This window comes from Kitasatospora sp. NPDC029312, from assembly GCF_055569215.1.
Genome location: NZ_JBVHXY010000010.1, coordinates 114,589 through 170,517 on the forward strand (window position 1 = coordinate 114,589; position 55,929 = coordinate 170,517).

The following is a 55,929-nucleotide window of genomic DNA, read 5'->3' on the forward strand; positions in this document are numbered from 1 at the left end:
CGACATCCCGCACCTGTTCTCCGGGCGTGGCTTCGCGGCGGGGCTGCACCCGTACGTGGACCGCATCCCGGGCAGCTCGGGTGACCTCCAGTACCTCGAGTACCCGGTGCTGACCGGCCTGTTCATGCAGGTCGCGGCCTGGCTGACGCCGGGCGGCGGCACCCAGCAGGACCAGGAGCAGTGGTTCTGGGCGATCAACGCCGGGCTGCTGATGGCCTGCGCGGTGGTCGCCGTGGTGGCGCTGTCGCGCACCCATCGCCGCCGGCCCTGGGACGCCCTGCTGTTCGGGCTCTCGCCCGTCCTGCTGCTCAACGGCACGGTCAACTGGGACCTGCTCGCGGTCGCCCTGGCGGCCGTGGGGATGGCCTGGTGGTCGGGCTCCCGGCCGGGCTGGGCCGGTGTGTTCATCGGTCTGGCCACCGCGGCCAAGCTCTACCCGCTCCTGCTGATCGGCCCGCTGCTGGTGCTCTGCTGGCGGGCCGGGAAGTGGCGCGAGTTCCGGGTGGCGCTGGGCGGTGCGGTGGGCGCCTGGCTGGTGGTCAACCTGCCGATCATGGCGGCCAACTGGCAGGGCTGGTCGACCTTCTACGTCTTCAGCGAGCACCGCGGCGAGGACTACGGCTCGTTCTGGCTGATCCTGATGCAGAACCGCGGCGTGGGGCTGGCCGACCTCGACCTGTACATCGGGGTGCTGATGGTGCTGGGCTGCGCGGCCATAGCGTGGCTGGGCCTCTCAGCGCCCCGTCGGCCGCGCTTCGCGCAGCTCGCCTTCCTGGTGGTCGCGCTGTTCGTCCTGGTCAACAAGGTGTACTCGCCGCAGTACGCGCTCTGGCTGCTGCCGCTCGCGGCACTGGCCCGGCCGCGCTGGCGGGACATCCTGGTCTGGCAGGCCTGCGAGGTGCTGTACACCCTGGGCATCTGGTCCCACCTGGGCTTCGTGACCGGGCCCAAGCAGCACGGGATCGGCGAGTCCTGGTACCACTTCGCGATCGTGCTGCACCTGCTCGGCACGCTCTACCTGGTCGGGCTGGTGGTCCGCGACGTCCTCCACGCGGACCGCGACCCGGTCCGCTGGGACGGCAGCGACGACCCCTCCGGCGGCGTGCTCGACGGCGCCCCGGACGTGAGCGTGCTGGGCACCGCCCGGCGGCTGCGCGAGGAGGCGAGCTACGCCGCCTACGCGCCGGCCGGCCCCGAGCAGTGGCTCGAGGAGCCCGGACGGTCGGAGCCGGCCGAGCGGCCGTGAGGCTGCCTGTTCAGCGAGGCCGTGAGCCGTGCCGAGCACCCCGGACGGGGAGGCTCAGCGGTCCACCACGCGGTCGAAGTGCGTGGTGGTGTGCCGGACCTGGAGGCCCAGCTCGTCGCCGATCACGGGGGGCTTGGTCTCGCCGTCCAGGAACAGCAGCGAGACCTGCATGTGCGGCGGCTCGGCGAACCAGAGCTGCTTGCCGGCCCAGTGGAACGGCGACTTGGTCTTGTTGACGGTCGCCAGACCAGCCCGGGCGATGCCCTTGGCGCGCGCGCCCATGCTCGCCACGTACTTGGGAGCCTCCAGGCCGATGCCGTGCGCGGTGCCTCCGGCGACCACCAGGAGGTGTCCGTCGGACGGCGCCGGGTGCTGGCGGTAGCCGTAGCGGTCCCCCTTCTTCACCGGGGTGACGTCCAGCACCGTGGCCCGGACCTCCAGCGCGGCGTGGTCGCCCAGCCAGAGCCGGGTGCCGATCCGGGCCCGGAACACGGTGCCCGGGTACCGCTGGGCCAGCTGGTCCATGCCGGCCGCGCCGAGGTGGCTGACGAAGACGGTGTGCACCGGGATGCCGGCCGCCCGGGCGGTGTCCACCCAGTACGCGACCTCCTCGACCGGGCTGGAACCGTCCGGCCGGTCCATCGGCAGGTGCAGCGCCAGGCCCTCGAAGGAGACGCCGTCCAGCTCGGCGGCCACCGTTCGCAGGTCGTCCGCGCTCACGCCGTGCCGGCGCATGGTGGTCATGCACTCCAGGACCACCCGGGCGCCGTGCAGCGCGCGCAGCGCGTCCAGGCCGGCCACCGTCCGGATCACCCGGGCGTGCGGCAGCGGGAGCGCCTCCTCGCCGACCCGGTACGGGGTGAGCACCAGCAGCTCGCCGCCGTACCACTCGGCGGCGTCGGCCGCCTCGTACGCGGTGCCGACGGCCAGCACACCCGTGCCGAGCAGTGTCGCCTCCTCGGCCAGCCGGTGGTTGCCCAGGCCGTAGCCGTTCCCCTTGGCGACGGGCACCAGGCCGGGGAACTCGGACAGGACGGACCGCTGGTGGTTCCGCCAGCGTTCGGTGTCGAGGTAGAGCGACAGCGTCATCGGGTCAGCCTCCTCAGCGGCGGGACATGTAGAGGTCGAGGGCCTTGTGCAGCAGCTTGTTCAGCGGGAAGTCCCACTCGCCGAGGTACTCGGCCGCCTGGCCGCCGGTGCCGACCTTGAACTGGATCAGACCGAACAGGTGGTCGTTCTCGTCGAGGGTGTCGCTGATGCCGCGCAGGTCGTACACGCCGCCGCCGAGGGCGTAGGCGTCCCGCATCATCCGCCACTGGATCGCGTTGGAGGGCTTGACCTCGCGCTTGTGGTTGGCCGAGGCGCCGTAGGAGTACCAGACGTGCTCGCCGACCACCAGCATCGTGGTCGAGGCCAGCGGCTCGCCCTCGTGGTAGGCGATGTAGAGCCGCATCCGGTTCGGGTCCTCGGAGTTGAGGGCGTTCCACATGCGCTGGAAGTAGGCCAGCGGGCGCGGGGTGAACTTGTCGCGCTCGGCGGTCACCAGGTAGAGCTGGTGGAAGATCGGCAGCTCGTCGTAGCCGCCCTGGACCACCTCGACGCCGCTCTTCTCGGCCTTCTTGATGTTGCGGCGCCAGAGCTGGTTGAAGCCCTTCTGGATGTCGTCCAGCGAGCGGTTGGCCAGCGGCACCTGGTACACGTAGCGCGGCTGGACGTCGCCGAAGCCCGCGCCGCCGTCCTCGCCCTGGAGCCAGCCGGCCTTGCGCAGCCGGTCGGCCACCTCGAAGGCGCGCGGCTCGTACCAGTCGGCCTCGATGTCGCGCAGGCGCTTGGCCTGCTTGGCGGCGATGGCCTCCTTGATGGTGGGGGCGTTCCAGCGGCGGATGACCACCGGCGGCCCCATCTTCACGGAGAACGCGCCCTGCGACTTCAGGTGGGCCAGCATCGGGGAGAGCCAGCGGTCGAGGTCGCGGTCGAACCAGTCGATGACCGGGCCCTCGGGCAGGTAGGCGAGGTAGCGCTTGACCTTGGGCAGCTGGCGGTAGAGCACCAGGCCGGCGCCGACCAGCTGGTTGTGCTCGTCGAACCAGCCGATCGACTCGGAGCGCCACTCGGCCTTCACGTCGCCCCAGGCCGGCACCTGCATGTGGCTGGCCGAGGCGCGGCTCCTGATGAAGGCGAGGTGCTCCTCGCGGGTGATCGTCCTCAGGCGCAGGCTCATTGCTCGGTGCTCCTCGTCGGTCGGGCTGCGGTGGCCCCAGGTTCTCGGGCTGACCTTATCGTCCGGGATCCGCCGGCCCGCCGCTGCGGGCACGACGGCGCCCCCGTCGCGTACCTGTCTTCTCTGCAGATACGCCACGGGGGCGCCGAGGGTTCCTGGGCCGGGCCCCGGCGGGGTCTCGCCGGGCCTCAGCCCACCAGACCGCCGCGGGCGATGCCGAGGTAGAAGCCGATCGCCGAAGCGCCGAGCGTGATCATCAGGACGAAGCGCTCGGCGGTGGTCACCGAGACGAACATCCCCCAGAGCCCCGTGATGATCCCGGCCAGGCCGGTCCACGAGGTCAGCACGTGCAGGTTGTGGAAGAACGACGTGGTGAAGGCGATCACTCCCAGGACGGCGGTGAGCGCCACCAGGGTGTTCTCGCGGGGGTGCGGGTGGCCGTCGGTGTTCAGCGTGAGCGCGGGCATGCGATGGACGGACTGGGCCATGTGTCCCACCTCCTGGCGTGGAGACGAACGGGCAGGAATCCCGGTCCGTCCAGATTGCGGCGGTTGGGTCGCTCTCACAACCCCTATGCGTTTTGTTCGGCCGTCCGGGTGCAGGTAGGCTGTGCCGTCTGCACTGGTGTAGTTGTGCCCCCTTGCGCCCTCTTCCGGGTGTCACCCGCTTCGGGTGCGGGGGTCGACTGTCGGACCCGGCCGCTACGGTGAGCCGGTGTCGTCACTGCTCCGGTGCCGACGCTACGCACAACCCTCCTGCCACGGAGAGACCGTGGCCGCTGAGTCCAAAGGAGGTGGGTTACTCATGCGTCACTACGAGGTGATGGTCATCCTCGACCCCTCGGTCGAGGAGCGCGCTGTCTCCCCCCTGATCGAGAACTTCCTCACCGTCGTCCGCAACGGCGGCGGCAAGGTCGAGAAGGTCGACACCTGGGGTCGTCGCCGTCTGGCTTACGAGATCAACAAGCAGTCCGAGGGCATCTACTCGGTCATCGACCTGAAGGCCACGCCTGAGGTCGTCAAGGAGCTGGACCGCCAGATGGGCCTGAGCGAGTCGGTTCTGCGGACCAAGGTCCTGCGCCCGGACACCCACTGAGCCACCTCTGAGGCCTTCGGGTCTCGGGTAGCTCGCGTCCGCTGTTTCACGTGAAACAGCGGTGAACGGACATCTTCCCGAGAGGTCATCACCACCATGGCAGGCGAGACCGTCATCACCCTCGTCGGCAATCTCGTCGACGACCCCGAGCTGCGCTTCACCCCGTCGGGTGCGGCGGTCGCGAAGTTCCGTATCGCGTCCACCCCCCGCACCTTCGACCGCCAGACGAACGAGTGGAAGGACGGCGAGAGCCTCTTCCTCACGTGCAACGTCTGGCGTCAGCCGGCGGAGAACGTGGCCGAGTCGCTGCAGCGCGGCATGCGCGTCATCGTGCAGGGCCGACTGCGCCAGCGGTCTTACGAGACCAAGGAAGGCGAGAAGCGGACGGTCTTCGAGGTCGAGGTCGACGAGGTCGGCCCGAGCCTGCGGTCGGCGACCGCGAAGGTCACCCGGGCCAACCGGTCCGGCGCCCCCGGTGGCGGCTTCGGCGGCCAGCAGGGTGGCGGCGGCCAGGGCGGTTGGAACGGCGGTGGCGGCCAGCAGGGCGGCAGCGGCTGGGGTGGAAACCCCGGTGGCGGCCAGTCCGGTCCCTCCGACGACCCGTGGGCGTCCAGCGCCCCGTCCGGCGGCCAGCAGGGCGGCAGCGGCTGGGGTGCCCCGTCCGGTGGCGGCGGCTACTCGGAAGAGCCCCCGTTCTAAGAGCTGACAGATTTCGTGCGGCCCGGCGGCCGGCGTCCCCGGACGCCCGCCGGGCCGTGAACCCCAAATGGAGCACACCATGGCGAAGCCGCCTGCTCGCAAGCCGAAGAAGAAGGTTTGCGTCTTCTGCAAGGACAAGGTCAACTACGTTGACTACAAGGACACGAACCTGCTGCGGAAGTACATCTCCGACCGCGGAAAGATCCGTGCCCGCCGGGTCACCGGCAACTGCACCCAGCACCAGCGTGACGTCGCCACGGCCGTGAAGAACAGCCGTGAGATGGCGCTGCTGCCCTACACCAGCACCGCGCGCTAAGAGAGGGTGACCGAGTAATGAAGATCATCCTCACGCACGAGGTGCCGGGTCTCGGTTCCGCCGGCGAGGTCGTCGAGGTCAAGGACGGCTACGCCCGCAACTACCTGGTCCCGCGTGGCTACGCCATCCGCTGGACCAAGGGCGGCCAGAAGGACGTCGACGCCATCCGTCGCGCCCGCAAGATCCACGCGATCCAGACCCTCGAGGCCGCCAACGAGGTCAAGGGTCGGCTCGAGGGCGTCCAGGTCAAGCTGGCCGTCCGCTCGGGTGACGCCGGCCGTCTGTTCGGCTCGGTGACCCAGGCTGACGTCGTCGAGGCCATCAAGGCCGCCGGCGGCCCGGTCGTGGACAAGCGCGCCGTCGCGATCGCCTCGCCGATCAAGACCGTGGGCTCCCACAAGGTCTCGGTCAAGCTGCACTCCGACGTCGTGGCCAACCTCGACGTCGCCGTCGTGGCTGCCTGAGTCCCGTAGCAGTGGCCTGAGGGCCGGACTCCCCGCGGGGAGTCCGGCCCTCGGTCGTTCCCGGGGCCGGCCCCCTACGGCCGGACGGCCCCGGTGACCAGCCAGCGGCCGCCGCGGGTACGGGCCGCCAGGAAGCCGGCGCGCACCAGCATGAACAGGTTCATCGCCCACCAGAGCCCGGCCAGCCCGGTGCCGGTGGCCGGCACCGCGATCGCCGCCGGGACGAAGACCGCCAGGGTGGCGAGCGCCGCCCGGGCCAGGTAGGGGCCGTCCCCGGCGCCCATCAGCACGCCGTCCAGCACGAAGACCAGGCCGGCCACCGGCTGGCTGAGCGCGAGCAGCAGCAGGGCGGTGTCCAGCTGCCCCTGCACCGCCGGGTCGGGCGTGAAGAGCGGGACGTACAGCGGCCGGGCGAGCACCACCAGCAGGCCGAGCAGCACCCCCGAGCCGATGCCCCACTCGACCATCCGCCGGGTGGCCGCCTTGGCGCCCGGGACGTCCGAGGCGCCCAGGTAGCGGCCGATGACGGCCTGCCCGGCGATCGCGATGGCGTCCAGCGCGAAGGCCAGGAAGCTGAACAGCGTCATGGTGATCTGGTGCGCGGCCACCTGGTCGTCACCGAGCCGGGCGGCCACCGCGGTCGCGATCATCAGCACCGCGCGCAGGCTGACCGTCCGGACCAGCAGCGGGCCGCCCGCCCTGGCGCCGGCCCGGATGCCCGCCGCGTCCGGCCGCAACGAGGCCCGCTCGCGGCGGGCGCCGCGGACCACCACCACCAGGTAGACGGCGGCCATCCCGGTCTGGGCCAGGACGGTCCCCCAGGCCGAGCCGGCCACCCCGAGGCCGGCGCCGTACACCAGCCCGGCGTTCAGGCCGATGTTGGCGGTGAAGCCCGCGACGGCCACCAGCAGCGGGGTGCGGGTGTCCTGGAGGCCGCGCAGCACGCCGGTGGCGGCCATCACCAGCAGCATCGCCGGGATGCCCAGCGAGCTGATCCGCAGGTACGTGACGGCGTACGGTGCGGCGGTCGGCGAGGCGCCCAGCAGGTCGGCCGCCCAGGGGGCCAGCAGCAGGGTGAGCAGCACCACCGGAACGGCCAGTCCGAGGGCGAGCCAGAGGCCGTCGACGCCCTGCTGGACGGCGCCCCGGCGGTCGCCGGCGCCGATCCGGCGGGCCACCGCGGCGGTGGTGGCGTAGGCCAGGAAGACGAAGACCCCGGTCGCGGTGGAGAGGGCGGCCGAGGCCACGCCGACCCCGGCGAGCTGGGAGGTGCCGAGGTGGCCGACGATCGCCGAGTCGGCCATCAGGAACAGCGGCTCGGCGACCAGCGCGCCGAAAGCGGGCACGGCCAGGGCGAGGATCTCGCGGTCGTGCCGGCGTCCGGTCGGCTGGGTGGGGGCGGCGGTCATGGGCTCCAGGGTACTCATCCACAGGTAATGAGTGCTAGGGACCTTCGATCGTTACTCGAAAGCGTGAGCGAGGAGCTTTGCGCGCCGGGCGACCGCAGCCCTTCCGCGACGTGTGAAGAATTTCTCATGCACAGCCCTGGAAAGAGGTAATCGCAGGTCATCAGGTTGACGGTGGAGCGATAGTCCGGTTATCCACAGACCCTTCCACAGGGGTGTCCACAGCTTTGCGGCAGTTCTCCACAGCCCTGGGCCAGTCGTCCACACCCCCTGTGGATAACCGCCTTGGCGCAAGGGCACCCGGCGCCTTAGCGTGGGCCCTCCGCCCGACACTCCACCCGCCCCGGCGTCCGATTTGTCGGTGCCGTGGCGTACAAAGAGGAGCGGCTCCGCTCCACCCAGCCACCGGCAAGGCCCGCTCCAACTCGCACCACTCGCTGATCGGGGAACACGCGTGACCGGCCCCCAGTACGACGACCACGACGCCCCGCCGCCGGAGGAGGACTGGCAGACCGCAGAGGACCCGTTCCCCGCGAGCGCCTTCGACGGCGCCCCCTTCCCGGACGGCCCGGGCGACCGGCTCCCGGTCACCCGCAACCGCGGCGGCCAGGGCGGTGGCCAGGGTGGCGGCCGCGGCGAGGGCTTCCGCAAGGGCGGTGCCGGCTTCAACAACAACGGCAAGAAGGGCGACCGCCGGGACGACCGTGACCGCCACGAGGACGGGGGCGGCGGCGTCGACGGCTTCGAGCGCGTCCCCCCGCAGGACCTCGCCGCCGAGCAGTCCGTCCTGGGCGGCATGCTGCTCTCCAAGGACGCCATCGCCGACGTCGTCGAGGTGCTCAAGCCCGCCGACTACTACCGGCCCGCGCACGAGCTGGTCCACGGCGCGATCCTCGACCTCTACGCCCGCGGCGAGCCGGCCGACCCGATCACCGTGGCCGGCGAGCTGACCAAGCGCGGCGAACTGCAGCGCGTCGGCGGCGCCTCCTACCTGCACACCCTGGTCAACTCCGTCCCGACCGCCGCCAACGCCGAGTACTACGCCCAGATCGTCCACGAGCGGGCCGTCCTGCGCCGCCTGGTCGAGGCCGGCACCCGGATCGCCGGCATGGGCTACGCGGCCGAGGGCGACGTCGACGAGATCGTCAACGCCGCCCAGGCGGAGATCTACGCCGTCACCGAACAGCGCACCAACGAGGACTACGCGCCGCTGTCGGACATCATGGAGGGCGCCCTCGACGAGATCGAGGCGATCGGCTCCCGGCAGGGCCAGATGTCCGGCGTGCCCACCGGCTTCGCCGACTTCGACCAGCTCACCAACGGACTCCACCCCGGCCAGATGATCGTCATCGCGGCCCGCCCCGCGATGGGCAAGTCCACCCTCGCACTGGACTTCGCCCGGGCCTGCTCGATCCACAACGGCCTGCCGAGCGTGATCTTCTCGCTCGAAATGGGCCGCAACGAGATCGCCATGCGCCTGCTCTCCGCCGAGGCCCGGGTCGCGCTGCACCACATGCGCTCCGGCAACATGACGGACGACGACTGGACGCGAGTCGCCCGCCGGATGCCGGACGTCTCCAACGCCCCGCTCTACATCGACGACTCGCCGAACCTGTCGATGATGGAGATCCGCGCCAAGTGCCGCCGCCTCAAACAGCGCAACGACCTCAAGCTGGTCGTCATCGACTACCTCCAGCTGATGCAGTCCGGCGGCTCCCGCCGGGCCGAGAGCCGCCAGCAGGAGGTCTCGGACATGTCCCGGAACCTCAAGCTGCTGGCGAAGGAACTGGAGCTCCCGGTCATCGCGCTGTCCCAGCTGAACCGTGGCCCGGAACAGCGCACCGACAAGCGGCCGATGGTCTCCGACCTGCGCGAGTCCGGCTCGATCGAGCAGGACGCCGACATGGTCATCCTGCTGCACCGCGAGGACGCCTACGAGAAGGAGTCCCCACGCGCCGGCGAGGCCGACCTCATCGTCGCCAAGCACCGCAACGGCCCCACCGCCACCATCACGGTGGCCTTCCAGGGCCACTACTCCCGCTTCGTCGACATGACCCGGGACTAGGGCGCCTCCGGCGATTCCCGCCGGGCGCTTGCGGGGGAACGACCGTGCCCGATGGACTACTGTCCCTGCCGTGAAGACGATACGACAGCTGTCCGCCCGCCGGGCCGGGGGAAGCACGAAGGCCCGGGCCGGCGGGGCTGCCGCCCGGCTCGGCTGGCTCGACGCGCTGCGCGGCGTGGCCGCCCTCGTGGTCGCCCTGCACCACTTCGACATCCTGAAGATGCTGCCGGAGCCGGTTGCCGCCTTCATCTGGTGGCACGGGGACCTGGGCCTGTACGGCGTCATGCTGTTCTTCCTCGTCAGCGGGTACATCATCCCGGCCTCGCTGGAGCGCCGCGGCGATGTGCGGGCGTTCTGGATCGGCCGGTTCTTCCGGCTGTGGCCGCCGGTGGTCATCGGCATCGCGGTGGCGCTGGCGATCATTCCGAAGGGCGACGGCTCGGTCGCGCTCTTCGCCACCGGGCACAACTACGTCGCCGTGGCCGCCAACGGGATCATGCTCCAGGACCTGCTGGGGGTATGGAACGCCCTGAACGTGACCTGGACGCTCTGCTACGAGATGGTCTTCTACTACCTGGTGACCGCCCTCTTCACCATGGGGTGGCACCGCCGCAGTGGCCCGATCGCGGTCGGCTTCGCCGGGGTGGCGGTGCTGCTCGGCACGGCGATCGCCCCGATGACGCTGACCCGGGACGTCACCTCCACCCGGGGCCTGGTCTGGTCGGCGACCCTGATCGTCCTGATGGGCTTCGCCTGCATGCTGAGCGGGCGCCCTGCGCTGACCCGGATCGGCGCGGTACTGCTGGCCGGCCTCGGCCTGGTGCTGGTGTACAACAACAGCCGGGCCCCCGCCTTCGAGTCCTTCGTGATCTTCGCGACGATGTTCGCCGGCACCGTGCTGTACCGCGCCGAACACCGGCAGATCGACCGGCTCCAGGCGTGGCTCTGCTGCGGCTTCGTCCTCGCGGCCGGTGTCGCGGTCGGCTGGATGTACAACCGCGACGGCATGGAGCAGCACACCTGGACCTCCGGCTGGATGGCCTGGTCGGGCTCCTACCTGGCGGCCTGGATCACCTTCGGCGCGGCGATGGCGTTGAGGCGGAAGCGCTTCCCCCGGGCGCTGACCTGGCTGGGGGCGGTCAGCTTCTCGGTCTACCTGCTCCACATCCCGCTGGTGCGCACCATCCGGCCGCTGCTGCACGTGGCCAAGGTCCCGCCCACCACCGGCGGGAAGGTGCTGTGGACGGCCGAGTACCTCGCGGTGGTGCTGATCGCGAGCTACCTCCTGTACAAGCTGGTCGAGATGCCCGGGCAGAAGCTGGGCCGCAGGGTGCTGAAGGCCGTTGAGCGGCGGTGGCCGAGTGGCGACCCGGTGCGACCGGCCGACGCGGTCGATGGTGGTGCCGATGGCGGTGCCGTCCGAGTCGCGGAGCCGGCGCCGGTCGAGGTCGGCGCGGGCGGTCCCGGGCCGCGGGGCCGCTGACCGGACGCGCAAAGGGCTCGTCCCCTGATCGGGACGGGCCCTTCGTCGTGCCGGTCGGGGCGGCCGGGACGGTCGGGGGTGCTGCGGTCAGATGGTGACGGTGGCGCGGAAGAGGGTGCCGGTGGTGCCGGTGAGGCGGGTCGGGGTGCCGATGGCCGGGAGGAAGGCGGACTGGCCGCGGGCGAGGTCCAGGACGGTGCCGTCGGTGGCGGTGAGCCGTACCGCGCCCTCGGTGCAGAGCAGGATCTGCGGGGTGCGGCCGTCGATCTCGCGCTCGACGCCGTCCAGGTCGAAGCGGGAGAGGCGGAACTCGTCGATCGGGACGGGGTAGAGCTGCTCGCCGGGGGTGGCCCCGACCGGGACGGGCCGGACGATCCGGGCGGTGTCCGGCTCGAAGACCACGACCTTCAGCAGTTCCGGGACGTCGATGTGCTTGGGGGTGAGACCGGCCCGCAGCACGTTGTCCGAGTTGGCCTGCAGTTCGACGCAGACGCCGGAGAGGTAGGCGTGCGGCACGCCGGCGCCCAGGTAGAGCGCCTCGCCGGCGTGCAGCCGGACGTGGTTGAGCAGGAGGGCGGCGATCAGGCCGCGGTCCTCCGGGAAGTCCTCGGCGATCCGGGCGTACGGGGCGTACGGGGCGTGGGCCGGGTCCGGATCGCCGGTGGCGTACCGCGCCAGTGCCTCGGCGGTCTCCTGGACGGTCTTCGCGGCGGTCTCGTCGTCCATGGTGAGGATGGCGGCCAGCGTGCCGCGCAGCGCCTCGGACTCGTCCTCGACGCCCAGCAGGCCGATCAGCGGGTCCAGCCCCGGCACCGAGAGCCGGGCCATCAGCCCGACCGTCTCGGCGGGCCGGCGGAAGCCGCACAGGCCCTCGAAGTCGCCCAGGGCGCAGACCATTTCGGGCTTGTGGTTGTCGTCGCGGTAGCTGCGCTCGGGGGCGTCCAGCGGGATCCCGAGGGCGTTCTCCGCGGCGAAGCCGGCCCGGGCCTGGTCGGGGGTGGGGTGCGCCTGGATGGACAGCGGGGCGCCCGCGGCGAGCACCTTGAACAGGAAGGGCAGCGTCGGCCCGAACTTGGCCACGCTCGCCGCGCCGAGCTCGCCCTCCGGGTCGGCCGCGATCAGCTCGTCCAGCCGCTGCGGGCCCGCGCCGCGGTCGGCTCGGGACGGGTCGCCGGGGTGGGCGCCCATCCACAGCTCGGCCTGCGGTTCCCCGGTCGGCTCCTGCCCCAGCAGCTCGGGCAGGGCCGTGAGCGACCCCCAGGCGTACGGGCGGACGGTGTTGACGAGCCTGTCCATGCGCGCGGTCCTACTCCTTCGCTGTCTGGGCGGGTGTGCCGGATCGCCGGGGGCGGCCCGGCGGTGCGGGCGGGTCCGGGCACGGACAACAGGGCAAGGGCATCGACCCTAGCCCACCCGCTCCCCACGCGGGGAAACGGTCGTCGTCCGGTGGGAGTGCCGCGGGCGGACGGGCGGTTCCCGAGCGCGGTAGTAGGATGCCAGGACGCAGTAGTCCCCGCCCCGCACAGTGTGTCCCCCGTGGTCAACCCATCGGAGGGCTGTCGGCGGGGCCGCGTTCCAGAGTGCGGGCGACGGTGTTCTGACGCCCCCCGCCATCGGCCGAGAGGTTTGTACGTGACCGTGAACCAGCAGAGTTTTGCTGATCTCGGCAGGGTCCTGGTGATCATCCCGACCTACAACGAGGCGGAGAACGTCGAGCGGATCGTCAGCCGGGTCCGCGCCTCGGTGCCCGAGGCGCACGTGCTGGTCGCCGACGACAACAGCCCCGACGGCACCGGCGAGCTGGCCGACAAGCTGGCCGCCGAGGACCTGAACGTCCACGTCATGCACCGCGAGGGCAAGGAGGGCCTGGGCGCCGCCTACCTCGCGGGCTTCCGCTGGGGCATCGACAACGGCTACGACGTGCTGGTCGAGATGGACGCGGACGGTTCGCACCAGCCCGAGGAGCTGGACCGGTTGCTGAGCGCGCTGCGCGGCGCCGACCTGGTGCTCGGCTCGCGCTGGGTGCCGGGCGGCCGGGTGGTGAACTGGCCGAAATCGCGGCTGGTGCTCTCGCGCGGCGGCTCGACCTACTCGCGCCTGATGCTGGGCGTGCCGATCCGGGACGTCACCGGCGGCTACCGGGCGTTCCGCAAGGAGACCCTGCTGGGGCTGGGCATGGACCAGGTGGCCTCGGCCGGGTACTGCTTCCAGGTCGACCTGGCCTGGCGCACGGTGAAGGCCGGGTTCAAGGTCGCCGAGGTGCCGATCACCTTCGTGGAGCGCGAGCTGGGCGCGTCCAAGATGAGCCGCAACATCGTGATCGAGGCGCTCTGGCGGGTCACCTCCTGGGGTGTCGCCGACCGGGTCGCCCGACTGCGTGGTTCTGCGCGCGCTCGCTGAGTCTGATCCTGAGGTGAAGGGCCTGTCCGCCGGTTTCCGGTGGGCGGGCCCTTCGGCGTTTCCGGGGGCTTCGGACCTTCCGGGCCGCTTCCCCGCCCGCCGGCTGGGGCGAGCGGTCAGCAGCCGCCCCTGAGGGCGGTCTCGGGCAGGTAGCGGTCGGCCCAGACGGCCAGCTCGGTGAGCGCGGGCTTCAGCGCGGCGCCGCCCTCGGTGAGCCGGTAGCTGACGCGCAGCGGGGGTCCGGCGTCGACCTCGCGGACGACCATCCCGGCCTCGGTCAGTTCGGTCAGCCGGTCGGAGAGCATCCGCTCGCTGATGCCCGGGATCGCGCGGCGCAGCTCGGAGAAGTAGGCCGGGCCGCTCTGGTTGAGCACGGCGAGCAGCAGGCCGGTCCAGCGCTTGCCGAGCAGGGTGAACACCCGGGTGAGCGCCAACTCGACGTTGAAGCAGCCGGCCTGGCCCCCTTCGGCGCACGCCGCCACGGCGGTCGGCGTGATCATGGTCGGTCGTACCGCCGGCGAGGCGCCCTCCGCGAAGGGCACCCCGGTCACGGTGGTCGCCCCCCGCGGCGGCTCGTACGCGCCCGGCGCCCCGCGCGAGCCGTACGAGTTCGTCACCACCTACCTGGAGAAGGTGCTGACCGGCATGCTCGGGCTGGAGGTCGACTTCATCGTCCCGGAGTTCACCCTGGCCGCGAAGGTTCCGGCGATGGCCGACTTCGTCCCGAAGGCCGCCGAGTCCAAGGCGCAGGCGCTCGAGCAGGCCGCCCGCCGGGCCAAGGAACTGGCCGCCCGCACCGCTGCGTGAGGCTGCGCCGAAGGCGCGCCCCGTCGGGCGCGCCTTCCGCGCGATCGGCCGCCGGTACTCCCATGCTGTAGGGCGCAGGGAGTCCGACCGCCGACCAGAGGGAGCAGCCCGTGACGTCGTCCCCGCGCGAGGAGAGCGCCCCGCCGCTGGAGGTCGCCGTCTTCACCGGTCCCGAATCGGCCTTCTTCACCACCTCCACGCTGATCCTCGGTGAGCGGACCGCGATCCTGGTGGACGCCCAGCTCACCCGCAGCGCCGGGCGGGAGCTGGCCGAATGGGTCGCGGGCAAGGGCCGCCGGCTCCTCGCCATCGTGGTCACCCACCAGCACCCCGACCACTACTTCGGGGCCGAGGAGGTGCTGCGACTCTTCCCGGACGCCCGACTGCTGGCCGCGCCGGCCGTGGTCGAGGGCATCCGGCGGACCGTCGCCGCCAAGGTCGCCCAGTGGAAGCCGGTGTACGGCGACGACATCCCCGACCACCCGATGGTCCCGGCCGCGCTGCTGCCGCAGCCGCTGATGCTCGACCGCCAGGTGATCCCGGTGCTGCTGCTCGGCCAGGCCGACTGCGGGGAGTCCACCGTCGTCCACGTGCCCAGCATCCGGACCGTCATCGCCGGGGACTTCGTCAGCAACGGCACCCACCTCTGGACCGCCGACACCACCCCGGCCCAGCGCACCACCTGGGGGCACAACCTCCGCCGGATCGCCGACCTCGGCGCGGAGCGGGTGATCGCCGGGCACCGCGCCCCCGACCAGGGCGACGACGCGGCCCGGGTGCTCGCCTTCACCGGTGAGTACCTGCGGGACTTCGACCGGGCCCTGGCCGCGCACCCGCACGACCCGGAGGCGCTGGTCACGGCGATGAACGAGCGGTACGGGGAGCTGACCCTGCCGTCCTTCCTGGAGCTGGGCGCGGCGGCGAACACCGCCCGGGCGGCGGAGGCGGAGGACGGGATCATCGACGCGGAGATCGTCGAGGACGACCCGGCCGAGGACGAGTCGGACGGGTAGGGGCCCGGAGGAGCAAGGCTCGAACGGGTAGCGCTTCGGACCGGCAGGGCCCCGCGGGAGTGGGCGCGGCCGGGCGGATACTGGCCGCATGACGCCGTACGACGTGATCGTTCCGGCGGGTGGGGCCGCCCGCCGCCTCGGCGGGGTCGACAAGCCCGGCCTGACCGTGGGGAAGACCACCCTGCTCGACCGGGTGCTCGCCGCCTGCGCCGGCGCGCGGACCACCGTCGTGGTCGGCCCCGCCCGGCCGACCGCCCGCGCCGGGGTGCGCTGGACCAGGGAACGGCCGCCCGGCGGCGGACCGGTCGCCGCCGTGGCGGCCGGGCTCGAGCTGGTCACCGCGGACACCGTGCTGCTGCTCGCCGCCGATCTGCCCTTCCTGGACCGGCGGACGGTGGACCGGCTGGCCGGCGCCCTCGACGCGGCCGAGCCGACCGCGGCGGCCGCCGTGCTCGTCGACGCGGGCGGACGCGACCAGCCGCTCGCCGCCGCCTACCGCACCGCCCCGCTGCGCACCGCGCTGGCCGCCCTCGGCGATCCGGCCGGCCTCCCGCTGCGCCGGCTCGTCGGGGGGCTGCCCCGGCTGCTGGTGGCCGACACCGACGACGTCGCGTACGACTGCGACACCTGGGAGGACCTGCAACGGGCCCGGGAGCGGGAGCGGTCGTAGGACGGGCCCGGAACGCCGTCCGGGGGCAGGCCTCACCGGGCACGTCACCGGCCCGTGCGGATTACGACGCGCCCCGCACACGGGGTGAACACGCGGGGGAAACCGCCGATCGGGCAGCATGGGCGCATGGAGCGCACGCTGGAAGACTGGATCACCGAGGTCAAGGCCGACCTGGGCATCGACCTGGACGTCGACGTCCGCGGCCTGCTCGACGGAGCCCGGGTGGTCGCGCACGGGGTGGCCCGGCCCGCCGCGCCGCTGACCGCCTTCCTGATCGGCTACGCGGCCGCGCAGCAGGGCGGCGGGCCGGAGGCCGTGGCCGAGGCGTCCCGGCGGGTCGCGGCGCTCGCCGAGCGCTGGCCCGCCGCCGGGCCGGACGAGTCGTGAGCGCGGTCGGGCAGACCTCCGCGGCAGCGCGGTCCACCGGTCCCGGCACGCTGAGCTGGCCGCGGGCCCGGGAGGCCGCGCGCCGCGCCGGGCTGCGTCCGCTGCCGGCGGTCGGGATGCCGTTGGCCGAGACGCTCGGGCGCACCCTCGCCGAACCGCTGGCCGCGCTGACCGATCTGCCCGCCTTCGACACCTCCGCGATGGACGGCTGGGCCGTCGCCGGTCCCGGGCCCTGGCGGGTCTGCGGGCGGGTGCTGGCCGGCCGCGCCCCCGTGGCGCAGCTCGCCGACGGCAGCGCCGTCGAGATCGCCACCGGGGCGCAACTGCCGCCCGGCGCCACGGCTGTACTGCGCCGCGAGCACGGTCGGACGGACGGCATGCTGCTGCACGACCGTGGGCCGCAGCCGTTGACCACCGGTCAGGACGTCCGTCCGCGCGGCCAGGAGTGCCGCCGGGGCGAGGAGTTGCTGCCGGCCGGGACGGTGGTCGGGCCGGCCGTGCTCGGCCTGGCCGCCGCCTGCGGCCACGACCGGCTCGCCGTCCGACGCCGTCCGGTGGTCCAACTGCTCGTTCTGGGCGATGAGTTGCTGGACTCCGGGATTCCCGGGCCGGGGCTGGTCCGGGACGCGCTCGGTCCGCTGCTGCCGCCCTGGCTCCGAGCGGCCGGCGTGGAGGTGGCCGACGTCCGGTGCGTCCGGGACGACTACGGGATGCTGCGGGACGCGCTCCGGCACTCCACCGCCGACGTCACGGTGACCACCGGCGGGACGGCCGCCGGGCCGGTGGACTTCCTGCACCGGGCGCTCGCCGAGGCCGGCGCCCGGCTGCTGGTGGACGGTGTCGCCGTGCGGCCCGGGCACCCCATGCTGTTGGCCGAACTCCCCGGCGGGCGGCACCTGGTGGGCCTGCCCGGCAATCCGCTGGCCGCCGTCGCCGGGATGCTCACGCTCGGCCTGCCGCTGCTGCACGCCCGCGGCGGGCGGACCGTCCCGGCACCCGCGCTCGCGACGGCGGCCGTGCTGCTGCCCGGGCACCCGGCGGACACCCGGCTGCAGCCGGTGCGGCGCACGGCCGAGGGGGTCGTGCCGCTCGCCTTCGACGGGCCCGCGATGCTGCGCGGCCTGGCCAGGGCCGAAGCGCTGGCCGTCATCCCGCCCGGCGGCGCGGCGGCGGGGGAGACGGTCGAGCTGCTGGAGGCGCCGTGAGTGGACTGCGGCGCAACGCCCCCGGTGCCGAGCCGTGGGCGGACGCCGGGATCGTGCTGCCCGCCCGGCCCACCGCGCCCGCCGTCCGGCAGGTCGGCTCGCGGCTGCTGCTGGCGCTCGTCGTGCTGGTCGCCACCACGGTGGCCGTCTACCTCGACCGGGACGGCTACCACGACAACGCGGGCGGCGGAGTCAGCTTCTCGGACGCGGCGTACTACGCCACCGTGACGCTCTCCACCACCGGGTACGGCGACATCACCCCGTACAGCGAAAGCGCCCGGCTCACCAACATCTTCGTGATCACCCCGCTGCGCGTGCTGTTCCTGATCATCCTGGTCGGCACCACCCTGGAGGTGCTCACCGAACGGACCCGTCTGCAATGGCGGTTGAACCGCTGGAGGTCCACCGTGCGCGAGCACACCGTCGTCATCGGCTACGGGACGAAGGGGCGCAGCGCCGTCGACACCCTGCTCGGGCAGGGGGTGAAGAAGGAGGAGATCGTCGTCGTCGACCCGCAGCGCAAGGTGATCGACCAGGCCTCGCAGCACGGCCTGGTCGGGGTGGTCGGCGACGCGACCCGGACCGACACCCTGGTGCGGGCCGCGCTGCCCGCCGCGGCCCGGGTGGTGGTCGCGCCGGAGCGGGACGACACCGCCGTGCTGATCACCCTGACGGCGCGGCAGTTGAACAAGTCCGCCACCGTGGTCGCGGCGGTGCGGGAGGACGAGAACGCGCCGCTGCTGCGGCAGAGCGGCGCCGACGTCGTGGTCACCAGCTCCAGTTCGGCCGGGCGGCTGCTCGGGCTGTCGATGCTCAGCCCGCACGCCGGGGCGGTGATGGAGGACCTGCTGACGTACGGGAACGGGCTGGACGTGGTCGAGCGGCCGGTCACCCGGGCCGAGGCGGGGCAGGGGCCGCGCGAGTGCGAGGACCTGGTGGTCGCGGTGGTCCGGGGCCGACGGGTGCTCAACTACAACGACCCGGAGGCCGCGGTGCTGCAGCTCACCGACCGGGTGATCGTCATCAAGTCGACCGGCGGAAGGGGGGTCTGAGCCCCGGACGGCCGTCCCGGGCAGTAGGTTCGGACCATGTATGCGATGACGATTCCCGTGCCCGGCGGCCCCGAGGCACTCGTGTGGGCCGAGGTCCCCGACGCGGTGCCCGGCGAGGGCGAGGTCCTGGTCGAGGTGGCGGCCACCGCCGTCAACCGGGCCGATCTGCTCCAGCGGCAGGGCTTCTACGACCCGCCGCCCGGCGCCTCGCCGTACCCCGGGCTGGAGTGCGCCGGGCGGATCGTCGCGCTCGGGCCGGGGGTGTCCGGCTGGGCGGTCGGCGACGAGGTGTGCGCGCTGCTGGCCGGCGGCGGTTACGCCCAGCGGGTCGCCGTGCCGAGCGGACAACTGCTGCCGATGCCGAAGGGGCTGAGCGCGGAGCAGGCCGCGGCGCTGCCCGAGGTGGTCTGCACGGTGTGGTCCAACGTGTTCCTCACCGCCCACCTGCGGCCCGGCGAGACGGTGCTGCTGCACGGCGGCGCGAGCGGCATCGGGACGATGGCGATCCAGCTGGCCAAGGCCGTCGGCGCGCGGGTCGCGGTGACGGCGGGCAGTGCGGAGAAGCTGGCCCGGTGCCGGGAGCTGGGCGCGGACATCGTGATCGACTACCGCGAGCAGGACTTCGTCGAGGTGCTCCGGGAGGCCACCGACGGTGCCGGCGCGGACGTCATCCTGGACATCATGGGTGCCAAGTACCTGCAGCGGAACGTGGACGCCCTGGCCGTCAACGGCCGTCTGGTGATCATCGGACTGCAGGGCGGGGCGAAGGCCGAACTGGACCTCAACGCCCTGCTGCGCAAGCGGGCCGCGGTGATCGGCACCAACCTGCGCGGACGGCCGCTGGCGGAGAAGGCGGCGATCGTGGCCGCGGTGCGGGAGCACGTGTGGCCGCTGGTCGAGTCCGGCGTGGTGAAGCCGGTGGTGGACCGGGTGCTGCCGCTGACCGAGGCCGGCGCGGGGCACCGGGCGCTGGAGGCGGGGGAGCAGGTGGGGAAGGTCGTGCTGAAGGCCTGAACAGGGCCTGAGCGAGGTGTGGGCGCGGCCCGGGCGAGCCGTGGCGGGTGGCGTGCCAAGCGTTCGAAATGCCGCGTTCGTCGGAATGTGTGAGGCTGGTCCGGAGCTGTCCCGCCGCCGACCCGCCCCCGGGCGCGGTCGGCCGTCGGAAGGACTCCGACCGTGGCCGCAACTCCGCACGCACCCCTCGGGCCGCTGCCCGCTGCGCCGCACCACCGTCGTACCCACCGCACCCGCATGCTGTTCGCGGCGGCCGTGCTGGGGCTCGCGCTCCCGCTGGCCGCCGCATCGGCGGCCGTCGCGGGGCCCCTGTCGAACGCCGGTGTGAGCGCCGACGTCCACACCGATGTCACCGCTGACGGGAGCGCCGACGGGAGCGCCGACCCGAACGCCGATGCCGGCGCCGACCTGAGCGCCGATGCCGGCGCGGGGGAGGTCCCCTCGGCCGCACCGCCGCAGCGTCCCGGGCCCCCCTGGGCGCGCCCGTACGCGGGTGACTTCCCCCGGACCCACCGGCACCGCCCGGCCTCGGCGCCGGAACGCCCCCATGCCGCGCTGGAGCAGGCGCCGGACCAGGCCGCGAACCGGGCACCGGACCAGACCGTCGAGCAGCCGCCCGCGCAGGCCCCCGGCCGGGCACCCGCACAGGTGCCCGAGCAGGCGCCCGCCCAGGCCCAAGACTCGGGCGCCGATGCCGCCCAGCCGGACGGCAGCGCGGACGGCCAGGACGCTCCGGCCGCCGACCAGGACACCGTCGCGGCCTCCTCCGGCCAGGCCGTGGCGGCCCCCGCGGTTCCCCTGGTCCTCCCCGCCCGCTGGCAGGACCCGTCCACTCTCCAGCTGCCGCTCGGCGTGGGCCTCGGCCTCATCGGCTGCGGCCTCGGCCTGATCGGCCTGCGCCTGCGCAAGGACTGAACCGGGCGCAAGGACTGGACCGGGGAAGCCGCCGAAGCGCCCGCGCCGCACCGGGGCCGCCCCTCCGGGGTGGAGGTTCGGTGCGGGTTCCGGGGCGGGATCCGGGCGGAACGCAGGCGGGGAACTGAGTATCCGTACGGATTCCCGTGCCGGGCCCCCGGGGCGTACCGTCGTGAACGGGCGGCGCAGGCCGGCGGAACGAACGGGGGCTTCCGCCCGACCAACCCCAGTGAGAGAGAATGTTGTTCATGACGAATCCGATGAACGAGCGCTCGTCGCAGGAGCCCTTCCGGGCCGCCGGCGGGCAGTCGCAGGACGGCCAGAAGGTGCTGATCGTCGGACCGGACGGGCTGCCGGTGGGCCAGGGGTTCGCCGGCGGTGTGGGGGACGGGGACGACGAGGGCGACGCGCCGCGCGAGCTCCCGGTGACCGAGATGGTCGAGCAGCCCGCCAAGGTCATGCGCATCGGCAGCATGATCAAGCAGCTGCTGGAGGAAGTGCGGGCCGCGCCCCTCGACGAGGCCAGCCGGGCCCGGCTCAAGGACATCCACGCCAGCTCGATCAAGGAGCTGGAGCTCGGGCTGGCGCCCGAGCTGGTCGCCGAGCTGGAGCGGCTCTCGCTGCCCTTCACCGAGGACAGCATCCCGACCGAGGCCGAGCTGCGGATCGCCCAGGCCCAGCTGGTCGGTTGGCTGGAGGGCCTGTTCCACGGCATCCAGACCGCCCTGTTCGCCCAGCAGATGGCCGCCCGGGCCCAGCTGGAGCAGATGCGCCGCGCACTGCCGCCCGGTCTGCACGGCGGCGACGCGGACGAGGAGGACCCGGGCCAGGGGCGCGGCGTCCGCTCCGGGCCGTACCTGTAGACCGTCTCCGCGACGGGACGTACCGCGACGATCCGCCCCGGGCCGCAGCGCCGTCCAACGGCGCCGACGGCCCGGGGCGAGGATCGGCCCTGGCCCGATCACCGTCGGCGGGAGCCGATACCCTGACCCCTGTCGCTGGCCGGTCGCGCCGCCGCGACAGGGGTCCGCCAGGCCAGCGGGCCGGGCCCACCACGCACGGACGAGACCGAACGTCACGGCTGCGGCAGTACGGCCGCGCCGAGGGGGAGCAGGGGACCATGAGCGAGCACGGCAACGCGGCGGTCGAGGGCTTCTCCCTGGGCAACGGCCGCTATGTGCTGCAGCGGCTGCTGGGCGAGGGCGGCATGGCCTCCGTTCACCTCGCGTACGACAGCGTGCTGGACCGGCAGGTCGCGCTGAAGAGCATGCACAGCGAGTTGGGCCGGGACGACTCGTTCAAGGAGCGGTTCCGCCGCGAGGCCCAGGCGGTGGCCCGCCTGGAGCACCCCAACATCGTCACGGTGTACGACAGCGGCGAGGACGTCGCCCCGGACGGCTCCGGCACGCCGTACATCGTCATGCAGCTGATCGACGGCAAGGGCCTGCGCGAGACGATCAACGAGGCGGTCGCCCAGTACGGCGCGGTGCCCACCGAGGAGGCCCTGAAGGTCACCGTCGGCGTGCTGAACGCGCTGGAGGCCTCGCACGACATGGGCCTGGTGCACCGCGACATCAAGCCCGGCAACGTCATGTTCGACCGCAAGGGCAACGTCAAGGTCATGGACTTCGGCATCGCCCGCGCGCTGGAATCCGGCGTGACATCGATGACCCAGACCGGCATGGTGGTCGGCACCCCGCAGTACCTCTCGCCCGAGCAGGCGCTCGGCAAGCCGGTGGACGCCCGCTCCGACCTCTACTCGGTCGGCGTGATGCTCTTCGAGATGCTCACCGGCCAGCTGGTCTTCGACGGTGACTCCGCCTTCTCGATCGCCTACAAGCACGTCCAGGAGGAGCCGCCGGCGCCCTCCAGCCTCAACCGCGCGATCACCCCGGCCGTGGACGCCTACGTCGCCCAGGCGCTGCGCAAGGACCCGGCGCACCGCTTCCAGAGCGCCGCCGCGATGCGGGACGAGGCGGAGCGGCTGATCGCGGAGCTGAAGGGCGGCGGCGGGCACTCCCTCCAGGCGAGCACCCCGCTGATGATCAACGAGGGTCCGCGCTCGGTGCACGCCGCGCCGCAGACCCCGCACCCCCAGGCACCGCAGACCCCGCACCCGCAGTTCCTCCAGCAGGGGGCGGCCCAGCAGCCGCAGTACCGGACCCCGCCGCCCGCCTACCAGACGCCGGGCCCGCAGGCGCAGTTCCCCCAGCAGGGGGCGGCCCAGCAGCCGCAGTACCGGACCCCGCCGCCCGCCTACCAGACGCCCCGCCCGCAGGCGCCGCACACGCCGCAGCCCTTCCCGCAGCCGATGCGCGCCCCGGGGCCGCAGACGATGCCGCCGTACCAGCAGCCGAAGCCCAACAGCGGCGGCTGCTCCACGGCGTTCGTCGTCGTCGCGATCATCGTCGGTGTGCTGGTCCTCGCCGGGATCATCATCGCGATCGTGGTGAGCCGGGCCCAGGACAAGACCAAGACCGGGTACAGCGGGCACGCCGGGCTGCCGGCGACGGTGCTGGTGGTGGACCGGCCGACCGACCGGAATGGCCTGCTCTGACGGAATCCGGCTGGTTCGGGCGTGTCACGGGTCCGTGCCGGAAGCGGTAGCGTTCGGGGATACGTAAGCGACAGGGCACCGCGATTCCGAGCGAACGCCCGGGGCGAGGAGCGATGGCACAGACGCAGCAGCCGGACGACGACGCGGGTGCCCGAGCGGACGGACGGACCGGCGGGACGCCGCGGACTCCCGAGCCGGGAAACGACTCCGCGACCTCCGCGCTGCCGCCCTTCGGCCGGGGCGGGCCGCAGACCCCGGGGCGCGGCACCGCCGCCCCGCTGGGCACGGTCGGCGACGGCCGGTACCGGCTGACCCACCGGCTCGGTCGCGGCGGCATGGCCGAGGTCTTCGCCGCCGAGGACGTGCGGCTGGGCCGCACCGTGGCGGTCAAACTGCTCCGCGGCGAGCTGGCCCAGGACGACGTCGCCCGGCTGCGGTTCACCCGCGAGGCGCACGCCGTCGCGGCGCTGAACCACCACTCGATCGTCTCGGTCTACGACACCGGCGAGGAGTACGTCGGGGACGAGTCCACGCCGTACATCGTGATGGAGCTGGTCGAGGGCCGGACCGTCCGCGAGCTGCTGGTGGACGAGGAGGCGCCGCCGGTCGACCAGGCGCTGATCATCATCGCCGGGGTGCTGGAGGCGCTCGCCTACAGCCACCGGCACGGCATCGTGCACCGCGACATCAAGCCCGCCAACGTGATCATCACCAACACCGGCGCGGTCAAGGTGATGGACTTCGGCATCGCCCGGGCGCTGACCGGCGGGGCCACCACGATGACCCAGACCGGCATGGTCATGGGCACCCCGCAGTACCTGTCGCCCGAGCAGGCGCTCGGCAAGGCGGTCGACCACCGCTCCGACCTGTACGCGGCCGGCTGCATGCTCTACGAGCTGCTCACGCTGCGCCCGCCGTTCACCGGCGACACCCCGCTCTCGGTGGTCTACCAGCACGTCCAGGACCCGCCGGTGCCGCCCTCGCAGACCAACAGCAGGGTGCCGGTCGGGCTGGACGCGCTGGTGCTGCGTTCGCTCGCCAAGAACCCGGACGACCGCTTCCAGGACGCCGACGAGTTCCGTGCCCACCTGCAGCACGCGTTGCGCGAGATGCACGGCGCGGGCGGGGCCGGCTGGGTGGGCGCGGCGGCCGGGCTGCCGGGTGACACCGGGGCCACCCAGGTGCTGCGGCCGGACCAGGCGGCGGCCACCCAGGCCTTCGGCGCCGTCGGCGCGGGCGACGCGACCTCCGTGCTGCCGTACTCGACGAGCGGCCCGCACACCCCCTCCTCGCCCTACCAGCCGGGCGGCGGTTCGTACGGCGGCGGTGGCGGCGCCGGCGGCGAGGGTGGCGACGGCGGGGGCTCCGGCCGTCGGCGCGGGCCGTGGGGCTGGGTGGTCGGCGGGATCGCCGTGCTGCTCGCCGCCGGTGCCGGGATCGCCTTCGCGCTCAGCGGCAGCCACGACGACAACACCCACCTCACGCCGAACACGCCGGCCCCGGTGATCAGCACCACCGAGCCCACCGCGCCGGCCCAGAGCGGCCAGTCGACCCCGCCGCCGTCATTGTCCGGCAGCCGGCGGCCGCAGCAGCCGACCGACAGCGGCAACTACCCGGGCAACGGCGGTGGCAGCAACAACGTGTCGCCCTCGCCCCGGCACAGCACGACTCCGTCGCCGAGTCAGACGCCGACGGCGACCGGCAGCCACGGCCCCACGGCCAGCTCGTCGGCGACCGGCGGGGCGACGTCCGGCCCGTCGACGCCGAGTTCGGGCGGTGGTGGCACGCTGCCACCGGTGCCGACCAAGACGGGCCCGCCGGTGACAGCGTCGGCTACGTCGGGGACGTCGAACTGATCACTCGGCTCAGTTGGTGAAGGCGTCCAGGACCTGTTCGTACTCCTGGCACCACCACGCCAACTGGCCCGCCGAGGCGGGGTAGAGCGGGTCGGCCCGGTGGTCGGCCCGCTGGTAGCGCCACTGCAGCATCCAGAAGTCGTTCAGCCGCTCCCACCAGACCCGGTGGGCGGCGGCGGCCAGGTGCTCGGCGGTGGCCGCTCCGGAGGCCCGGTAGGCCTGGGAGTAGCGGCGGACCCGGACCAGGTCCAGGGTTCCGGTGGTCCGGTCGTTGAACAGCAGGGTGGCGGCCCGCACGGCCTCCTCGGCGCGTGGCTGGGGGCCGAGCTTGTCCCAGTCGAGGACGGCCGCGACGCGTTCGCCGTCGTACAGCAGGTTGAGGCCGTGGAAGTCGCCGTGGGTCCAGCCGGTGGGCGGGGCGGTGCGCGGGTCGGGGCGGCGGTGGGCGTGCTCGGCGAGCAGTTCCAGCCGTTCGCCGAGCCGTCGTTCGACCAGGGCGTCCAACTCGTCGTACGGGCGGTGTTCGCGGGCGCGGCGCTGCAGTTCGCGGGCGAGTTCCGCGCTGTCGAGGGGGTCGGCGCTGCGGTAACCGGCGGGCTGGTCGAGGGGGGCGCAGACGTCGTCGAGCGCGCCGTGCAGTCGGCCGAGCAGCGTGCCGAGCGTGCCGCACTGCGGGAGGGTGAGCTCCGTACCGTGCTGGTGTCGGCCGTCGACCCAGGGGAAGAGCGCGAACAGCCGGCCGCCCAGTCCGGCGATCGTGCCGCCATGGTCTGCGCAGGTCAGCGGGGGTGCGACGGGTAGCCCGAGGGCGTGGAGGTCGGTCATCGCGCGGTGGTGGGCGAGGACCTTCGGGCGGTTGGCGGTGGCGGCGTCGACGTAGCACTTCAGGAAGTGCGGCCCGGCCTCGGTGGTGACCCGGTAGCCCCGGTTCAGCAGGCCTTCGGCGACCGGCTCGACGGCCAGCAGCCGCCCAACCCGGTAGCGGGCCAGAACCTCGGTGAGTGCACTGCGCGGAACGGGCGGACTGAGGGTCCCTATCGGCGGGGCGGAGAGGTCGGGGCGGGCCGGGGCGCAGGCGAGGGTCTGGCTGAAAGTCACGTGCAGAGGTTATGGCCCTCTGGTGGGGGCCCTTGACAAACCATCAGGCATGTGACAAAGGGCCGATTCAGTACTGGTGGTCGGCCTGGTGCCGGGCCACGAAGGCCGCCGCCTGGGTGCGTCGCTCCATGCCCATCTTGGCGAGCAGGCTGGAGACGTAGTTCTTCACCGTCTTCTCGGCCAGGTGCAGTTCGTTGCCGATCTGGCGGTTGGTCATCCCCTCCCCGATCAGGTCGAGGATCCGCCGCTCTTGCTTGGTGAGCTGCGCCAGCCGCTCGTCCTCCCGCTCCCCGCCGTCGCGCAGCCGGGCGAGCACCCGGCTGGTGGCGACCGGGTCGAGCAGGGAGCGGCCGGCCGCGACGTCCCGGACGGCGGTGATCAGGTCGGTGCCCCGGATCGCCTTCAGGACGTAGCCGGAGGCGCCCGCCATGATCGAGTCGAACAGCGCCTCGTCGTCCGAGAAGGAGGTCAGCATCAGACACTTGATCGCGGGCAGCCGGGACCGGACCTCGCGGCAGACCTCGACCCCGTTGCCGTCCGGCAGCCGGACGTCGAGCACCGCCACGTCGGGGTGGACCGCCGGGATCCGGGTGAGCGCCTCGGCGGCCGTGCCGGCCTCGCCGACCACCTCGATGTCGTCCTCGACCGACAGCAGATCGTGCACGCCCCGCCGGACGATCTCGTGGTCGTCGAGGAGGAACACCCTGATACGTCCGTTATCAGCCACGCCCAAAGCCTCCCATATCACCGTACATAAGGCCTATCGCCCGGCCCGCCGCGAGGGCGCGATCCGGCCACGGTCGCCGAAACCGATACCGAGAACCCCCTTACGCACGGGCTTCCGCCCGGATAACGTGCGCTGGTGTCCTGAAGGCGCTCGAATTGAGAGCTGCGTCACGCCGCCCGTCACCCCCACCCTTCCGACGGCGAGCCGGACGCGGCACCCTCGGGGTTGTCGGCCCTGAACAAGTAGGACGTCCTAGCGCAAGCGCGCCAAGGGCGGACGCTGGGTAACGTTCTCGTGAGGGACGCCGTCGGAACAGGATCACCACCTGCCACGCAGTGGGTGCGCACACCCACGCGCGCCCCGCGAGGCGGTGACCGGACCGGTCACCGGCGACCCCGGGCGGCCGGACAGACCGAGGAGTGAACGTGACCGTCAAAAGCACGGCGAGGGCTCGCAAGAAGGCGGCCCCCGGCGTCCCTGACACCCTCCGCGCCACGGGTACGGACGCCCAGCCGGAGCTCGTCCAGCTGCTCACCCCGGAAGGCGAGCGGGTCGAGCACCCGGACTACCCGCTCACCACCACTCCGGAGGAGCTGCGCTCCCTCTACCGCGACCTGGTGCTGGTGCGCCGGTTCGACGGCGAGGCGACCGCCCTCCAGCGCCAGGGCGAGCTGGGCCTGTGGGCCTCGCTGCTGGGCCAGGAGGCCGCCCAGGTCGGCTCCGGCCGCGCCATGCGCACCGGCGACTACGCCTTCCCCACCTACCGCGAGCACGGCGTGGCCTGGTGCCGCGACGTCGACCCGCTGAACCTGCTCGGCATGTTCCGCGGGGTGAACCACGGCGGGTGGGACCCGAACGAGAAGAACTTCCACCTGTACACCATCGTGATCGGCGCGCAGACCCTGCACGCCACCGGTTACGCGATGGGCATCACCAAGGACGGCGCCGACGACGCGGTGATCGCGTACTTCGGCGACGGCGCCTCCAGCCAGGGCGACGTCAACGAGGCCTTCACCTTCGCCTCCGTCTACAACGCCCCGGTGGTGTTCTTCTGCCAGAACAACCAGTGGGCGATCTCCGAGCCCACCACCACCCAGACCAAGATCCCGCTGTACCGCCGCGCCTCCGGCTTCGGCTTCCCCGGCGTGAGGGTGGACGGCAACGACGTGCTGGCCTGCCTCGCCGTCACCCGCTGGGCGCTCGACCACGCCCGCACCGGCAACGGCCCGGTGCTGATCGAGGCCTTCACCTACCGGATGGGCGCGCACACCACCTCCGACGACCCCACCCGCTACCGGCTCGCCGAGGAGACCGAGGCCTGGAAGGCCAAGGACCCCATCCTGCGGCTGCGCGCCCACCTGGAGAAGGAGGGCCTGGCGGACGAGGCGTTCTTCGCCGCGGTCGACGCCGAGAGCGAGCAGCTGGGCCTGCGGGTGCGCGAGGGCGTGCGCAGCATGCCGGACCCGGACCCGACGCTGATCTTCGACCACGTGTACAGCGAGCCGCACACGCTGGTCGATGAGGAACGGGCCGAATACGTCGAGTACGCGGCCTCCTTCGAGGCGGGGGAGAACCACTGATGGCCGGTCAGCTGAGCATCGCCAAGGCGCTCAACGAGGCGCTGCGCAAGTCGCTGGAGAACGACCCGAAGACCGTCCTGATGGGCGAGGACATCGGCAAGCTCGGCGGCGTCTTCCGGATCACCGACGGCCTGCAGAAGGACTTCGGCGAGGACCGGGTCATCGACAGCCCGCTGGCCGAGTCCGGCATCATGGGCACCGCGATCGGCCTCGCGCTGCGCGGCTACCGACCGGTCGTGGAGATCCAGTTCGACGGTTTCGTCTACCCGGCCTTCGACCAGATCGTCTCCCAGCTGGCCAAGATGCACGCCCGTGCGCTGGGCCACGTCAAGATGCCGGTCACCGTCCGCATCCCCTACGCGGGTGGCATCGGCGCGGTCGAGCACCACAGCGAGTCGCACGAGGCGTACTTCGCGCACACCGCCGGCCTGCGGGTGGTCAGCCCGTCCAGCGCCCACGACGCCCACTGGATGCTGCGCCAGGCCATCGAGTCGGACGACCCGGTCATCTTCCTGGAGCCCAAGCGGCGCTACTGGGACAAGGGCGAGGTCGGCGCCGCCGCCGACCTGGGCCTGCACGACGCCCGGATCGTCCGCCCCGGCACCGACGCGACGCTGATCGCGTACGGCCCGATGGTCAAGGTCTGCCTGGAGGCCGCCGCGGCCGCCGAGGAGGACGGCCGCCGGCTGGAGGTCGTCGACCTGCGCTCGCTCTCCCCGGTGGACTTCGCCACCCTGGAGGAGTCGGTCAAGCGCACCGGGCGGGCCGTCGTGGTGCACGAGGCGCCGGTCTTCCTGGGCATGGGCGCCGAGCTGGCCGCCCGCCTGACCGAGCGGTGCTTCTACCACCTGGAGGCACCGGTCCTGCGGGTCGGCGGCTACTACGCGCCGTACCCGCCGTCCCGGGTCGAGGAGGCGTTCCTGCCCGACCTGGACCGCGTACTCGACGCCGTCGACCGTGCGCTCGCGTACTGATACCGGGGAGCGAAGATGACCACCGAAGTTCGCTCGCTCCGCGAGTTCAAGATGCCCGACGTGGGCGAGGGCCTCACCGAGGCCGAGATCCTCAGCTGGTACGTCAAGCCCGGTGACACCGTCACCGACGGGCAGGTCGTCTGCGAGGTGGAGACCGCCAAGGCGGCGGTGGAGCTGCCGATCCCGTTCAACGGGGTCGTCGAGCAGCTCTTCTTCCCCGAGGGGGCGACGGTCGCCGTCGGCACCGTGATCATCTCGGTCGCGGTGGCCGGCGAGGCGGTGGCCGCTCCGGCCGCCGCGCCCGCACCCGCACCCGCCGCGGCGGAGGCGGCCGCCGAGACCGAGCCGGAGCGCCGGGAGGTGCTGGTCGGGTACGGCCCGCGCACCGGCGGCAGCCAGCGCCGGGCCCGGCGGACGACCACCACCGTCAAGACCGTCGCCGCGCCGAAGCCGGCCCAGGCCGCCCCGGCCCAGGCCGCACCGGTCGCACCGGCGCCGGCCGCGCCCGCCCCGGTGGCCGAAGCGCCGGTCGGCGACCGGCCGTTGGCCAAACCGCCGGTGCGCAAGCTGGCCAAGGACCTCGGCATCGACCTGCGCGCCGTCACCCCGACCGGCCCGGACGGCGTGATCACCCGCGAGGACCTGCACGCCCACGCCGCGGCCCAGGCCGCCCCGGCGGCACCGGTAGCGGAGGCCGAGGAGGCCGCGGAGGCCGCCGTAGCCGTCGAGTCCGCGACGGTCGCGGCGCCGGTGTCCGCGCCCGCGACGGGCGACGTCCGGGTGCCGATCAAGGGCGTCCGCAAGGCGACCGCGCAGGCGATGGTGGCCTCGGCCTTCACCGCCCCGCACGTCACCGAGTTCGTGCAGGTCGACGTGACCCGCACGATGAAGTTCGTCCGCCGGCTCAAGGAGAGCGGCGAGCTGGGCCGGGACGTCCGGGTCAGCCCGCTGCTGCTGGTCGCCAAGGCGCTGCTCACCGCGATCAAGCGCCACCCCGAGATCAACGCGCAGTGGGACGAGGCGGCCCAGGAGATCGTGGTCAAGGGCCAGGTGAACCTCGGCATCGCCGCGGCCACCCCGCGCGGCCTGATCGTCCCGAACATCAAGGACGCCGGGTCCCGCACGCTCTCCGGCCTCGCCGTCGCGCTCGGCGAGCTGGTGGAGACCGCCCGCCAGGGCAAGACCCCGCCGGCCGACATGCAGGGCGGCACGGTCACCATCACCAACGTCGGCGTCTTCGGCGTCGACACCGGCACCCCGATCCTCAACCCCGGCGAGGCGGCCATCCTCGCCTTCGGGGCGGTCCGGGAGCTGCCGTGGGTGCACAAGGGCAAGGTCGTCCCACGCCAGGTGACCACCCTCGCGCTCTCCTTCGACCACCGCTTGGTGGACGGGGAGTTGGGCTCCAAGGTGCTGGCCGACGTGGCCGCGCTGCTGGAGCACCCGAAGCGCCTGATCACCTGGGGCTGACGCCCCGCCGGGAACAGCGAGAAGGGGCCCTCCTCCGTACCGCCGTACGGAGCAGGGCCCCTTCGTCGTGCCCGCCCGACGACTACCGCTGGGGACGGAGCCGACGGACGGCGATCAGGACGCCGGCACCGAGCGCGAGGAGCGCGGCGGAGGAGAGGGCGAGGAAGGCATTGGTGGAGGAGGCACCGGTCTGCGCCAGCTCCGGGGTTCCGGCGGGCGCGGCGGTGGCGGGTGCGGCGGACGGGGTGGCGACCGGACCGGCGGGCTTCTCGGCCGCAGCCTTCTCGGCCGGAGCCTTCTGGGCCGGAGCCTTCTCGGCGGCGGGAACGGCTGCGGTGGGCTTGGCGGCGGGCACCGCGTGGGCCACGGACATCTCCCTGAACTCGGACTCGCCGCCCTTGTGGTCTTCGGCCGATCCGGAGACGGAAACCTGGAGGCGGGTCAGCTTCGTCGAGGCCTTGGCGGAGAGCCCCACCCGGAAGGTGAAGTGGGTGGCCCGGCCGTCCTGCAGCGCCTCGCTGAAACCGGTCTCCCCGCCGTAGAACCCGTCAGAGGAGGAACCCCGGTCGATCTGCTGCCAGCCGCCCTGCGGAGTGCGGGCCTCGATCGTCAGCATGCTGTCGTCGAAGGGGCCGTCCCCCACCACGCCACGGAAGCTGATGCCTGCCTTCACCTCCTGGTAGGGCGCGCCGGTGAAGTTCGCCACCTCGACCGGAACCTCGACCTTCGGACCCCCGGCGGTGATGCTCAGCGACTTCGTCATGAAGAACCCGGCTTCGACGTGGCCGTGGTGCGCGACCACGGCGGTCGGGGCTGCGGTGGGCTCGGCGGCCCAGGAGGTGTCGGCGGCGATCACCTGGACGCCGCCCGCGAGGATGGTGGTGGCGGCGAGGGCGGCGATGCGGCGGCGGCCGGAGAAGGAGCGGTCGTTCTTCGCAAAGCGGTTGATAACGGACGCGCGCATGACGTGACTCCCCAGGGTCATGTGACTGACGGTGTGTGTGGGTGAAGACGACCGGCTCCGCTGCTGTCGAGCGGTAGCGCCCCCCGGCTCCGCCGGTCTCGCTCTCCGTGCCTTCACCCTGATAGACGTCCATCCCCGCCGGGGGTTGCAGGTGGGTTGAAAAGTTTTTTCGGGAGTCTTCGAGCGGGCTCCGGGATACTGCCGGAATGACGGATGAGCTGACGGTCCGACCGGAGAAGACGGCGGTCGAGGACGGGGAGCGTCGCTCGCTGCGGCGGGACGTGTCGGGGCCGGCGCTGCTGGCCGGGCTGGTGTGCGTGGCGGTGTCCTTCTCGGGGCCGCTGGTGGTGGTGCTCGCGGCGGCCGCCGCCGGGCGGCTGGACCAGGCGCACACCGCCTCCTGGATCTGGGCGGTGGCGATCGGCAGCGGGGTGAGCGGCTTCGCGCTCAGCTGGTGGACCCGGACGCCGGTGGTCACCGCCTGGTCCACTCCGGGGGCCGCGCTGCTGGTGACCAGCCTGGGCGGCTACCCGTACCGCGAGGCGGTGGGGGCGTTCCTGGTGAGCGCGGTGGTGGTGGCGCTGTTCGGGGTGACCGGCTGGTTCGGCCGGCTGATCGCGGCGGTGCCGGCGGGGATCGTGAACGCGATGCTGGCGGGCATCCTGTTCTCCTTCGGCGCGGGGATCTTCGGTGCCGTGCACAGCGCGCCGGTGCTGGTGGTGGGCGGTTTCGCGGCCTTCCTGCTGGCCAAGCGGCTGGTGCCGCGGTACGCGGTACCGGTCGCGCTGGTGGTCGGCGGGGTGCTGGCAGCGCTCACCGTGGGGCTGCCGCTGCACCTGGGCTCGGGCGGGCCGACGGTGCCGGTGCTGACGGTGCCGGCCTTCTCCTGGTCGGCCCTGGTGGGGCTGGCGCTGCCGCTCACCATCGTCACGCTGGCCTCGCAGAACGCACCCGGCCTCGGGGTGATGCGGGCCTTCGGCTACCGGGCGGACGACCGGCTGCTGATCGGCTCGACCGGCGCGGTGTCGGTGCTGATGGCGCCGTTCGGCTCGCCCGGGGTGAACCTGGCGGCGATCACCGCGGCGATCTGCTCGGGCCCGGAGGCCCACCCGGATCCGCGCCGCCGGTACGTCGCGGGGATGTCCTCGGGCGTGCTGTACGTGCTGGTGGGCAGCTTCGGCGGGGTGCTGGTGAGCCTGTTCACCGGGCTGCCGAAGGAGTTGATCGCGGTGATCGCCGGGATCGCGCTGCTGGCCTCGTTGCAGGGCAGTCTGGCGACGGCTGTCGCCGAGGAGCGCGGGCGGGACGCCGCTGTGGTGACCTTCCTGGCGAGTGCCTCGGGGATGAGCCTGTTCGGGATCGGCTCGGCCTTCTGGGGGCTGCTCTTCGGGCTGGGGACGCATCTCCTGCTGGACCTGGGGAGGCGTGCCCGGGGTTGAGGTCCGGGGAGCGATGACCGCCGCCCGAGATTGATTGGTATGACTGGCATGGTTTGGATCGTTCGGCCAGGTCGGTGACTTTTTCTTCGGCCGGTGGGGGCGACACGCCGGTCCGGGTACGTCTCCGCTCCACCACCCGGGCGACGCCGGGTGACCGGAGCCCCGAGGACGAACCCCTATGCCTTACGGCACCCCAGGCCGTCTCGTCCGGAGTCTGGCCGCGCTCGTGCTGGTGTCCACCGCCGTACTCCCCGCCGCCCTGGAGCTGGTCGGCCCGTCGCCGTTCGGCGTGATCGGGCCGGGCGCCCCGGCCGACCGGGCGGTGCCGCCGCACTCCGCGCTCCGCGCCGACCAGCGGATACCCGCGGCCGCCCCGACCTTCGACATACGCCGCACCGGGGACCCGGCCAACCGGATCACCCTGGTCCTGCTCGGCGACGGCTACACGGGTGACGAGCAGGAGCTGTTCCGCCAGCAGGCCGACAAGGCCTGGCACGCCCTGATGGACGTCGAACCGTTCCGCACCTACCAGGGCTTCTTCAACATAAGGCGGGTCGAGGTGGTCTCCCCGGTCTCCGGGATCGCCGAGACGGAGAGCCACGGCCACCGCCCCGCCACCCCGCTCGGGATGCACTTCTGGTGCGAGGGCACGGCCCGGCTGCTGTGCGCCGACGAGTCCGCCACCGCCCGGTACGCGGGGGACGGCGCGGGACCGCAGTACCTGATAGCGCTGGCCAACTCCTCGGAGTACGGCGGCGCCGGCGGCACCGGTGTGACCACCCTGTCCGGGGGCAGCCCGGACGCCGGGCGGATCATCCAGCACGAGATCGGCCACACCGTGGGGGACCTCGGCGACGAGTACGACAGCGCCCCGGACGACCCCGACTACCCGAACCTCTCCACCCTCAACGCCGACGACATGCGCCGGAAGCAGACCAAGTGGTGGCGCTGGCTGGGCGCCGAGTCCCCCGACGGCGCCGGGACCGTCGGGGCCTACCGCAGCGCCAACGGCCTCTACCGGCCCACCCCCGACTCGGTGATGCGCACCCTGGGCAGCGCCTACAACCTCCCCTCCCGCGAGGCGATCATCGAGGAGATCTACCGCAAGGTCCGGCCGACCGACGCGCCCTCGCCGCCGCCCGGCGAGGTGGCCGGGCGCCCCCGGCTGGACGTCCGGCCGGTGCCGCTGACCGGCACCCGGCAGCTGAAGGTGGAGTGGAAGGTGGACGGCGTGCCGGTGACGACGCAGGCCGTGAACGGCGGGTCGCTGGACACCTCGCAGCTGGACCTGCCCCCCGGCCGGACGGCCACCGTGACCGCGACCGTCCGGGACACCACGGACTGGGTGCGGGACGAGGCCTTCCGGGACCGCTACATGACCAGGTCGGTGTCCTGGACGGTGACCGGCTGAGAGCGGCCCGGGGGCGGCTGAGACCGGCTGGGACAGGCGGGGACCGGCTGGGCCCGTCCGGGACCGTTCGACGGCGAACCCGGCGAAGCCGTTCTCACCCCGGGCTGGGCGTCCAATCATGGGATGACTAGTCTGGGCGGACTATGACCGTGGAGCCCGCCCGCTCAGATCCGTCCCTGTCCGTCCCCGCTCCCCGTCCCGCCGTCCAGACCCCGGCCGCCGCCCAGTCCGCGACCGCCGTCCAGACCGCGACCGCCGCCGCGCCCCCGGCCGCCGCTGCACTCTCGCCGTCCGGCGGCCGCGCGGCCTGGCTCGCCTGGTCGGTCGGCGTCAGCGTCTACGTCCTGGCCGTCATCCACCGCACCAGCCTCGGCGTCGCCGGACTGGACGCCGCCGAGCGCTTCGGCATCGGGGCCTCGGCGCTGTCCACCTTCTCGATCCTCCAGGTGCTGGTCTACGCGGCCATGCAGGTCCCGGTCGGCCTGCTGGTCGACCGGTTCGGACCGCGCCGGGTGCTGTTGCTCGGGGTGGTGCTGCTCAGCACCGGTCAGCTGGCCTTCGCGTTCAGTTCCTCCTTCGCCCCGGCACTGGTCTCCCGGGCGGTGCTCGGCTGCGGCGACGCGATGACCTTCATCAGCGTGCTGCGGATCGCCGCCCGCTGGTTCCCGGCGGCGAAGAACCCGTTCGTCGCCCAGCTGACCGGTCTGGCCGGGATGGGCGGCAACCTCGTCACCACGGTGGTGCTCGCCCAGGCGCTGCACGACGAGGGCTGGACGCCCACCTTCACCGCGATCGCGCTGCTCGGCGTGGCGGTGTTCGCCCTGGTCGCGCTCTGCCTGAAGGACGCCCCGGCCACGGAGGCGCCGGTCCGGCCGGTCGAGCGCCGGGACCGGCCCGGGATCGGCCGCCAGGTCCTCGACTGCTGGCGGGAACCGGGCACCCGCTTGGGCCTGTGGATCCACTTCACCACCCAGTTCCCCGGCAACACCTTCGGCCTGCTCTGGGGCCTGCCCTACCTGGTGGAGGCCCAGGGCATGTCCCGGGCCGCGGCCGGCGGGCTGCTGACCCTGCTGGTGCTCTCCAACATGAGCTTCGGCTTCGCCTTCGGCCGGGTGGTCTCCCGCACCGCCCGGGCCCGGATGCCGATCGTGTTCGGCGTCCTCTCCGCCACCGGACTGGGCTGGGCGCTGGTGCTCTCCTGGCCGGGCGGGCACCCGCCGACCTGGCTGCTGGTCGGGCTCATCCTGGTGATGGGCAGCAACGGGCCGGCCTCGCTGGTCGGCCTGGACTACGCCCGGGCCGGGAACCCGGTGGAGCGGCTCGGCACCGCCTCCGGGATCGTCAACATGGGCGGCTTCATCGGCACGATGATCACCCTGTTCGGCGTCGGGGTGCTGCTGGACGCGCTCTCCCCGGACGGTGCCGGGGCGTACTCGGCCACCGCCTTCCGTTGGGCGTTCTGCTGGCAGTACGTCCCGCTGGCCGTGGGTACGGCGATGATCCTCAGGCTCCGCCGGAAGGTCGCGGCGGCCGCGGCCTGATCCCGTACGTCCGGGGGCCGGCGGAGCCTCGGAAGCACGCTCCCGGGCCCAGGGCCCTCATGGCCTCGGGGCCTCGGGGCCTCGGGGCGTCAGATGGTGACCGAGAAGTTGGCCAGCACCCGCTCGGCCAGCTCCTTGTCCCCCTCGACGGCCACCGGGCCGGGCCGGCCGCGCCCGCAGGCGAGCCGCAGGTAGGTCTCCCAGTCCATGGTGAGCTGGACGTCGGGGGCCAGGCTGATCGACTCGTCCACGGTGCCGCGCCCGGCGGCGTCCACCCGCACGGTGCGCAGGAACTCCACCGGGCCGGTGACGTCCACCACCAGCGTCGTCCCCGCCGGGGCGCCCGCGTCGTGGGCGACGGCCTTGGGCAGCCGCTCCAGCAGGACGTCCCGGGCGATCAGCGCCCCCGGCGCGGCCAGGTTGCCGGGGCTCTCCAGGGCCCGCCGCAGGTCCTGCTCGTGCACCCAGACGTCGAAGGCCCGCATCCGCAGCAGCTCGTGGTACGGGACGTCCCGCGCGAAGGGGCCGGCCGACCAGCGCACCGGCTCCTCGGGCGTCTGCTTGGCGTTGCGCAGCGCCCGGGAGCGGCGGATGATCGTGTACTCCAGCTCACTGGTCATCTCCAGCGCCGTGTGGCAGCGGCGCTTGTCGACCGGCAGCTCGATGTAGCGGGCGAACTCGGTGGTGACGTGGCGAAGGTCACGCGGCAGCGAGTGGATCGGGCGCGGGTCGCCGAGCAGTTCGGACTCGACCGCGATCACATGCGACACGATGTCCCGGACCGACCAGCCGGGGCACTCGGTGGCCCGGTTCCAGGAGCCTTCGGGGAGGGGGGCGACCAGCTCCGATATGGACTCGATGCTGTGCGTCCACGCCTCGGTGTAAGCCTGCACGGTCTGGTTGTCCGTCACGGGAATCTCCGGCCCTCCGTCAGCTTTCCTACGCTCCGCGCCCCGCGGCCGCGGCCGCCCGGGATGGTCCGGCTTCCGGGCGCACTCGCTAACCGCACGTTACGCTGCCGGGAGACAGCTGGGCAGCGCTTTCGGGTGATGATCGTAGGTCTCTTGCCGTGGACGGTGGTACTGTGCGCGCTTCATTGATCCAACTCGCCGTCTCGGACGCCGAGCCGCCCGCCGAGCGGCGGGCCAGGGCGGCGGCGCTGGTGCGGGCCCAGCAGGGCGCCGACCTGGTGGTCCTGCCGGAGTTGTGGCCGCTCGGCGGCTTCGCCTACGACCTCTGGTCGGAGGGCGCCGAGACCCTGGACGGGCCCACCTCGGACGCGATGGCGGCGGCCGCCCGGGCCGCCGGGGTCTGGCTGCACGCCGGTTCGATCGTCGAACGCGACCCGGACGGTCCGATCTACAACACCTCGCTGCTGTTCGCCCCGGACGGCGAGCTGGTGCACACCTACCGCAAGATCCACCGCTTCGGTTTCGACAGCGGCGAGGCGGTGGTGATGGGCGCCGGGCAGGAGATCGTCACCGCGCCCACCGACTTCGCCACGCTGGGCCTGGCCACCTGCTACGACCTGCGCTTCCCGGAGCTGTTCCGGGCGCTGCTGGACGCCGGGGCGCAGCTGCTGGTGGTCCCCGCCGCCTGGCCGGCCCGGCGGCGCGAGCACTGGACGCTGCTGGCCCGGGCGCGGGCCGTGGAGGAGCAGGCCTTCGTGCTGGCCTGCAACACCGCCGGCACCCACGCCGGGGTCGAGCAGGCCGGGCACAGCATCGTGGTGGACCCGTGGGGCCGGGTGCTGGCGGAGGCCGGGGCGGAGGAGGAGGTGCTGACCGTCGAGTTCGACCCGGCCGAGGTGGGCAAGGCGCGCGAGGAGTTCCCGGTGCTGCGCGACCGACTGCTCGGCATCCCGGCGCCGGTCCAGCGCTGAGGCCGGTCCGGCGCTGAGGTCGGTCCGGCGGGTGTCGCCGGCCGCCGCCGGGCCGGTTGCCGCCGGGCCGTCGCGCGCTTCCCGAGGGTTGGTTCGTACCTGCTCCCGACCGGTTTGAGAAGATGAGCACTCGTCGTGTTCCCTGCCGCTCGTCGGCCGGTCCGTCGCGGGTCGGCACGGCGGCCCGCCCGAGGAGGTCTCGCATGTCCGGCAACGGCGCAAGCGACACCCCCCGTCCCGTTATCCACCGCAACAGCCTGCGCGAACAGATCGCCGGGGCGCTGCGCGAGGAGATGATGGCCGGCCGGTTGGCGGCCGGCCGCAACTTCACCGTCAAGGAGATCGCGGAGCTCTACGGCGTCTCCGCGACCCCGGCCCGCGAGGCCCTGGTCGACCTCGGCGCCCAGGGGCTGCTGCGGGCCGAGCACCACCGCGGCTTCACGGTGCCGGAGCTGTGCTGGGACGACTTCCTGGAGATCTTCGAGTCCAGGGTCCTGCTCACCGACAGCTTCTACCGCCAGTTCGCCGCCCGCCGGGCACTGCCCGACCTCACCCGGCTGCCCTCGCTGCGCCGCCGGGCGGACGCGGCGGTGCGGGCCGCCCGGGTCGGGAACCTGGACGTGATGGTGGGCTGCGACCGCCGGTTCTGGCAGGAGGTCTCCGCCCTGCTCGGCAACCGCCGGATCGGGGACTACCTGGACTGGCTGCGGGTGCAGTCCTGGATGTTCGCCGCCCCCTACCTGCGGGAGATGCCCACCCTGGGCGGGGTCTGCTGGGATCGCCACCAGGACCTGGTCGAGGCGATCGGGGCCGGCGACCTCGACGGCGCGCACCGGATCGTCTGCGAGTACAACCTGTTCACCGTCCGGCTGCTGGCCGATCTGGCCGGGCGCCCGCTGGAGTCGGTGACGGTGCTCGCGCTGCTCACCGAGGGCGCCGCGGCGGAGCCGCCGGTGCCCGCCGATCCCCCGTCGCCGTCATCAGAGCCGTCGTCAGCGCCGTCATCGGCGCCGTCCTCAGAGCTGCGGTCGGGGCCGTCGGCTCCCGGGCAGCTCGCGCCGGAGCCGGGGCCGGCCGGGGCGGGATGGACGACCGGCGCGGGGCGGCCCCGGCGGAGCGAGGAGGTCGGCCGGGAGCTGGGCCGGGAGCTCGGCCTCGGCCTCGGCCTGGTGCCGCAACCGCGCTGGGCGCCGCACGGGCGGTTCGGCCGGCGGCTGCCCGAGCCGCCCCCCGAGGCTCCGCAGGGCCGGCCCGGTCCGCACCCCGCGCCGGGCCGGTAGGGTGGCGGGCGTCGAACCCGCTGCCCGGGCAAGGGCCGTCCGGGTGCCGACCGCCCCCGTCGTCGCCCCGCCCCGCGGGCGATCCCCGCCGTCCGGAGAGGAACTGCCGGCCATGGCCTGCGACCTCTGGCTCGTCCCGCTGGTGGACGTGCTGAGCCACAGCCCCGACAACCCCTTCCGGGACGACCTCGCGCTCTACAACGCGGCGCTGGCCTCCCGCGGGCTGCCCCAGATGCCGGTCTACCAGTACGTCCCCGGGCTGAGCGGCGCGGTCGAGCCGATAGCCGCCTTCGACTACGACTCGCTGCACTTCCTGCGCCGCGCCTACCTGCTGGGGCTCACCGGCCTGGACATCACCCCGGTCGACTCGCTCGGCGGCGACTACGAACAGTTGCTGGAGATGTTCGAGACCAGCGCCGAACAGTCGCACCTGGTCTGGCACTTCGACCACGCCGGCGCGTACGTGCCGATCGAGTTCGCCACCCCGCTGGTGGACGAGACGCTGCTCGCCTCCGGCGGCCCGCTCGGCTCCAGCCATGGACTGCTGCGCGAACTGCAGGCCGTGGCACCGGCGCTGGGGATCGACCCGGTCAACCCGCCGGACCCGACCCGCCCGCTCAGCCCGACCGGCCTGGAGCAGCCGTTCGGGCCGCCGATCGACGACGTGCACCCCTTCGCCCGCGAGCGCCACGCCTGGTCGGGCCTGTACGCGGCGGCGACCCGCAGCCTCGCCCAGGGCTCGATGATCGTCTTCGCGTAGCGCGCCGCCCGGGGAACCGGCACCGCGGCCGGTCCGGTGACCTCCGCGGCGGCCGGTCCGGCGGGCTACCGCAGCGGACCCTCCGGCGGCCGCTGGCGCGGCATGGTGGGCCGGGTGCCCGGCGGCGGCAGCACCCGCACCTGGGCGCCCACCCCGGCTTCGGTGCGCCCGCCCCAGGCGCCCGGGGACTGCGTCGGCAGCTGGGTCATCGAGGCGCGGAACTCCAGCATCCACTCCGAGGTCTCGGTGCGGACCATGTCGGAGACGTCCTCGCAGAACCGGCGCAGCACGCCCAGGCAGCGTTCGGCGGCCTCGCCCGCGGTGCCCTCGGTCGGGCCGAGCACCTCGCGCACGCACTCCGACGCCCAGTCGAACTGGAAGGCCTCCAGGCGGCGTTGCAGGGCCTGCGCGGTGGAGACGTCCCGCATCCAGCCGGAGGTGAGGCCGAAGGCCCGGTCGGCGCCGTAGCAGGCGACGGAGAGCGCGAGTCCCACGTAGCCCCAGCCGGCACCGTGCGAGAGGGCGCCGGTCAGCTCCACCAGCGGGGCGGTCACCCCGCCCACCGCGAAACCGGCCGTGCCGAAGCGCAGCAGGCGGGCCCAGCGCCGCTTCCAGATGCGGTCCCGGCGGTACCACTCGATCGCCTCGACCGCCCGCTCCTCGGACCAGCGGTAGAGCTCCTCCAGCCGCTCGGCGGGCTCGCCCCAGTCCCCCAGCGGGAACTGTCGGGTGCTCAGATCGGTACGGCGACGGGTGGAGGCCTGGGGTACGACGGCGGCGACGGGCTGGTCCTCCTCGCCGATCTCCTTGCCCCAGGCACTCTCCTCGGGCTGCATTTCCGGCTGGCTCACCTGTGGGGCTCCCTGTGGCGGGCGGGCGGCTTGGTCTGTCGGCGCATCGGCTGACGTGGCGTCTGCCGGTGGTTGTCCAACAGCACTTCTTACCGCCAAATGGCTGACCATGGGGGCCTTCCACGGTGATCGTTATCGGTTTCGGCCACCGGAACCCGAGGTGAGCGGGTTGCGGGGGGCGGCGGAATTTCACCCGTCCGAGCGAGGCCGCGGTGACCGTTCGTCCTGACCCGGACACCCGGCGCGCGCTCCATCCCCGTCGTCTTGGAGGTTCCTCCTACGTCGTCGGCGTACGGAGCTCTTCTGCTGGATGATCCGACGGGACCGGAGCGCGGCCGGAACGGGCCACCGACTACGCTGCCAGGCGTGAAGGTCCTCGTCATCGGCGGCGGCGCCCGCGAACACGCCCTGTGCCGCTCCCTGTCCCAAGATCCCTCCGTGACCGAGTTGCACTGCGCCCCGGGCAATGCCGGGATCGCCGGCGTGGCGACGGTCCACCCGGTCGACCAGCTGGACGGCGCCCGGGTCGCCGAGCTGGCCCTGCGGCTCGGCGCCGACCTGGTGGTGGTGGGCCCGGAGGCACCGCTGGTGGCCGGCGTCGCCGACGCCGTCCGCGCGGCCGGCGTCCCGGTGTTCGGCCCCTCCGGCGCGGCCGCCAGGCTGGAGGGCTCGAAGGCCTTCGCCAAGGACGTGATGGCCGCCGCCGGCGTGCCCACCGCCCGCTCCTACGTCTGCACCACCCCCGAGGAGGCGGCCGCGGCGCTGGACGCCTTCGGCGCGCCGTACGTGGTCAAGGACGACGGCCTGGCCGCCGGCAAGGGCGTCGTGGTCACCTCCGACCGCGAGGCCGCGCTGGCGCACGCCGCCGCCTGCATGGGGGCGCCTCCCGGCCGTCAAGGCCGGGGGAGCGTGGTCATCGAGGAGTACCTGGACGGCCCCGAGGTCTCGCTGTTCGCGATCACCGACGGCACCACCGTGCTGCCGCTGCAGCCCGCGCAGGACTTCAAGCGGGCGCTGGACGGCGACGAGGGCCCCAACACGGGCGGCATGGGCGCCTACTCGCCGCTGCCGTGGGCGCCGGCCGGGCTGGTCGAGGAGGTCCTGGAGACCGTCCTGCAGCCGACCGTGGACGAGCTGCGCCGCCGCGGCACCGAGTTCTCCGGCCTGCTGTACGCGGGCCTGGCGCTCACCTCGCGCGGCACCCGGGTGATCGAGTTCAACGCCCGCTTCGGCGACCCGGAGACCCAGGTCGTGCTGGCCCGGCTGCGCACCCCGCTGGCCGGCGTCCTGCTGGCCTCGGCCACCGGCTCCCTGGACCAGCTGGAGCCGCTGCGCTGGGACGAGGGCGCGGCCGTCACCGTGGTCGTCGCCTCCGAGGGCTACCCGGCCGCGCCGCGCACCGGCGACCCGATCGAGGGCCTGGCCGAGGCCGAGGCGGAGGGCACCGCCTACGTGCTGCACGCCGGTACCAGGGCGGACGAGGACGGCCGGGTGCTGAGTGCCGGCGGCCGCGTCCTGTCGGTCACCGCGACCGGCGCCGACCTGGCCGAGGCGCGCGACCGCGCGTACGCCGCGGTGGAGCGGATCTCCCTCAAGGGCGGCCAGCACCGCACCGACATCGCGCTCAAGGCGGCCACCGGGTAGTCGTACACCTTTTCGAGGGCGCTGCCCCGGCGGGAATCAACCCACTGGGCGCAGCGCCCTCGGCGTTTCCGGTGCAGGGGCGGTTCCGTCGGCGGCGCACCGTTCGGCGCCCGGATTCCAGCCCATCGGGTGACAGCGACCGCATCCGGCTGACGTAACCGGGCGCTCGGCCTTATGGTGCGCTGGATCGCAGTGCGACGGGGCCGTGCGCCGGGGTCGCCGCCGGGTAGCGGCGCGGCCGCGGGGGGATGCTGGACGGCGTTCGGCCGGGCGGTCGCCCGGGTGCTTCGCACCGGTCCGGTCACAGGCGTCCGGAATCCGGGCGGCGTCACCGGGACGAGTGGAAACCGGATCGATCCGGAACGTCCGCCCGGACCGGGGCGTCGAAAATGTCAGTAGCGCCACACAGCATGCACTGCCGGGATCGGACACCTCCGCTTCCCGGTCGGAACTGATCGTTTCGAGTCGGCTCAGGGCCCGTCACCGGGCTCCCGAGGGCTCCGAAGGGGGTGCCGCACCGTATGGCTGCTGTCGACACCGCGCGCGCTCACGCCCAGGCGGTCCTGCGGGTCCGAGGCCTGGCCCTGGCCGCCGCCGTCCTGCCCGCCGCCGTCGCGGTGGTCCTGCTCGCCGGCCGGTTCACCGGGCGGATCGGTGCGCCCGGCGCCCCGGACGCCGCCGGTTGGGACGCCGCCCGCTGGGCGGTCTGCGCGGTCGCCGCGCTGGCCCTGCTGGTGGCCGGGCTGACCGCCGGCGCCTACCGCCGGGCCGTCCCGCCGCAGACCCCGGCCGTCCCGGTCGCCCGGGCCGAGGCCCCCGAGCTGTACCGGCTGATCGACGAGCTGGCCGACCGGCTCGACGTGCCCGCGCCCTCCGCGATCGCGCTCACCCCGGACTGCGACAGCTGGCTGGAGGACCTCCCGCCGGTGCGGCGGTCCGCCACCCTGCGGCCGCACCCCGCGCCGCCCGCGCCGGTCCTGGTGATCGGCTCGCCCTTCCTGTGGTGGATGCGGGCCGGCGAGCTGCGCGCCCTGCTCGCCCCCGTGGTGGCCGGCACCGGCGCCTCCGCCGATCCGGAGATCGCCGCCGCCCGCCGCTTCCTGCGCAGCCTGGACGCCTGCCTGGACTCCGGCGCGGGCACCGCCCCCGGCCTCGGCGGCGGCGTCCTGGCCGCCCCGCCGCGACCGCCCCGCCGCGGTCCGGCCGCGCTGGCGGACCGGGTCACCCGGCGGATCACCCGCCGACTGCTCGGCGCCTGCCGGGGCCACTCCGCCGAACTGGAGCGGTCCGTCGCGGGCTGGGCCTCCGAACACGCCCGGACGGTCGACTACGGCCTGCGGATCGCCGCCCAGGAGCAGGTGGGCCTGGCCTACGCCGGCTGGGACCGGCTGCTCACCCGGGTCGCGCTGCCCGCCTGGCGGCTCGGCCGCCACCCCGCGCACCTCAACGCCGGGGTGGCCGCCGCGCTCACCGAGCTGTCCCGCCGCGACCGGCTGGCCGACGGCTACGGCAACCGGCTCGGCGACCGCCCCGCCTGCGACCTGCTGGAGGAGCCCGGCACGGTGGACCGCGCCGTCTCCCGGCTCGCCGCCGAGCTGTTCTTCGGCCGCCCGCCGGCCGGCGCCTGGCACGAGCTGGAATGGCCCGACTACCCGGCCGAGGTGGTGGACGCCGGCTGGCGGTCCCGCGCCGCCGCCCTGCAGTCCGCCCTGGACCGGCTCGCCCCGCAGGCCCGCCCCGGCGCCCCCACCCTCACCCGGCTGCTGGTCCGGCTCGCCGAGGGCGACGGCGAGCAGCTGGCCGCCGCGCTCGCCGCCCAGCTCGCCCGCACCACCACTCCCGCGCCGGTGCTGGAACCCGACCGCACCGGCCGGGACCTGCTGGTCGACCACGTCACCGCGATGGTCTGCTGCGCCGCCGTGGACACCACCGGCGGCGCCCCCGGCCTGGACTGGCTGGACGGCCCGGTGCTGCTGCTCGGCGGGGTCCGCCGCACCGACCTGGCCGGCCCCGTCGCCCAGGCCGTCGAACAGGGCCAGGACGGCCCCCTGCGCTCCTGGCTGGACGCCGCCGGGATCCGCCTGGAGAAACCCGTCCGGCTGTGACGGACGGGACGGCGCTCAGCGCCCCGCACGCGCCCCCGCCAGGGCCCGGCCTCCGGCCGTCACCGCAGGCCGGAGGCCCTGCCCGGCGGACCGGCGAGATTGGCGCCACCAATTGCTACCGTGGGGTGACGCAGCGCCAGCACGGTGTGGTGTATTAGACCGCACGCACATCCGGGGGGCACGTGCCGACCGGACGGAAGTGCACCTGGGAGGGGCGCGTGGGGACCGAACTCAACCGCCGCTGGGAGTCGGGCACGCACGCCTACAGCGTCTCCGACCCCTTCGGCCAGGGCCCGCTGCCCTGGCTGCGCAGCCCCGACCAGTACCTGGCCGGGGCCGAGGGCGCCGTGCCCTGGTACGTCTCGGTGGACGCGCCCGGCCAGCAGCCGCTGACGGCGGGCGCCCGGCCCAAGCCGCCGGTCGGCACCCCGCAGAGCTCCAACGACGTGGACCAGCAGATCAAGGGCTTCGCCTCGGCCGGGGTGATCCGCCCCGGCGGCTCGGTGGACTTCCGGGTCACCGTCAACCCGCCCCGCGAGTTCACCGTGGACGTCTACCGGATCGGCCACTACGGCGGTGACGGCGCCCGCCACATGACGTCCAGTCCGCTGATCGCAGGGCTGGCCCAGCCCGCCCCCCTGGTGGTCGAGCGGACGGTCTCCTGCCACCACTGGTGGCACTCCTGGCGGCTGCAGGTCCCGACGCACTGGCAGCCCGGCGCGTACGTCGCCGTGCTGACCACCGCGGACATGCTGCACCGCAGTCACATCCCGTTCACCGTAAGGGACTTCGCGGATCGCGGGCACCGGGCCGAACTGCTCCTGGTGCTCCCGGACGTGACCTGGCAGGCGTACAACCTGTTCCCCGAGGACGGCCGCACCGGCGCCAGCCTCTACCACGCCTGGGACGGCCTGGGCGGGCTGGTCGGCGAGCCCGAGGCGGCCGTCACCGTCTCCTTCGACCGCCCCCACGCCACCGCCGGGCTGCCGCTGCACGTCGGCCACGCGTACGACTTCATCCGCTGGGCCGAGCGCTACGGCTACGACCTCTCCTACGCCACCGCCACCGACCTGCACGCCGGCCTGGTGGACCCGGCCGAGCACCGGGCGCTGGTCTTCCCCGGCCACGACGAGTACTGGTCCGAGCCGATGCGCCGGGCCGCCGAGCGGGCCCGGGACGGCGGCACCTCGCTGGTCTTCCTCTCCGCCAACACCATGTACTGGCGGGTGGAGCTGACCGCCGCCGCCTCCGGCGAGCCGCACCGGCTGCTCAACTGCCGCAAGCGCCAGAAGGTCCCGCCCGGCAGCCCGGCCGCCGGGGTGCCCGGGGCGGCCAGCGCGCTCTGGCGGGACGCCGGGGAGCCCGAGCAGCACCTGCTCGGGGTGCAGTACTCGGGCCGGGTCGCCGCGCCCGTCCCGCTGGTCGCCCGGCACACCGCGCACTGGCTCTGGGACGGCACCGGACTCCAGGAGGGCGACGAGCTGCCCGGCCTGGTCGCCGGCGAGGCCGACCGGTACTACCCCAAGGTCGCGCTGCCCGAGCACACCGAGCGGGTGCTGCTGGCGCACTCGCCGTACCGCGACATGTCCGGCCGGACCCGCTACCAGGAGACCTCGCTCTACCGGGCGCCCAGCGGCGCGTACGTCTTCGCGGCCGGGACCTTCGCCTGGTCCCCCGCCCTGGGCCGCCCCGGGCTGACCGACGAGCGGATCCAGCGGGCCACCGCCAACCTGCTGGACCGGCTCTGCAAGAACTGACGTTCGCCGGGCGTGAAAGACTGCGGGTGCAGTGACCTCCCCTTTCGCGGTGCCCCAGGCCCGTGAACGACCCCTGAGGACTGAGACACCTTGAGCGGATTTGTCACCAAGCCCGAGCCGGTCCAGGTACCCGGCCTGGTCCACCTGCACACCGGCAAGGTGCGCGACCTCTACCGCACGGAGGCGGGTGAGCTGGTGATGGTGGCCAGCGACCGGACGTCCGCCCACGACTGGGTGCTGCCGAACGAGATCCCGGACAAGGGGCGCATCCTCACCCAGCTCTCGCTGTGGTGGTTCGAGCGGATCGCCGACATCGTGCCCAACCACGTGATCTCCACCGAGGTCCCGGCCGGCGCCCCGGCCGACTGGAAGGGCCGCACGCTGGTCTGCCGGAGCCTGGAGATGATCCCGGTCGAGGCGGTCGCCCGCGGCTACCTTGCCGGCTCCGGCCTCACCGAGTACGAGGAGAGCCGGACGGTCTGCGGCATCGCCCTGCCCGAGGGCCTGGAGAACAGCTCCGAGCTGCCCGCCCCGATCTACACCCCGGCGCTCAAGGCCGAGGTCGGCGAGCACGACGAGAACGTCCCGTACGAGGAGACCGCCCGCCGGATCGGCGCCGAGCTGGCCGCCCAGCTGCGCCGCACCACCCTGGACGTCTACGCCCGGGCCCGGGACATCGCCCGCGAGCGCGGCATCATCCTGGCCGACACCAAGTTCGAGTTCGGCCTGCTGGACGGCGAGCTGGTGATCGGCGACGAGGTGCTCACCCCGGACTCCTCCCGCTACTGGCCGGCCGACGCGTACGAGCCCGGGCGCTCCCAGTCGTCCTTCGACAAGCAGCTGATCCGCGACTGGCTGGTCTCCCCGGCCTCCGGCTGGGACCGCTACAGCGAGCAGCCGCCGCCCGCGCTCCCGGCCGAGATCGTGGAGCGGACGCGCGCCAAGTACATCGAGGTGTACGAGCGGCTCACCGGCACCTCCTGGGCGTGACGCCGCCGCGGCGTCCGCGGGCGCGGCCGCTCAGCTCCAGCCGTGCTCGCGGGCGATCCGCACCGCCGCGTGCCGGTTCTCCGCGCCCAGCTTGCCGGCCGCCGAGGACAGGTAGTTGCGCACAGTGCCCTGGGACAGCGCGGCCCGTACGGCGATCTCCGCGATCGGGGTGCCGTCCGCGGCCAGACGGGAGAACCGCAGCCGCTCCTCTCGGAGGCGGTGAGGTCGCCGGGGAAGCCGCCCCTCCTGGAGCATGATGCCGATCCTCGGGCGGACGGCGGCCCGCTCGGCGAAGGGGTCGAGGCCGAGCACCCGGACGCCGCCGCCGGTGGGTGCGGCCAGGCCCTCGATGACCTCCATGGTGGAGGTCTTGCCGGCCCCGTTGGTGCCCAGCAGGGCGAACAGCTCACCGCGGCCGACGGTGAGGTCGACGCCGCGGACGGCGTGGTACCCGGCGGTGCCGGTCCCGTAGTGGCGGTGCAGGCCGGTGACCTCGATCACGCTGTCGCCGGGGCGGAAGGGCTGGCTCGTTTCCATGCCTCCAGCCTTCCGCCGCCCCCGTCGCGCGGGCAGTGCGCGCCGTCATGAGTGGGCGGTGCGGATCGACGGATCGGCGATGACAAATGTCATGGCGGGCGGTCCGCGGGAAGTGCGGGGGGAACCGCCGGAAATGCCGAAGGCCCCCTCGATCGAGGGGGCCTTCGCGCTGGAGCGGACGACGAGATTCGAACTCGCGACCCTCACCTTGGCAAGGTGATGCTCTACCAACTGAGCCACGTCCGCAGGACTGAACTATTGAGTTGTGCTGTGCTCGCGCACTGCGAGCGGACGACGAGATTCGAACTCGCGACCCTCACCTTGGCAAGGTGATGCTCTACCAACTGAGCCACGTCCGCGCGGTGCCTGGTGGGGCACCAGCCGCCTCTCCGGATCCCTCCGTTGCGGCGACGAGGAATACTCTACAGCATCGTTCGGGGTGGTCGCCCCACCCTTTCGAGCGGGCGGGCGGGGCGACCGGGGGCTGCGCCCCGGGAGGGTCAGTTCGCCTCGGCGAACGCCTCGTACACGTGCTTGGGGATCCGGCCCCGGGCCGGAAGCTCCATGCCGCGGGACAGGGCCCAGGCGCGCACGGCGGCCGGGTCCGGGGTGAGCGCGGTGCGCCGGAAGGACTTTCCGGTGCGGCTCTGGCGTCGGCCGGCCGCGACGAACGGGGCGAGGGCCTCCCGCAGCTTTTCCGCGTTGTCCACGGACAGGTCGATCTCGTACGACTTCCCGTCGACGCCGAAGTGGACGGTTTCCGCGGCGGCGCCGCCGTCCAGGTCGTCGGAGAGCGTGACGACTACACGCTGGGCCATGGGTGTCAATCCTCTCGGGCAATTCGGCTGCCGGTTCGCGGGTACGCCCGGTGGCCTGATGTGCACCAACTCGCGCAAGCGCGCACGGGCAGGCCGGTGGCCCACCGGATACGCAGCACTTGCCGCGACAGGTGGCCCTATTCTGCACCCGAAGGGGGTCGAAATCGAAGAGTTCGACATTCTTTTCCGGATATTCACGAGTCTTCGCGGGACTGCCGGATACCGATGAGCGGGACGGGAGGATCTGTCCCCAAGTGCCGTATTCGGGTGTTCTTCGGGCGGTGCCGTTCGGGGCCGCGAATCGGCGGAAACCGAACGGTGCCGGCGGTGGGTCGGGGGCCCGGATCCCTTGTGGCGTAAGGGTCCTGGGTCTACGCGCGTCACCCTCCCCGGCCAGCAATCCCGCCCGAAACGGCCGGTAGTCTGGAGTTCCCCCGCCTCACCGAAGACACCACCGGGAGTGCCAGTGGCACGCGTCGTAGTCGACGTCATGCTCAAGCCGGAGATCCTCGACCCCCAGGGACAGGCGGTGCAGCGTGCACTGCCCCGCCTCGGATTCACCGGGATCGCCGACGTCCGCCAGGGCAAGCGTTTCGAGCTGGAAGTGGAGGGCCCGGTCGACGACGCCGCGCTCGCCCGTATCCGCGAAGCCGCCGAGACCTTTCTCGCCAACACCGTGATCGAGGACTTCACCGTCCGGGTCGAGGAGGCGGCGAAGTGACCACCCGCGTGGGCGTCGTCACTTTCCCCGGGTCCCTCGACGACCGCGACGCCCAGCGCGCGGTCCGCCTGGCCGGCGCGGAGCCGGTCGCCCTCTGGCACCGTGACAAGGATCTCCACCAGGTCGACGCCGTCGTCCTGCCGGGCGGATTCAGTTACGGCGACTATCTGCGCTGCGGTGCGATCTCCCGCTTCTCCCCGGTGATGGACACCGTCATCGAGCAGGCGAAGCTCGGAATGCCGGTGCTCGGTATCTGCAACGGCTTCCAGGTGCTCTGCGAATCGCACCTGCTGCCCGGCGCGCTCACCCGGAACGACTCGCTGCACTTCATCTGCCGCGACCAGAAGCTGCGCATCGAGAACGCGGGTACGGCCTGGACCGCGGATTACGCGGCGGGCCAGGAAATCGTCGTCCCGCTGAAGAACGGCGAGGGCCGCTTCGTCGCCGACGAGCGCGTCCTGGACGAACTCGAGGCCGAGGGCCGGGTGGTCGCCCGTTACCTGGACGTCAACCCGAACGGTTCGTACCGCGACATCGCCGGCATCACCAACGCCGCCGGCAATGTCGTCGGCCTGATGCCGCACCCGGAGCACGCCGTGGAGCCGCTCACCGGTCCGAGCACCGAGGGCCTGGGCTTCTTCACTTCCGTCCTGAAGCAGCTGGTGAACGCCTGATGAGCCTCGACACCGTCAAGAACGCCGAGCAGACCCCGGACGCCGCCCAGCCCTGGGCCGAGCTCGGCCTCAAGGAGGACGAGTACGCGCGCATCCGGGAGATCCTCGGCCGCCGCCCGACCGGCGCCGAACTCGCGATGTACTCGGTGATGTGGTCGGAGCACTGTTCGTACAAGAGCAGCAAGGTCCACCTGAAGCAGTTCGGTGAGAAGAAGCCCGATTCGGACGCGATGCTCGTCGGCATCGGCGAGAACGCCGGCGTCGTCGACGTGGGCCAGGGCTACGCCGTCACCTTCAAGGTGGAGTCGCACAACCACCCGTCGTACATCGAGCCCTACCAGGGTGCCGCGACCGGCATCGGCGGTATCGTGCGCGACATCCTGGCGATGGGCGCCCGCCCGGTCGCGGTGATGGACCCGCTGCGCTTCGGTGCGGCCGACCACCCGGACACCCGGCGGGTGCTGCCCGGCATCGTCGCGGGCATCGGCGGCTACGGCAACTGCCTGGGCCTGCCGAACATCGGCGGCGAGGTCGTCTTCGACTCCTGCTACCAGGGCAACCCGCTGGTCAACGCGCTGTGCGTGGGCGTCATGAAGCACGAGGACATCCACCTCGCGCAGGCCTCCGGCGCCGGCAACAAGGTCATCCTGTACGGCGCCCGCACCGGTGGCGACGGCATCGGCGGCGTCTCGGTGCTGGCCTCCGAGACCTTCGACGACACGAAGCCGGCCAAGCGCCCGGCCGTCCAGGTCGGCGACCCCTTCCAGGAGAAGCTGCTCATCGAGTGCACCCTGGAGCTGTTCCGCGAGAAGCTCGTCAAGGGCATCCAGGACCTCGGCGGCGCCGGCCTGTCCTGCGCCACCAGCGAGCTGGCCTCGGCCGGCTCCGGCGGCATGCGGATCGACCTCGACACCGTGCACCTGCGCGACCACACGCTCTCGCCGGAGGAGATCCTCATGAGCGAGTCGCAGGAGCGCATGTGCGCGATCGTGGAGCCCGGCAAGGTCGACCGCTTCATGGAGATCTGCGAAAAGTGGGACGTCATCGCCAACGTCATCGGTGAGGTGACCGACGGCGAGCGCCTGGAGATCTTCTGGCACGGTGAGCTCGTGGTGGACGTCCCGCCGCGCACCGTCGCCCACGAGGGCCCGACCTACCAGCGCCCGTACGCCCGCCCGAGCTGGCAGGACGCGCTGCAGGCCGACGCCCCCACGGCCGAGCGGCTGGCCCGCCCGACCACCGGCGAGGGCCTCAAGGCCGACCTGCTGAAGGTCGCGAGCCACCCCAACCAGGCCTCCAAGTCCTGGATCACCGACCAGTACGACCGCTACGTGCTCGGCAACACCGTGCTCTCGGTCGGCGAGGACTCGGGCATGATCCGGATCGACGAGGAGACCAACCTCGGCGTCTCCGTCGCCACCGACGGCAACGGCCGCTACGCCAAGCTGGACCCGTACACCGGCGCCCAGCTGGCCCTGGCCGAGGCGTACCGCAACGTCGCGGCCGGCGGTGCCAAGCCGCTCGCCGTCTCCGACTGCCTCAACTTCGGCTCCCCCGAGGACCCGGACGTGATGTGGCAGTTCGCCGAGGCGACCCGCGGCCTGGCCGACGCCTGCCTGGTGCTCGGCACCCCCGTCACCGGCGGCAACGTCTCGCTGTACAACCAGACCGGCGAGGTCGCCATCCACCCGACCCCGGTGGTCGCGGTGCTCGGCGTCATCGACGACGTCACCCGCCGCACCCCGGTCGGCTTCGCCGAGGAGGGGCAGCTGCTCTACCTGCTCGGCGACACGGCGGACGAGCTCGGCGGCTCGGCCTGGTCCCAGGTCGTCCACGGCCACCTGGGCGGCCTGCCGCCCAAGGTGGACCTGGACCGCGAGCGGCTGCTCGGCGAGATCCTGATCTCCGCCTCGCGGGACGGCATGATCGACGCCGCGCACGACCTCTCCGACGGCGGGCTCGGCCAGGCGCTGGTGGAGAGCTGCCTCAAGGGCGGCCACGGCGCCCGGATCGTCGTGCCCGAGGGCATGGACCCGTTCGTCTTCCTGTTCTCGGAGTCGGCCGGCCGCGCCGTCGTGGCGGTGCCGCGCAGCGAGGAGCTCCGGTTCAACGACATGTGCACCGCGCGTGGCCTGCCGGCCGCCCGGATCGGTGTCGTGGACGGCGACAGCCTGGACGTCCAGGGGCAGTTCACCGTCTCGCTGGCGGAGCTGAAGGACGCCCACACCGGCGTCATCGAGGCCCTGCTGGCCTGACGCACGGCTCCCGAGAGGCGGGCGGTTCCTGGTGAACCGTCCGCCCCTCGGCGTATGTTGGGGCCCATGCCTGCCAAGTCCCGTACGTACCGGCCGCAGAAGGTCAGCGCAGCGCTGGCGGCGCAGGACGAGGCGCTGCGCGCCGTCGTGCACCGGCTGACGGAGTCGGACCTGGACCGGCCGACCCGGCTGGGCTCCTGGCGGGTACGGGAGTTGCTGGCGCACGTGAGCCTGGCGCTGGGCCGGTTGCCGGCCGCGGTGGCGGACGGCCGCGTACCGGACGGACCCGAGCTCTCGCTGCACGGCTACACGGAGCTGAGCAGGACGATGACCGGGGCCGTCGACACCGCGGTGGCCGAGCACGCGCACACCGCGTTCGCGGGCCCGCCCGAGCGGGTGGCCGCCGAGTTCGACCGCTCGCTCGACGCCGTGCGGGCCGTGCTCGACCGGCCGGAGGTGGTGGAGTCCGGGCGCCGGGTCTCGCTCCTGGGCGGTCGGTCGATGCAGCTGACCGACTTCCTGGTGACCCGGCTGGTGGAGGCCGTGGTGCACGCCGACGACCTGGCGGCCGCCCTCGGCCGGGACGCCTTCCCGCACGACCGCCAGGCCGTCGCCACCGTCACCCGGATGCTGGCCGACGCCTTCGCCGAGCAGGTGCCGGGCGGCGCCGTCGAGCTGCGGATCCCGCCGTACGCCGTGGTGCAGGCCGTCGAGGGGCCGAAGCACACCCGGGGCACTCCGCCGAACGTGGTCGAGACCGACCCGCTGACCTGGATCCGGCTGGCCACCGGCCGCGCGGACTGGACGGCGGAGGTCGGGGCGGCGGCGGTGTCCGCCTCCGGTGAGCGCAGCGACCTGGCGCCGTACCTGCCGGTCCTGCGGTAGGCCGGGGTCCCGGGGCTCCCGCTACGGGACGGCGGGGCCGCCCAGGTAGCTGCCGTCGGCGCTGTACGGCCAGGCGTTCGGCGCGCAGCCCTTCAGACCGTATATCTGCTGCATCATCGCGGGCGCCGGCTTGTTCGGGCCGGGGCAGGTCTCGTGGCCGTGGCCGATCCGGTGGCCGACCTCGTGGTTGACGATCAGCGCCCGGTACTCGTCCAGCGGGCCGCTGAACTGCGGTGAACCGGTGTTCCAGCGCTTGGAGTTGACGAGCACCTGGTTCCCGACGTTGCAGTTGACCTCGCCGTGGGTGTCCAGGCCGGAGGCGCCGCAGATCTTGTCGACGGTGGCCGGGGAGGCGATCTTCACGGTGAAGTCGTACGGGCCGCTCGCCACCAGCTGGAAGCCGTTCCTGCGGTCGTTGGTCCAGCCGCGCCGGTCGCCGAGGATGCCGTGGATCTGCGCGGCGGCGGCCGCCGCGTCGATGCCGATGCCGTCCTCGACCTCCACCCGGTAGCGGCGCACGGTGCCGCGGCCGACCGGCTTCGCGGTGGCGGGGGCGGTGGTGAAGGTGCCCGCGCCCCTGCTCGGACCCGGCTCCGGCTCGGTGGGCGTGGCCGTGGGCGTCGGGGTCGGCGTGGGCGCCGAGGTGGGGGTCGGCGTCGGTGCCGACGCCGGTGCCTGGCCGGGCGGCTGTTCGGCCGGCGAGGCGATCCGGGCCTGGGCGGCCGGCCCGGAGGCCGACGTGCCGGAGGGACGGCTCAGCAGGAAGGCGGCGGAGCCCAGCACCAGAAGCGAGGCGACCAGCGCCGTGAGCATGCCAGGACCTATTCGGCGACGTGCCCTGCGGCGTCGGCGGCTCCCGCCGGCTTTGCGGGGCGGGCTGGCTCGCCTGCGGACGGATGGGGCTGCGGGCACGGTCGACACCCTTGCATGGAGGACTGGTGAATGTCCATGTGCGAGGTGTGCCCCCCGGGCGGCCACCAGGCGTTCAGCGGCCGCCGCGCGCCGCCCGGCGGCACGGTCGGCAGGCAGGTGGTGACCGTCCGGCACCGAGCCGGGGCGATCCGGTGATCGCGGTTGACCCCTGGGCCCCGGGTGGCAGACTGCACGCATGGCGATTCACAGGAATCTTCTCGACGGCCCCGAACCGACCCTCCTGCCGGAGGACGAGCAGCCCTACCGGATGCTGGCGGAGGAGTCGGCCTCACCGACCCAGGTGGCCGCCGACTTCCCAGCCTTCTGCCTCGCCTGGGCCATGCTCGCCGACGACGCCTACGCGGCCGGTCGCTACGTCGAGTCGTACGCCTACGCGCGCACCGGCTACCACCGCGGTCTGGACGCGCTGCGCCGCAGCGGCTGGAAGGGCCACGGCCCGGTGCCGTGGGAGCACCGCGGCAACCGCGGCTTCCTGCGCTGCCTCGCGGCGCTCGCCCGGGCGGCCGGCGCGATCAAGGAGACCGAGGAGGAGGCGCGCTGCTGGCAGTTCCTGAAGGACAGCAGCACGGAGGCGTACGCGGAGCTCAAGCAGTAGTCCAAGCAGTGCAGTAGCCCAAGCGGTAGCTCAAGCAGTGCAGCAGCTCGAGCAGGAGGGACGGCCCGACCCGGGAGGTAGGGCCGGCCCGGGTCGAGCGGCAGGACCACACGACTGTGCCCCCGGCGGAGGACCGCCGGGGGCACACCCGTTGTCACGCTCGTCCCCGTGGGATCACTTCAGGCGCTTGCCGGCCGAGCGCAGCTGCTCGGCGGCCTCGACCACCCGGGCGGCCATGCCGGCCTCGGCCAGCTTGCCCCAGGTGCGGGGGTCGTAGGTGCTCTTCTTGCCGACCTCGCCGTCGACCTTCAGCACGCCGTCGTAGTTGGCGAACATGTGGCCGGCGACGGGGCGGGTGAAGGCGTACTGGGTGTCGGTGTCCAGGTTCATCTTGACCACGCCGTTCTCCAGCGCGGTGGCGATCTCCTCGGCGGTGGAGCCCGAGCCGCCGTGGAAGACGAAGTCGAACGGGTCGGTCTTGCCGAACTGCTTGCCGATCGCGTCCTGCAGCTCGCGCAGCAGCTCCGGCTTCAGCACGACGTTGCCCGGCTTGTACACGCCGTGCACGTTGCCGAAGGAGGCGGCCAGCAGGTAGCGGCCGTTCTCGCCCAGGCCGAGCGCCTCGGCGGTGCGCACGGCGTCGTTGACGCTGGTGTACAGCTCGTCGTTGATCTCGTGCGAGACGCCGTCCTCCTCACCGCCGGTCGGGGTGATCTCGACCTCAAGGATGATCTTGGCGGCGGCGGCCTGGGCCAGCAGCTCCTGGGCGATGGACAGGTTGTCGGCCAGGGTCTCGGCCGAGCCGTCCCACATGTGCGACTGGAACAGCGGGTTCTCGCCCTTGGCGACGCGCTCGGCGGAGACCGCCAGCAGCGGGCGGACGTAGCCGTCCAGCTTGTCCTTCGGGCAGTGGTCGGTGTGCAGCGCGACGGTGATGTCGTACTTGGCGGCGACGACGTGCGCGAACTCGGCGAGCGCGACCGCGCCGGTCACCATGTCCTTCTTGTGCTGGCCGCCCAGGAACTCCGCGCCACCGGTCGAGATCTGGATGATGCCGTCGCTCTCGGCCTCGGCGAAACCACGCAGCGCGGCGTGCAGGGTCTGCGACGAGGTGACGTTGATGGCCGGGTAGGCGAACTTGCCCGCCTTGGCCCGGTCCAGCATCTC

Annotated in this window: 51 protein-coding genes, 2 tRNA genes and 2 pseudogenes (2 of these 55 cut by a window edge); 38 read left to right on the forward strand and 17 right to left on the reverse strand. The window is 73.2% G+C overall.

What is annotated here, in order from left to right; translation table 11 throughout:
• Nucleotides 1-1,246, forward strand: the 3' portion of a protein-coding gene (locus ACZ4WV_RS11365; protein WP_465745184.1) for a glycosyltransferase family 87 protein. Its footprint begins 332 nt before the window's first position; only the last 1,246 of its 1,578 coding nucleotides appear in the window; its start codon lies off the left edge, out of view; its stop codon occupies nt 1,244-1,246.
• A 54-nt stretch (nt 1,247-1,300) separates the two neighbouring features.
• On the opposite strand, the gene ACZ4WV_RS11370 is transcribed toward ACZ4WV_RS11365, so the two are convergent.
• The 3 genes from ACZ4WV_RS11370 to ACZ4WV_RS11380 all read right to left on the reverse strand — a co-directional run bounded on the left by ACZ4WV_RS11370 (nt 1,301) and on the right by ACZ4WV_RS11380 (nt 3,955).
• Nucleotides 1,301-2,335, reverse strand: a complete 1,035-nt coding sequence (locus ACZ4WV_RS11370; protein WP_465745186.1) for an alanine racemase — start codon at nt 2,333-2,335, stop codon at nt 1,301-1,303.
• Between the two features lie 13 nt (nt 2,336-2,348).
• Nucleotides 2,349-3,467, reverse strand: coding sequence for a lipid II:glycine glycyltransferase FemX (locus ACZ4WV_RS11375; RefSeq protein ID WP_465745188.1), 1,119 nt, complete (start codon nt 3,465-3,467; stop codon nt 2,349-2,351).
• A 188-nt stretch (nt 3,468-3,655) separates the two neighbouring features.
• Nucleotides 3,656-3,955 carry a hypothetical protein gene (locus ACZ4WV_RS11380; RefSeq protein WP_465745190.1) on the reverse strand — a complete coding sequence of 100 codons (300 nt, stop codon included), beginning with the start codon at nt 3,953-3,955 and terminating at the stop codon, nt 3,656-3,658.
• Nucleotides 3,956-4,271: 316 nt separating this feature from the next.
• Between ACZ4WV_RS11380 and rpsF the strand changes: the two genes are divergently transcribed.
• The 4 genes from rpsF to rplI all read left to right on the forward strand — a co-directional run bounded on the left by rpsF (nt 4,272) and on the right by rplI (nt 6,041).
• The gene (rpsF, locus tag ACZ4WV_RS11385; RefSeq protein WP_030233085.1) at nt 4,272-4,562 is read left to right on the forward strand and encodes a 30S ribosomal protein S6; all 291 of its coding nucleotides are present in this window, start codon (nt 4,272-4,274) and stop codon (nt 4,560-4,562) included.
• A gap of 96 nt (nt 4,563-4,658) precedes the next feature.
• Nucleotides 4,659-5,261, forward strand: coding sequence for a single-stranded DNA-binding protein (locus ACZ4WV_RS11390; RefSeq protein ID WP_465745192.1), 603 nt, complete (start codon nt 4,659-4,661; stop codon nt 5,259-5,261).
• 79 nt (nt 5,262-5,340) lie between these two features.
• Entirely contained in the window at nt 5,341-5,577 is a 237-nt protein-coding gene (gene rpsR, locus ACZ4WV_RS11395) for a 30S ribosomal protein S18 (protein ID WP_030059640.1), read from the forward strand.
• 17 nt (nt 5,578-5,594) lie between these two features.
• Complete coding sequence (gene rplI, locus ACZ4WV_RS11400; RefSeq protein WP_465745194.1) at nt 5,595-6,041, forward strand: 50S ribosomal protein L9; 447 nt, start codon at nt 5,595-5,597, stop codon at nt 6,039-6,041.
• Between the two features lie 74 nt (nt 6,042-6,115).
• On the opposite strand, the gene ACZ4WV_RS11405 is transcribed toward rplI, so the two are convergent.
• Nucleotides 6,116-7,450, reverse strand: coding sequence for an MATE family efflux transporter (locus ACZ4WV_RS11405; protein ID WP_465745196.1), 1,335 nt, complete (start codon nt 7,448-7,450; stop codon nt 6,116-6,118).
• A gap of 451 nt (nt 7,451-7,901) precedes the next feature.
• On the opposite strand from ACZ4WV_RS11405, the gene dnaB reads away from it, so the two are divergent.
• Nucleotides 7,902-9,512, forward strand: a complete 1,611-nt coding sequence (gene dnaB, locus ACZ4WV_RS11410; protein ID WP_465745198.1) for a replicative DNA helicase — start codon at nt 7,902-7,904, stop codon at nt 9,510-9,512.
• A gap of 70 nt (nt 9,513-9,582) precedes the next feature.
• The gene (locus ACZ4WV_RS11415; protein ID WP_465745200.1) at nt 9,583-10,995 is read left to right on the forward strand and encodes an acyltransferase family protein; all 1,413 of its coding nucleotides are present in this window, start codon (nt 9,583-9,585) and stop codon (nt 10,993-10,995) included.
• Between the two features lie 87 nt (nt 10,996-11,082).
• Here ACZ4WV_RS11415 and manA read toward each other — a convergent pair whose 3' ends face one another.
• Nucleotides 11,083-12,291 carry a mannose-6-phosphate isomerase, class I gene (gene manA / locus ACZ4WV_RS11420; RefSeq protein ID WP_465745202.1) on the reverse strand — a complete coding sequence of 403 codons (1,209 nt, stop codon included), beginning with the start codon at nt 12,289-12,291 and terminating at the stop codon, nt 11,083-11,085.
• Between the two features lie 336 nt (nt 12,292-12,627).
• Between manA and ACZ4WV_RS11425 the strand changes: the two genes are divergently transcribed.
• Nucleotides 12,628-13,395, forward strand: a complete 768-nt coding sequence (locus ACZ4WV_RS11425) for a polyprenol monophosphomannose synthase (protein ID WP_465745203.1) — start codon at nt 12,628-12,630, stop codon at nt 13,393-13,395.
• A gap of 116 nt (nt 13,396-13,511) precedes the next feature.
• Here ACZ4WV_RS11425 and ACZ4WV_RS11430 read toward each other — a convergent pair whose 3' ends face one another.
• Nucleotides 13,512-13,895 (reverse strand): winged helix-turn-helix transcriptional regulator, encoded by a 384-nt coding sequence (locus tag ACZ4WV_RS11430; RefSeq protein WP_465745204.1) that lies wholly within the window; start codon nt 13,893-13,895, stop codon nt 13,512-13,514.
• Here ACZ4WV_RS11430 and ACZ4WV_RS11435 point away from each other — a divergent pair.
• From ACZ4WV_RS11435 to ACZ4WV_RS11485, 11 genes and pseudogenes are all read left to right on the forward strand, one after another.
• Nucleotides 13,858-14,202: pseudogene (locus tag ACZ4WV_RS11435) on the forward strand (FMN-dependent NADH-azoreductase); the annotation flags it as partial. The gene ACZ4WV_RS11430 and the pseudogene ACZ4WV_RS11435 overlap by 38 nt on opposite strands.
• A gap of 110 nt (nt 14,203-14,312) precedes the next feature.
• On the forward strand, nt 14,313-15,215 hold the full coding sequence (locus ACZ4WV_RS11440) for an MBL fold metallo-hydrolase (RefSeq protein ID WP_465745206.1): 903 nt from the start codon (nt 14,313-14,315) through the stop codon (nt 15,213-15,215).
• An 88-nt stretch (nt 15,216-15,303) separates the two neighbouring features.
• Entirely contained in the window at nt 15,304-15,885 is a 582-nt protein-coding gene (mobA, locus tag ACZ4WV_RS11445) for a molybdenum cofactor guanylyltransferase (protein ID WP_465745208.1), read from the forward strand.
• Nucleotides 15,886-15,993: 108 nt separating this feature from the next.
• A pseudogene (locus tag ACZ4WV_RS11450) lies at nt 15,994-16,272 on the forward strand (DUF6457 domain-containing protein); the annotation flags it as partial.
• A complete protein-coding gene (locus tag ACZ4WV_RS11455; protein WP_465745210.1) occupies nt 16,269-17,477 on the forward strand; it encodes a molybdopterin molybdotransferase MoeA in 1,209 nt (402 codons plus the stop codon). The pseudogene ACZ4WV_RS11450 and the gene ACZ4WV_RS11455, both read left to right, overlap by 4 nt.
• Before the next feature lie 50 nt (nt 17,478-17,527).
• Nucleotides 17,528-18,529, forward strand: coding sequence for a potassium channel family protein (locus ACZ4WV_RS11460; protein ID WP_465745306.1), 1,002 nt, complete (start codon nt 17,528-17,530; stop codon nt 18,527-18,529).
• A 36-nt stretch (nt 18,530-18,565) separates the two neighbouring features.
• Nucleotides 18,566-19,543 carry an NAD(P)H-quinone oxidoreductase gene (locus tag ACZ4WV_RS11465; protein ID WP_465745212.1) on the forward strand — a complete coding sequence of 326 codons (978 nt, stop codon included), beginning with the start codon at nt 18,566-18,568 and terminating at the stop codon, nt 19,541-19,543.
• 162 nt (nt 19,544-19,705) lie between these two features.
• Complete coding sequence (locus ACZ4WV_RS11470) at nt 19,706-20,458, forward strand: hypothetical protein (protein ID WP_465745214.1); 753 nt, start codon at nt 19,706-19,708, stop codon at nt 20,456-20,458.
• Nucleotides 20,459-20,706: 248 nt separating this feature from the next.
• Nucleotides 20,707-21,321, forward strand: coding sequence for a bacterial proteasome activator family protein (locus ACZ4WV_RS11475; protein ID WP_465745216.1), 615 nt, complete (start codon nt 20,707-20,709; stop codon nt 21,319-21,321).
• Nucleotides 21,322-21,578: 257 nt separating this feature from the next.
• Nucleotides 21,579-23,015 carry a protein kinase domain-containing protein gene (locus ACZ4WV_RS11480; RefSeq protein WP_465745218.1) on the forward strand — a complete coding sequence of 479 codons (1,437 nt, stop codon included), beginning with the start codon at nt 21,579-21,581 and terminating at the stop codon, nt 23,013-23,015.
• Nucleotides 23,016-23,128: 113 nt separating this feature from the next.
• On the forward strand, nt 23,129-24,871 hold the full coding sequence (locus tag ACZ4WV_RS11485; RefSeq protein WP_465745220.1) for a protein kinase domain-containing protein: 1,743 nt from the start codon (nt 23,129-23,131) through the stop codon (nt 24,869-24,871).
• Between the two features lie 9 nt (nt 24,872-24,880).
• On the opposite strand, the gene ACZ4WV_RS11490 is transcribed toward ACZ4WV_RS11485, so the two are convergent.
• The gene (locus ACZ4WV_RS11490; protein ID WP_465745222.1) at nt 24,881-25,969 is read right to left on the reverse strand and encodes a phosphotransferase; all 1,089 of its coding nucleotides are present in this window, start codon (nt 25,967-25,969) and stop codon (nt 24,881-24,883) included.
• 67 nt (nt 25,970-26,036) lie between these two features.
• The gene (locus ACZ4WV_RS11495) at nt 26,037-26,696 is read right to left on the reverse strand and encodes a response regulator (RefSeq protein ID WP_465745224.1); all 660 of its coding nucleotides are present in this window, start codon (nt 26,694-26,696) and stop codon (nt 26,037-26,039) included.
• A 425-nt stretch (nt 26,697-27,121) separates the two neighbouring features.
• Between ACZ4WV_RS11495 and pdhA the strand changes: the two genes are divergently transcribed.
• Genes pdhA through ACZ4WV_RS11510 form a run of 3 tightly spaced genes read left to right on the forward strand, consistent with a single transcriptional unit; the run spans nt 27,122 to nt 30,720 of the window.
• Nucleotides 27,122-28,276 (forward strand): pyruvate dehydrogenase (acetyl-transferring) E1 component subunit alpha, encoded by a 1,155-nt coding sequence (gene pdhA / locus ACZ4WV_RS11500; RefSeq protein ID WP_465745226.1) that lies wholly within the window; start codon nt 27,122-27,124, stop codon nt 28,274-28,276.
• Nucleotides 28,276-29,250, forward strand: coding sequence for an alpha-ketoacid dehydrogenase subunit beta (locus ACZ4WV_RS11505; protein WP_465745228.1), 975 nt, complete (start codon nt 28,276-28,278; stop codon nt 29,248-29,250). Before pdhA ends, ACZ4WV_RS11505 begins: the two co-directional genes overlap by 1 nt.
• 15 nt (nt 29,251-29,265) lie before the next feature.
• Nucleotides 29,266-30,720 (forward strand): dihydrolipoamide acetyltransferase family protein, encoded by a 1,455-nt coding sequence (locus ACZ4WV_RS11510; RefSeq protein WP_465745230.1) that lies wholly within the window; start codon nt 29,266-29,268, stop codon nt 30,718-30,720.
• Nucleotides 30,721-30,802: 82 nt separating this feature from the next.
• On the opposite strand, the gene ACZ4WV_RS11515 is transcribed toward ACZ4WV_RS11510, so the two are convergent.
• Nucleotides 30,803-31,684 (reverse strand): LPXTG cell wall anchor domain-containing protein, encoded by an 882-nt coding sequence (locus tag ACZ4WV_RS11515; protein WP_465745232.1) that lies wholly within the window; start codon nt 31,682-31,684, stop codon nt 30,803-30,805.
• A gap of 206 nt (nt 31,685-31,890) precedes the next feature.
• Here ACZ4WV_RS11515 and ACZ4WV_RS11520 point away from each other — a divergent pair, with 206 nt between their 5' ends.
• The 3 genes from ACZ4WV_RS11520 to ACZ4WV_RS11530 all read left to right on the forward strand — a co-directional run bounded on the left by ACZ4WV_RS11520 (nt 31,891) and on the right by ACZ4WV_RS11530 (nt 36,075).
• Nucleotides 31,891-33,123 carry a benzoate/H(+) symporter BenE family transporter gene (locus ACZ4WV_RS11520; protein ID WP_465745234.1) on the forward strand — a complete coding sequence of 411 codons (1,233 nt, stop codon included), beginning with the start codon at nt 31,891-31,893 and terminating at the stop codon, nt 33,121-33,123.
• Nucleotides 33,124-33,301: 178 nt separating this feature from the next.
• A complete protein-coding gene (locus ACZ4WV_RS11525; RefSeq protein WP_465745236.1) occupies nt 33,302-34,534 on the forward strand; it encodes a M64 family metallopeptidase in 1,233 nt (410 codons plus the stop codon).
• Nucleotides 34,535-34,677: 143 nt separating this feature from the next.
• Nucleotides 34,678-36,075 carry an MFS transporter gene (locus tag ACZ4WV_RS11530; RefSeq protein ID WP_465745238.1) on the forward strand — a complete coding sequence of 466 codons (1,398 nt, stop codon included), beginning with the start codon at nt 34,678-34,680 and terminating at the stop codon, nt 36,073-36,075.
• Between the two features lie 89 nt (nt 36,076-36,164).
• Here ACZ4WV_RS11530 and ACZ4WV_RS11535 read toward each other — a convergent pair whose 3' ends face one another.
• Complete coding sequence (locus ACZ4WV_RS11535; protein WP_465745240.1) at nt 36,165-36,986, reverse strand: maleylpyruvate isomerase family mycothiol-dependent enzyme; 822 nt, start codon at nt 36,984-36,986, stop codon at nt 36,165-36,167.
• Nucleotides 36,987-37,159: 173 nt separating this feature from the next.
• On the opposite strand from ACZ4WV_RS11535, the gene ACZ4WV_RS11540 reads away from it, so the two are divergent.
• The 3 genes from ACZ4WV_RS11540 to ACZ4WV_RS11550 all read left to right on the forward strand — a co-directional run bounded on the left by ACZ4WV_RS11540 (nt 37,160) and on the right by ACZ4WV_RS11550 (nt 39,997).
• On the forward strand, nt 37,160-37,957 hold the full coding sequence (locus tag ACZ4WV_RS11540) for a carbon-nitrogen family hydrolase (RefSeq protein WP_465745242.1): 798 nt from the start codon (nt 37,160-37,162) through the stop codon (nt 37,955-37,957).
• A 203-nt stretch (nt 37,958-38,160) separates the two neighbouring features.
• Nucleotides 38,161-39,237: a GntR family transcriptional regulator gene (locus ACZ4WV_RS11545; protein ID WP_465745244.1), complete on the forward strand. Its 1,077-nt coding sequence runs from the start codon at nt 38,161-38,163 to the stop codon at nt 39,235-39,237.
• Nucleotides 39,238-39,349: 112 nt separating this feature from the next.
• Entirely contained in the window at nt 39,350-39,997 is a 648-nt protein-coding gene (locus tag ACZ4WV_RS11550; RefSeq protein WP_465745246.1) for a hypothetical protein, read from the forward strand.
• A 65-nt stretch (nt 39,998-40,062) separates the two neighbouring features.
• On the opposite strand, the gene ACZ4WV_RS11555 is transcribed toward ACZ4WV_RS11550, so the two are convergent.
• A complete protein-coding gene (locus ACZ4WV_RS11555; RefSeq protein WP_465745248.1) occupies nt 40,063-40,848 on the reverse strand; it encodes an SLATT domain-containing protein in 786 nt (261 codons plus the stop codon).
• 366 nt (nt 40,849-41,214) lie between these two features.
• Between ACZ4WV_RS11555 and purD the strand changes: the two genes are divergently transcribed.
• The 4 genes from purD (at nt 41,215) to ACZ4WV_RS11575 (ending at nt 47,344) form a co-directional block, all read left to right on the forward strand.
• Nucleotides 41,215-42,492, forward strand: a complete 1,278-nt coding sequence (purD, locus tag ACZ4WV_RS11560; RefSeq protein WP_465745250.1) for a phosphoribosylamine--glycine ligase — start codon at nt 41,215-41,217, stop codon at nt 42,490-42,492.
• A gap of 521 nt (nt 42,493-43,013) precedes the next feature.
• Entirely contained in the window at nt 43,014-44,597 is a 1,584-nt protein-coding gene (locus ACZ4WV_RS11565; RefSeq protein WP_465745252.1) for a M48 family metalloprotease, read from the forward strand.
• 218 nt (nt 44,598-44,815) lie between these two features.
• Entirely contained in the window at nt 44,816-46,354 is a 1,539-nt protein-coding gene (locus ACZ4WV_RS11570; protein WP_465745254.1) for a N,N-dimethylformamidase beta subunit family domain-containing protein, read from the forward strand.
• A 90-nt stretch (nt 46,355-46,444) separates the two neighbouring features.
• A complete protein-coding gene (locus tag ACZ4WV_RS11575; protein ID WP_465745256.1) occupies nt 46,445-47,344 on the forward strand; it encodes a phosphoribosylaminoimidazolesuccinocarboxamide synthase in 900 nt (299 codons plus the stop codon).
• A 30-nt stretch (nt 47,345-47,374) separates the two neighbouring features.
• Here ACZ4WV_RS11575 and ACZ4WV_RS11580 read toward each other — a convergent pair whose 3' ends face one another.
• The 4 genes from ACZ4WV_RS11580 to ACZ4WV_RS11595 form a co-directional block, all read right to left on the reverse strand.
• The gene (locus ACZ4WV_RS11580; RefSeq protein WP_465745258.1) at nt 47,375-47,881 is read right to left on the reverse strand and encodes a response regulator transcription factor; all 507 of its coding nucleotides are present in this window, start codon (nt 47,879-47,881) and stop codon (nt 47,375-47,377) included.
• 170 nt (nt 47,882-48,051) lie between these two features.
• Nucleotides 48,052-48,127: transfer RNA gene (locus ACZ4WV_RS11585), tRNA-Gly, on the reverse strand.
• 40 nt (nt 48,128-48,167) lie between these two features.
• Nucleotides 48,168-48,240 (reverse strand) — tRNA-Gly (locus tag ACZ4WV_RS11590).
• Nucleotides 48,241-48,381: 141 nt separating this feature from the next.
• On the reverse strand, nt 48,382-48,699 hold the full coding sequence (locus tag ACZ4WV_RS11595; protein WP_030056585.1) for a histone-like nucleoid-structuring protein Lsr2: 318 nt from the start codon (nt 48,697-48,699) through the stop codon (nt 48,382-48,384).
• 466 nt (nt 48,700-49,165) lie between these two features.
• Between ACZ4WV_RS11595 and purS the strand changes: the two genes are divergently transcribed.
• From purS to ACZ4WV_RS11615, 4 genes are all read left to right on the forward strand, one after another.
• On the forward strand, nt 49,166-49,420 hold the full coding sequence (gene purS / locus ACZ4WV_RS11600) for a phosphoribosylformylglycinamidine synthase subunit PurS (RefSeq protein ID WP_045692676.1): 255 nt from the start codon (nt 49,166-49,168) through the stop codon (nt 49,418-49,420).
• A complete protein-coding gene (gene purQ, locus ACZ4WV_RS11605; protein ID WP_465745260.1) occupies nt 49,417-50,094 on the forward strand; it encodes a phosphoribosylformylglycinamidine synthase subunit PurQ in 678 nt (225 codons plus the stop codon). Before purS ends, purQ begins: the two co-directional genes overlap by 4 nt.
• On the forward strand, nt 50,094-52,349 hold the full coding sequence (gene purL / locus ACZ4WV_RS11610) for a phosphoribosylformylglycinamidine synthase subunit PurL (RefSeq protein ID WP_465745262.1): 2,256 nt from the start codon (nt 50,094-50,096) through the stop codon (nt 52,347-52,349). Before purQ ends, purL begins: the two co-directional genes overlap by 1 nt.
• Before the next feature lie 66 nt (nt 52,350-52,415).
• Complete coding sequence (locus tag ACZ4WV_RS11615) at nt 52,416-53,234, forward strand: maleylpyruvate isomerase family mycothiol-dependent enzyme (RefSeq protein ID WP_465745264.1); 819 nt, start codon at nt 52,416-52,418, stop codon at nt 53,232-53,234.
• Nucleotides 53,235-53,255: 21 nt separating this feature from the next.
• On the opposite strand, the gene ACZ4WV_RS11620 is transcribed toward ACZ4WV_RS11615, so the two are convergent.
• Nucleotides 53,256-54,047: a DUF3152 domain-containing protein gene (locus ACZ4WV_RS11620; RefSeq protein ID WP_465745266.1), complete on the reverse strand. Its 792-nt coding sequence runs from the start codon at nt 54,045-54,047 to the stop codon at nt 53,256-53,258.
• A gap of 129 nt (nt 54,048-54,176) precedes the next feature.
• Between ACZ4WV_RS11620 and ACZ4WV_RS11625 the strand changes: the two genes are divergently transcribed.
• Nucleotides 54,177-54,302 (forward strand): hypothetical protein, encoded by a 126-nt coding sequence (locus tag ACZ4WV_RS11625; protein ID WP_465745268.1) that lies wholly within the window; start codon nt 54,177-54,179, stop codon nt 54,300-54,302.
• Nucleotides 54,303-54,342: 40 nt separating this feature from the next.
• Entirely contained in the window at nt 54,343-54,762 is a 420-nt protein-coding gene (locus tag ACZ4WV_RS11630; RefSeq protein WP_465745270.1) for a DUF3151 domain-containing protein, read from the forward strand.
• A 174-nt stretch (nt 54,763-54,936) separates the two neighbouring features.
• On the opposite strand, the gene fbaA is transcribed toward ACZ4WV_RS11630, so the two are convergent.
• Nucleotides 54,937-55,929: the 3' portion of a class II fructose-bisphosphate aldolase gene (gene fbaA, locus ACZ4WV_RS11635; RefSeq protein ID WP_465745272.1), read on the reverse strand. The gene runs 30 nt beyond the window's last position; 993 of the gene's 1,023 nt are visible here — the last part of the coding sequence; its start codon lies off the right edge, out of view; it ends in the stop codon at nt 54,937-54,939.

Bases quoted from the DNA above. Each gene is read 5' to 3' on its own strand.
- ACZ4WV_RS11370 (WP_465745186.1), bottom strand. From the start codon at position 2,335: ATGACGCTGTCGCTCTACCTCGACACCGAACGCTGGCGGAACCACCAG.
- ACZ4WV_RS11375 (WP_465745188.1), bottom strand. From the start codon at position 3,467: ATGAGCCTGCGCCTGAGGACGATCACCCGCGAGGAGCACCTCGCCTTC.
- ACZ4WV_RS11380 (WP_465745190.1), bottom strand. From the start codon at position 3,955: ATGGCCCAGTCCGTCCATCGCATGCCCGCGCTCACGCTGAACACCGAC.
- rpsF (WP_030233085.1), top strand. From the start codon at position 4,272: ATGCGTCACTACGAGGTGATGGTCATCCTCGACCCCTCGGTCGAGGAG.
- ACZ4WV_RS11390 (WP_465745192.1), top strand. From the start codon at position 4,659: ATGGCAGGCGAGACCGTCATCACCCTCGTCGGCAATCTCGTCGACGAC.
- rpsR (WP_030059640.1), top strand. From the start codon at position 5,341: ATGGCGAAGCCGCCTGCTCGCAAGCCGAAGAAGAAGGTTTGCGTCTTC.
- rplI (WP_465745194.1), top strand. From the start codon at position 5,595: ATGAAGATCATCCTCACGCACGAGGTGCCGGGTCTCGGTTCCGCCGGC.
- ACZ4WV_RS11405 (WP_465745196.1), bottom strand. From the start codon at position 7,450: ATGACCGCCGCCCCCACCCAGCCGACCGGACGCCGGCACGACCGCGAG.
- manA (WP_465745202.1), bottom strand. From the start codon at position 12,291: ATGGACAGGCTCGTCAACACCGTCCGCCCGTACGCCTGGGGGTCGCTC.
- ACZ4WV_RS11430 (WP_465745204.1), bottom strand. From the start codon at position 13,895: ATGATCACGCCGACCGCCGTGGCGGCGTGCGCCGAAGGGGGCCAGGCC.
- mobA (WP_465745208.1), top strand. From the start codon at position 15,304: ATGACGCCGTACGACGTGATCGTTCCGGCGGGTGGGGCCGCCCGCCGC.
- ACZ4WV_RS11465 (WP_465745212.1), top strand. From the start codon at position 18,566: ATGTATGCGATGACGATTCCCGTGCCCGGCGGCCCCGAGGCACTCGTG.
- ACZ4WV_RS11475 (WP_465745216.1), top strand. From the start codon at position 20,707: ATGACGAATCCGATGAACGAGCGCTCGTCGCAGGAGCCCTTCCGGGCC.
- ACZ4WV_RS11480 (WP_465745218.1), top strand. From the start codon at position 21,579: ATGAGCGAGCACGGCAACGCGGCGGTCGAGGGCTTCTCCCTGGGCAAC.
- ACZ4WV_RS11485 (WP_465745220.1), top strand. From the start codon at position 23,129: ATGGCACAGACGCAGCAGCCGGACGACGACGCGGGTGCCCGAGCGGAC.
- ACZ4WV_RS11505 (WP_465745228.1), top strand. From the start codon at position 28,276: ATGGCCGGTCAGCTGAGCATCGCCAAGGCGCTCAACGAGGCGCTGCGC.
- ACZ4WV_RS11510 (WP_465745230.1), top strand. From the start codon at position 29,266: ATGACCACCGAAGTTCGCTCGCTCCGCGAGTTCAAGATGCCCGACGTG.
- ACZ4WV_RS11515 (WP_465745232.1), bottom strand. From the start codon at position 31,684: ATGCGCGCGTCCGTTATCAACCGCTTTGCGAAGAACGACCGCTCCTTC.
- ACZ4WV_RS11520 (WP_465745234.1), top strand. From the start codon at position 31,891: ATGACGGATGAGCTGACGGTCCGACCGGAGAAGACGGCGGTCGAGGAC.
- ACZ4WV_RS11525 (WP_465745236.1), top strand. From the start codon at position 33,302: ATGCCTTACGGCACCCCAGGCCGTCTCGTCCGGAGTCTGGCCGCGCTC.
- ACZ4WV_RS11530 (WP_465745238.1), top strand. From the start codon at position 34,678: ATGACCGTGGAGCCCGCCCGCTCAGATCCGTCCCTGTCCGTCCCCGCT.
- ACZ4WV_RS11545 (WP_465745244.1), top strand. From the start codon at position 38,161: ATGTCCGGCAACGGCGCAAGCGACACCCCCCGTCCCGTTATCCACCGC.
- ACZ4WV_RS11550 (WP_465745246.1), top strand. From the start codon at position 39,350: ATGGCCTGCGACCTCTGGCTCGTCCCGCTGGTGGACGTGCTGAGCCAC.
- ACZ4WV_RS11565 (WP_465745252.1), top strand. From the start codon at position 43,014: ATGGCTGCTGTCGACACCGCGCGCGCTCACGCCCAGGCGGTCCTGCGG.
- ACZ4WV_RS11580 (WP_465745258.1), bottom strand. From the start codon at position 47,881: ATGGAAACGAGCCAGCCCTTCCGCCCCGGCGACAGCGTGATCGAGGTC.
- ACZ4WV_RS11595 (WP_030056585.1), bottom strand. From the start codon at position 48,699: ATGGCCCAGCGTGTAGTCGTCACGCTCTCCGACGACCTGGACGGCGGC.
- purL (WP_465745262.1), top strand. From the start codon at position 50,094: ATGAGCCTCGACACCGTCAAGAACGCCGAGCAGACCCCGGACGCCGCC.
- ACZ4WV_RS11615 (WP_465745264.1), top strand. From the start codon at position 52,416: ATGCCTGCCAAGTCCCGTACGTACCGGCCGCAGAAGGTCAGCGCAGCG.
- ACZ4WV_RS11620 (WP_465745266.1), bottom strand. From the start codon at position 54,047: ATGCTCACGGCGCTGGTCGCCTCGCTTCTGGTGCTGGGCTCCGCCGCC.
- ACZ4WV_RS11625 (WP_465745268.1), top strand. From the start codon at position 54,177: ATGTCCATGTGCGAGGTGTGCCCCCCGGGCGGCCACCAGGCGTTCAGC.
- ACZ4WV_RS11630 (WP_465745270.1), top strand. From the start codon at position 54,343: ATGGCGATTCACAGGAATCTTCTCGACGGCCCCGAACCGACCCTCCTG.